This window comes from Streptomyces sp. Y309 (assembly GCF_056712025.1).
Map to the genome: position 1 here is coordinate 9,037,443 of NZ_CM160048.1, position 54,458 is coordinate 9,091,900.

Here is a 54,458-nt window from a genome sequence, read left to right on the forward strand (position 1 = left end):
TGCTGGCGCCGGCCCTGGGCCCGAGGGCCTCTTCTCTGAGCACGAGAGCCCCAAGTACGTCGTGTCTGCGGTCAACGACCTCAAGAAGGGGGAGATCCCGCCGTGCTTCCGTGACCTCTACGCCACTCCGTCAGCGACCATCTGCTCCTGAATCTTCAGAGGGCGATGAGTGCGGGGCGGGCGAGTCGTAGGCCCGCCCCGGCGGGAATCAATCAGTAAGGAGGCACAGCTCGTGGCGCCACCGCTGTTCGCGCCGCCGCCACGAACGCTGCGATCGCCGGGTGGGTGCCGCCGCCCGCGCGGAAGGCGATCTTCGAACGGCGGAAGAGGGGCAGCCGGGTCAGGACCACGTCCTCGGAGGCGTGTGCGGTGGCCATCTCCGGTACGAATCCGGCGCCTTGCCCGATGGCCGCCAGTGCCAGGACCGTACGGAAGTCGTTGACCTGATGGCGGATGCGCGGCTGGAATCCGGCCGCCTGACAGGCGCGTACGGCCATCGCGTGACCGGTCGTGCCGTCCCTGGCCGTGATCCATGGGGACATGGCCCACGGTCCGAGCAGCTCCGCCAGCGTTTCGCCGCGGGCGACGCGACCGGCAGCGGGAGCACCGCCGGTGGCCAGGTACATCGGCTCCTCCAGCAGAGGCACCTGGTCGACCGTGGTGTCCGGTGACGCGGGCACGAAGTCGTAGTCGTGGACGAGGGCCACGTCGAGTTCGCCGGCGCGCAGGCCGTCGGAGACCCGCGCCGAGTCGATCTCCTGCACCATCGGTTCCAGCGCGGGATGCCGCTGGGCCAGTTCGGCCAGCGTGGCGGGCACGATCGCGGGGCCGCCAGAGGGAAACGTCCCGATCCGCAGCGGCCCGCCGATGCCCTCGCGTGCCCCGGCCAGCTCGGAGACCGCCACTTCGAGGCGTTCGAGGACGGCATCGGCGTGGGTGACGAGGGTGCGGCCCGCGGGGGTGAGCACCACCCGTCTGCCACTTCGTTCCAGCAGGGGTACGCCCGCCTCGCGCTCAAGCGCGCTCAGCTGCTGGGAGACGGCCGAGGCGGTGAAGGTCAGCGCCTCGGCGACGGCCGCGATGGTGCCGCGTCGGTCCAGTTCGCGCAGCAGGTGGAGACGTCGGACATCGAGCATAAGGTGAGCTTACGCATAAGCGAAGAAATATGAACTGGATCTACTGGGTTGGTGTCGGTCAGGCTGGGCGCATGAAGCCTGAAGCGAATCTCACCGGCCTGTTTGTCCCCTTGGTGACTCCGTTCACCGACGACCTGCGCCTCGCCCCGGACGCGCTCGCCCGCCTCGCCGACGAGGCGCTGTCGGCCGGCGGCGCTCGGGGACTCGTCGCCCTGGGCACCACCGCGGAGGCGGCCACGCTGACCACCGAGGAGAAGCGGGCCGTGGTCCGCATCTGCTCCGCCGCCTGCCGGGCACATGGAGCTCCGCTGATCGTCGGCGTCGGCACCAACGACACCGCCGCCGCCATCACGACACTGCGGGAGCTCGCTCAGAGCGGTGACGTCGCCGCGGCGCTGGTTCCCGCACCGCCCTACACCCGGCCCGGCGAGGCGGGAACGCTGGCGCACTTCACGGCACTCGCCGAGCACGGGGGTCTGCCGCTGGTCGTCTACGACATCCCGTACCGCACCGGTCAGCCCCTCAGCATCAGCACGCTGCACGCGCTCAGGCAGCTACCGGATGTCGTCGGGGTCAAGTACGCAACCGGTGCGATCGACGCAGCCACGATGGAACTGCTCGGCTCGTCGACCCCGGGCTTCGCGGTGCTCGGCGGCGATGACGCCGTCATCTCGCCACTGCTCGCGGCGGGCGCCCGCGGCGGCATCCTGGCGTCGGCCAACGTCCGCACCGCTGATTACGGCGAGTTGATCTCGCTGTGGCAGCGCGACGCCACCGGACCGGCCCGCAGGCTGGGAGCCGAGCTGGCCCGGCTGTCCGCCGCGCTCTTCGCCGAGCCGAACCCGACCGTGATCAAGGGGGTGTTGCACGCCCAGGGCCGTATCCCCAGCCCGGCCGTCCGGCTGCCGCTGCTGGCCGCCTCCGCCGATCGGGTCCGGCGAGCGGCGCACCTGGCCACCGCCGGGACCCACCGAGCCCACCAAGAGACCGCGGCTTGACACGGGCCGAGAGGGCACGCATGGCCTCAACCACCTCACGTGCCAAGTGGCATCACTCTGGTTGAGCATCCATGGGGTATCGCTCCAAGATCAGGCTGTGCAGTGCGGCGCGGACGGACTCCAGCCTCGCCGCCGTCTCCGTCATCTCAGCGACCATGGATGTGATCTCCACACCTGCGGCGCCGTTCTTCAATGCCTTCTTGATCTGCGCGCGATGCTTGCCAACCCAGTCGGCGCGGGCTTCCACAGCACTGTCGAAGTCACTCAGCAATTCGGGGCAGTAGATGTGCATCATGCTCCGCAGGGCGCGCCGGGCAGCTTGGCGACGCTTGGTGCCACTCCACTTCTGAGCCATGGGAGCAGGAGGTTTCATCACTTGATCAATGTCCCCCAGCGTCACCCCGACGAAGCTGCCCATCTGAATGACAGGGCCCATTTGCACCCCACCGGACAACACGTTGCTGACACCGCCCGCGGCACGAGCCTCATCGAGCTGCTCCGCTCGTAGTAGCTCCACCGCCTCGCTCGTCTTGGTCGCGGCCTCACACCACTCACGCAGAATCTCGTGAAGCTCCATCAGCGCTTCATGCATGTTCGGCCATGAAGGTGTACCGGAGGCTTGATCCGTCACACCCTTCAGCATGCTGCTCCCGGCCCTTGCCACAACGGTTGCTTCTGGGCCCACCACCACGACGCCCCCCGCTTCCTCTCGGAGATTCAAGGATGCCCAACCGCCGTATGACGCGAAAGGGTTCGGCTTGGACACGGCTGTGAGGCGATGTCGCGGCCGTGCCCGCGGAGCAGTCCGATCGGTTACGCGATCTCGGACCGACGAGGCATTCGGGGGAGCCATCGTGTCCAAGGCACGAGGCGAACGTTGATCTTGGTGGGCGCCCGGGGTGTGATGCTCCGGCCGCGCGACGTCGTGTTGCTGCTGCCCGGGCGCCGTCAGACTGAGTCGAACTCAAGGAGAACGAGCATGACCGCAGTGAAGAAGACGGTGAGTGTGGTGCTGGGTACCAGCGCCCTCGTGATGAGTGGGGCCGGTCTCGCGGCCGCAGACTCGGGCGCCCAGGGCTACGCCGGGGGCTCCCCGGGCGTGATCTCGGGCAACACGATCCAGATCCCGCTCCACGTCCCGATCAACCTGTGTGGCAACACCATCGACATCATCGGCCTGCTGAACCCCGCCTTCGGCAACAACTGCATCAACCACTGAGTCGGCGTAGCGCACCGTAGGTGCCTGCCGCCTCAGCACGGCCCGAGTGAGCGCGCCGCTCGCTTTCCCTTCGGCGGCGCGCTCACGGCGGTGAGAGACGTACAGCTGTGCTGGGGCAGCTCTGTGCCCGCTGCACGGTGCGGTGGCACAAACTCATGTGACAGCACGGCTAGCGCGGGGGCGGTTCAGCTGGTGCCAGGTGGCGGGTGAGCCGGGAGTCGGCCGAGAGCAGGCCGAAGATCCGTACGCGCAGCCATCGCCAGGAGCGGGCGCGCATCAGGCGCCGATCGCTGACGTCGACGCCGTACACCTCGTAGAGTCCGCTGACTTCGTCGTATTCGCCCCGCCCGTTCGGCGCTCCGCACGGTTCGGGGCCGCCGAGAAGGGTCGCCACCGGAGGCCCACACGCGCGCGGTCGGGACGCTCGGGCATGACGGTGTCGGTGATCGCGGTCTCGTCCTCGGCGTATACGCCGTCGGGCCGGCAGGTGCCGATGCCCTGCTCGGCGAGCAGGCGGGCAAGGCCGTCGACGACGTCGACGAGGAATGTCACTGTAGGGATCGCCTCACCTGTGCGGCGATGATCGCGGCGACGGTGTCGGCCTCCTCGGGGAGAGGGAGTCGAGGTACTTCGCGGTGCGGCCTGCGTCGTGGCGGTTGTTCATCTCCTCGTGCTGCCGGACCGCGTACGGGGTGTCGTAGGACACGGCTGCGGTGAGTGTCGGCTCGTCGACGGTTACCGTGCCGGAGCGTTCGAGGGTGGCCTCTTCGATCGGGACGAGGCGGCGGTACTCGGTACGTACGTGCTCGGCGCCGAGGCGCAGACCCGCGTACCGCAACGCGCCTTCCTAGGCACGGTTGTGCTCGCGGTCACCGCGGTGTTCGCAGGAGCCGCGGTCGCCTCGGCAGAGAACAGCCTCAGGGAGCCCGATCCGTGTGCGGGCCTGCCTGCCCTCCGACTTCGACTTGATGGGTGATGTTGCCGGAAAAGCCCGGCGCGGTGTGGTGGGCGACAGTGAGCGCGGTCGTGCGGCGGCCGTCGGGTAACGTGATCCGGGAGTCGGCCGGGCAGTTGAGGTCCGGGGCGGCGATGATCTGCGCGGTGGATACGGTCTCGGCGCCGGTGCGGGCGCGTACGCGCTTGACGGTCTCGGAGACCAGGGCGGGCGCGGTGGCCGAGGTCGACGTCGTCGGGTGCCTGTGGGGCGTCGTTGTGGCCGGACAGGGCCACGGGCCCGATGCTCACGGAGTCCAGCGGCCGGCTGCGCCGGTGCCGTCGTCGCCCGTGGCGAGCTGGTACTCGACCTGAGCACAGACGGCGTTCCGGAGCGCGGCGACGATGGTCGGGTCGGTGGGTATGCCCGCACCGTCGGTGAGATACACGGCGGTGCGCAGGGCGTCGTCGACGTCCTCGGACGCGCGGGCGAACAGCCGTTCGGCATCGACGGGGGCCGGGCGGCCGGTGCACGCTGCGAGCTGCTCGGGGGTGGCGTCGTGGGCGGCGGCAAGGGCGGCGGTCTCGGCGGCGAACGACTCGTCGTCGGTGAATAGTCAGCGCGGGCTTGGACGTCGTCGAGGTCGCGGCGGTCGGCCTCGGCCTCGCCCCGGTCGCGGGCCCGCTGGTCGAGCAGGTTCGTACCTTCCCGCACTGCTCACTGTTGGTGAGGGGCCACCCCACTGTGGGCAACGTGGCTCAACTCGCCCAGGACGTAGTGACTTTGGTGCACACTGGTCCTTGCCTACTCGTCTCCGGACGCTTGCCGGCCCATGGGGGAGCCGGTCCCCGACCGGGAACGAGAGGCAGGTGATGGCGATGGCAGAGCGAGAACGATCTCGCGAACGCGATCGAAGTTGGGCCAGAGAGGTACTCACCCGCTTGGCGGCGGCGCTCGGAGCCAAGGCCATTTGGAGGTTCTTCGAGTCTCATCTGAGCTGACGATGTCCGTTGCGACGTCACGCAAGGGGCGCAGTGCCGGGAGCAACCGGTACGGCGCCCCTTCTGCGTTCAGCAAGTTACGGGACCGGTGCTCCTTCACGGCCGATCCGGTACCGGGTGCTGCGGGCATCGAGGCCGAGGCTGCACACCAGTCGGCCCTCGGCTATACGCGCGGTTCGCCTCGTGCAGCAGGTGCGGCGGCAGTGGAGCGAACGGCGGTGCGCCGAGGGTGTCGGCGAGGGCGGACACGGCGCGTTCGACGGCGAGGCTGGTGTCGAGCGTGAGCACGTTCACGTTCAGGGGCGCGGGGTGCTTGCGCAGCACGAGCGAGGCACGGGCGGCGACGCTGCGGCCCGGGCTGTGCCTCCTACGCCTGCTCTGCCGAGGGCGGGATCACCTGAAAGCTCCGCTCGCCGGCTTCGCACTTCCCTGGTGGATGACGGCGCGGTCGTTCTTTGGGTGCCCCTCTCGGTGAATGGGCTCGATCCTGCCCTTCGAGACGACTTGCACTCCTCGTCAGTGAGTTGCACACGAGTCACGCAAGGAGGCCAGGCCTGCCAGTACACGCCCAGCCGCGAGGGAGAATCCCACAGATTGACCACGACCCAATATGCGCCCTTGAGCCGGGGCCTCACTCCAGGGTCAGCGCCAACTCGTCGATCTCGTCGCCGCGCGCCTGCGCGAAGATCCGGCCGCGCCCGGTGACGGTGAAGCCGCACTTCTCCAGCACCCGAAGAGAGCCGGCGTTGTCCGCCGCCGCATGGGCGTGCAGCGGCCGGGCCGGTTCCAGAGCGATCAGCTCACTCAGCGCCGCACTGGCAACCCCGCGCCCCCAGTACGCGGAAGCGATCCAATAGGTGACCTCGCGCTCGTCGGACGGCCCGAACACCGCCGCATGCCCGGCCACCGCCTCGTCCGCCAGCACAGTCCGCACTGTGACCTCGGGATCAGCACGCACCTTCGCCCAATGCGCGTCGAACAGCCCCCGCTCGTAGTGGTACTTGCGCGTGACCGCGGCCATCCGCTGTGCCGTCTGGTCGCTCATGTGCGCCCAGAACACGGCCACGTCGCTGTCCAGTACCCCGCGCAGAGTGATCTTCACGTCGCAGGCCCTCCCCCTGATCGCCACCGCTTGCTCCGCCGAACCTACCGCCTCACCCCCCCCCACAGCAGACCGGGCCGGAGGAGTAGCTCCTCACGACTCGATACGCGTCCTAGTCGAGTTCGCGCTCGGCGCTCGCGGCCGGTGGACCCCACCACGCCATGAGCTGATAGACCGCGAGCAGTCAGCTGCCGACGCTCGCGGTGATGCCGCGCAGCGCCGCCGCGAGCGCGTCGGGTGCTTCCAGGGGCAGGAGGTGGCCGGCGCCGGGGATCGTGCTCAGCCGAGCGTGTGTGATGTGGGGCAGCAGGTGGTCGCGGAGTACGTGCGGCGGCTCCACCGCGTCGTGCTCCCCGGCCAGGACCGTCACCGGGGCCTCGATCGCCCGGGCGGCGTCCGTGATGTCCGTGGCTATGCCCCGCAGCGGCCACTCCTGGCGGGCCTGGGGCCGGGCGGCGAGGCTGTCGCGTACGACGGTGGCCCGCAGCGACTCCGGCAGTGGTGCGGCGGTCAGGACCTGGTCGAGCGCCTGGCCGACGGACTCCGGTGAGTCGTACGCGTGAGAGAGCCCCTGCCGGTACTCCGGGGTCACCATGGCGGGCGGCTCCGGCGGGGCGGGCGCGACCAGCAGCACGCCCGCAAGCCCCGCGGGTTTGCGGGCCGCGACGAGCTGGCTCACCTTTCCGCCCATCGAATGGCCGACCAGCACGAACGGCCCGAGGCCCGCGGCTTCGACCACGCACGTGAGGTCGTCGGCGAGTTGGTCCAGGCAGTAGGGGCCGGGCAGCGTCCGTGACGTGCCCCAGCCGCGCTGATCGAAGCGGACGGTGGCCCGCTCGGCAGGAAGTCGTCTCACGACCCCGTCCCAGGTGGCGGCGGAGCCGCCCCAGTAGTGGACGAACACCAGCGCCGGCCCGGCGTGTCCCTTTGAGCGCACCTGGATGGTGCCGCCCGCCACACGTACCGTGCTTGTGTTTTCCGTCATTCCCGTGTCCTTCCTCGGCGTCGGCGGGGAGCGGAGTGCTGCCGCATCCACCGTGCGTATGCAGTCGTTGCTTGCTCTGATCAGCAGGTGACGTCCCCGAAGCTACTGTCGTGACGCAGGTGGTCCCTGGTGGAAAGAGGCGCAGCACTTGTGAAAAACGGACACAGCTCTGTACGGCAGCTCCGCTACCTGCCCGCCCTGGGGGCGGCATACGGAGTGGAGGTCCTCAGCTTCGCGCGGCTTCGGGAGATGGACTCCGACGGTGCCCGTGCCCGGCCGCAGCGGCCGGATTTCCATGTGCTCGCCCTGGTCGCCTCCGGGCGGGGCGGTCACGTGGCGGACTTCGAGACGTATCCCTTGCGGGAAGGGAGCGTGGTGTGGATCCGGCCGGGCATGGTGCACCGCTGGAGCGACGTCGACGGCGTCGACGGTCCGCTGATTCTCTTCCGGCCAGGCTTCCTGCCCGACCTGGGCTCGACTCCGGCGCGGGACCCGGAGCGAGACCCGGCGCGAAACCCGGCGTGGGACCTCTCCATGCCCGCGACCTGGCACCTGGAACGACAGGTGCAACCGCTCGCCCTGCTGTTGGCCGATCGTCTGCGCGGCGAGCACGACCTGGCGGTACGGGCGCCACGCCTGGCCTCTCCCGCGCTGCTCTCCCACCTCCTCGCGGCGCTGGTCCTACGTGTGCTGCCCGCAGCGACGGCCGCCCCCGCCGCGGGCGGAGGGGGATATCGGGACGTGTTCCTCCGCTACCGGGCCGCCGTCGAGCAGCACTTCACCGAGTGGCGCCAAGTCGCCGACTACACCCGGGTGCTGGGCCACGACCGGCGAACGCTGACCCGCGCCACGCGCGCCGCCACCGGCGTCGGCGCCAAGGAGTTCCTGGACCAGCGGATCCTGCTGGAGGCCAAACGGCTCCTCGCCCACACCGACCTGCCGGTGAGCGCGTGCGCGCGACGCCTCGGCTTCCGAGACGCGGCGAACTTCACCACCTTCTTCCAGCGCGGCACGGGACAGCCACCGAGCACCTGGCGCAGCGCCGAAGCCTGATTCATCGCCGCAGGCCGGGGCACCCGACCACAGCGATCGACCAGGCACGTACGGCACGTACCGCATGCACTGATCGACCGCGCACGTTCAGCCTCGCTCCAGTGGTGTCGGCATCCTGCCCGGCGGAGGGTCGAGGGAAGTCGAGGGGCGCCGACAGGAAACGACGACCGGGAGGACCTCATGGTCGACAACACACCGCTGCTTCTCACGGAGGGGTACGCATGGCTTCCCGACCTGAGCCGCCGCAAGAGGCCGGGGCCCGTCCGCACACGTCTGATGGGCAGGCCCGCCATCGCGCTGTGCGGCCCGGCCGCTGTCGCGTTCTTCTACGACGAGAACCATGTACGGCGCCGCACGGCCCTTCCCGAACCCGTGCTGAGCACGCTCTTCGGCAAGGGCGCGGTGCACACCCTGGACGGGCCGGAGCACCGGCGGCGCAAGGCCCTCTTCGTCTCGCTCCTCAAGGACGCGGCGAGCGTCGCCCTGCTGGCGCAACAGGTCGCCGAGGAGTGGGAGCGGTCGAGCAAGGAGTGGACCGGCCGCCCTCAGGTGACGCTGTTCGACGAGGTGAGCGTGCTCATCACGCGGGCCGTGTGCGCGTGGGCAGGCGTGCCTCTCGGGGAACGTCCGGACGACGAGGCGCGACGTACCGCGGGCGACCTCGTGGCCATGGTCGACGGTTTCGCGACGCCCGGCCCCCGGCACTGGAAGGCCCGGCGCGCCCGGCGGCGCCAGGAGCAGCGCCTGGCCCGGCTGGTCGAGGAGATCCGGTCGGCGGGCGGCGACGCGCCCGCGGAGGGCGAGCGACCCGCCTCCGTGGTGCAGGCGGTGGCAGCCCACCGCGACGCCGACGGTGAACTGCTCGACCCGCACACCGCCGCCGTCGAAATCCTCAACGTCATCCGTCCCACCGCCGCCGTCACCTGGTACGCCGTCTTCGGCGCCCACGCGCTGCACCGCAATCCCGGGCTGCGGGAGCGGCTGGCCCGGGACCGTGAGGGCTACGCCCGGGCGTTCGCCCACGAACTGCGGCGCTTCTACCCGTTCGCGCCGTTCGTCGCCGGGCTCGCCGCCGACGACGTCGAATGGCGCGGCGAAGCGATCCCGGAAGGCACGCTCGTCCTCCTCGACCTCTACGGACAGAATCACGACCCCGCGCTGTGGCACGACCCCTACATGTTCGACCCCGAGCGGTTCGTGGGCCGTGAACCCGGGCGCGACGAACTCGTCCCGCAGGGCGGCGGGGAGGCTTCCGAAGGCCACCGGTGCCCCGGCGAAGACGTCACCCTCGCGGTGTTGAGCACCTTGCTCCCGCGTCTCGCGCGGCTTCAGTACCAGGTCCCCGAGCAGGACCTGCGCATCCCGCTGCGCCGGATGCCGACCGCGCCGCGCAGCGGCTTCGTCATCACCGAAGTGCACTGACCGGAAACCGCCCCGGGGCCCCTACCGGACGGCGAGCGGCTGTCCGCGCTCCGCCTCCGGCCGGGGGCCGAAGATGCGGCGCTCCGCCTCGGTGATCGGGACGTCGTTGATGCTGGCCTCGCGGCGGGCCATGAGTCCTTCCGGGGTGAACTCCCAGAGTTCGTTGCCGTAGCTGCGCCACCACTGGCCGTCCGGGGTGCGGCACTCGTACTGGAAGCGCACCGCGATCCGGGAGCCGTGGAAGTCCCACAGTTCCTTGCGCAGGGCGTACTCCTGCTCCCGGGACCACTTGTCGCGCAGGAAGTCCACGATCTCGGCCCGGCCGGTGACGAAGCGGTCCCGGTTCCGCCAGACCGAGTCGACGGTGTACGCGAGCGCCACGCGCTCGGGGTCGCGGGTGTTCCAGGCGTCCTCGGCGGCCTGGACCTTCTGCAGTGCCGTCTCCTCGTCGAACGGGGGGAACGGCGGACGTGACGTCATGTCAGCTCCTTGTCGCATCGTGGACCACGTCTCGGGGGAACGGGCGTTCTCCCGGGTGTCTCCGGCCACTCTAGAGAACGAGCGTTCCCCTGGGCAGTGTGCTTGCCCCTGGGGCAAAGCGACCGCCCGGCCGCCCGCGAGGGGAGAGGTACCGTAGCCCCGCGGCTCAATGAGGAGGATGTCGGCCGATGGACAGCACAGTCGCCACGGAGCGGGCGTTGGACGCGGCCGAGCGGCTCTACTACCAACGGGGCATCCAGGCCGTCGGCATGGACGACATCCGCACCGCGTCGGGCCTCTCGCTCAAGCGCCTCTACCAGCTCTTCCCCGCCAAGGAGCGGCTCGTCGAGGCCTATCTGGAGCGGCGCGACGTACGGTGGCGGCAGCGTCTCGCCGAGTACGTCGAGCGGTACGAGCACCCCGAGCGGCGCGTCGTCGCGGTCTTCGACTGGCTCGACGAGTGGTTCGCCGAACCCGACTTCAACGGCTGCGCCTGGATCAACTCGTACGGAGAACTCGGCTCCACGTCGGAACCGATCGCCCGCCAAGTCCGGTTGCACAAGGCGGCGTTCAAGGAATACGTGGTGGAACTCGTGGTGCGGGCGGGCCTGCCGAGCAGCCTGGGGGGCCAGGTGTTCCTGCTGGCCGAGGGCGCGATGGTGACCGCCGCGATCACCCGCAGCACGGTCCCCGCGGCGCACGCGGCGGAGGCCGCCCGGCTCCTGATCGACGCCTGCCGGAAGGGCCCCGGAGAAGCGCAGCTGCCCTGACCCACGGGGGACGTCAGCCGCGTGTCAGGGTCGCGGGCGACAGTGTGCCCACCGGAGCGCGCGGTGGTCCGGTGAACGGTCCGTAATTCTCTCGGAGTTGGGGGCGTCGTGGCCGACAGGGATGCCGTACGAAGACGAAGCGGACGCAGCGCACGGCGGGTGCGTGGCCGGGTGATCCCGGGCGTGCTGTGCGCGCTCGCCGGTGTGCTGACGGCTCCGGGGCAGGCCGTGGCGGTGACGGCTCCGGGGCAGGCCGCAGCGGCCGACGATGCCGCGGAGTGCCGGTTGCGTCCCGACGAGCAGCACACCGACTGGACCGGCCGGCGGTATACCGGTGACCTGCTGTGCGAGGTGGAGCCGGGGCACATCAGACTCCAGTCGCGCTCCACCAGCCCGGTCATCGGGACGATGCTCTACTCGCCCGCCTGGTTCGTCTGCTGGAAGCGGGGCAGCAACTATCCCGGCACGGACCTCTGGTACCTCACCCAGGGAGACCAGGTGGTGAGCACCCCGACGGCCAAGGCCTGGGGCTATGTCCCGGCGACGTCGGTGAAGGCGCCGAGCCATCCCTTCCCCGGACTGGGGCAGTGCCCGTGGACATGACCGCTGCCACCCCGCGCGCCCGCGTTCCCGTCGTCCGCGCCGGATGGCGGCGAACTGCCGCCGCAGCGGCGGGACTTGGCGTTCTGGCCCTCGGGGCCGGTCTTGCCGCTCCCGCGCAGGCGGCCGAGAGCGCGGGGACATGCGAACTCCGCGAGGGCATCCAACTGCGGGACGCCATCGGCAATGTGTTCACCAAGGCGCTGTACTGCGACAACCTCCCCTCGGACGTGTACGCCCGGGCCGACTTCGCCTCGCCGATCAGCGGCTGGCTGAAGTTGTCGCCGTCGTGGTTCACCTGCTTCACCACCGGTCCCGAGGACACCAAGGGAAACAAGACCTGGTACTACACCCAAGGCGATCAGGTGGGCTCGCTTCCCAGGATCAAGGGGTGGGGCAATGTCCCCGCGGAAGTCGTGCAACTGCCGACGGGAACACCGCATCCCTTCCCGGGCCTGCCCCGGTGCCCGTGGTTCTAGATCCCCGAAGACCGGTTCCAGGGACGGAGAGTTGTCATGCCTCATAAACTCGCGGTGCTGCTCGGCGCCGCCGTACTGGTCGCCGCGCCGACGGCGTCCTACGCGCACACCACGGCCCCGTCCGCCAAGGCGGCGACCGAGTGGCGCCTGTGCATGTACCTGGGAGGCCATCCCACGCTGAAGGCGGGGGACTCCGGCGAGGCGGTGCGCCACCTCCAGTGCATTCTCGCCGAGGTGTACCGCTATCAGACCGTCCCGGTGACCGGTTCCTTCGAGACCATCACCGAGGCCTCCGTCAAGCATCTGCAGCAGCAGTTCGGCCTGCCGACCACCGGAGTCGTCGACGCGGCGACGTGGACTGCCCTCCACCCGTAGCACACCGACCACAGGGAGCGTTCTCGGATGAATACCCAGGCCAGGGCCTGTCACCGGCGAAGAACGACGTGGCTGTCGCGGAAGGGGGCTCTCGGCATCGTCGTGGCCCTGATGTGTGCCGCGTTCGCCGCGGCCCTCGGCGTGCCTGCGCACGCCGCCGCTCCGGTCCGCACGTCGGACTTCTCTCCCGCGTTCTCTCCGGCGCAGGTGGTGAACATCGTCAACACCCACAGCAAGCTGTGCATGGAGACTCCCACGTCCGCCCTCGGCCAGCCGGTCCGGCAGGGGCGCTGCTTCGGCAAGCCGGCCGCCCGCTGGTACCTCCAGACCTCGGGCGCGGGCAACGGCGCGGTCAACATCGTCAGCGCGGTGAGTGGCACCTGTGTCGGCGTGGAGAACGCCAGCCCCGCCGCCGGGGCCGCGGTTCGGCTGGCGGAGTGTGGCAGCGGTCCCGCCGTCAGCTTCCGGATCGTGCCCATCGGTGACGGCGTCGGCTTCCAGACCCTGACCTCCGCCCAGCCCAAGTGCCTGGAGGTGACCGAGTCCTCCACCGCCGACGGCGCGGCGCTGCGGCAGTGGGACTGCAACCAGCAGCCCGGTTCGCTCTTCGCCCAGCAGCAACCGCCCCGGCAATGGGGCACCACCCTCGTCAACACCAACAGCGGCAAGTGCCTGAGCATCCTCGACCAGAGCGGGGCGGACGGAGCCAGGGCGATCCAGCGCACCTGCGCGGGCAGCGCCGACCAGCGCTGGCAGGTCGTCGAGTTGGGCGACAGCAAGGTCGCCGTGGTCAACGAGAACAGCGGCAGGTGCCTGGCCATCAGCAACGGAAGCCTGGACAACGGCGCCAACGCCAATCAATTCTCCTGCGACGGCTACAAGTTCCACACGTGGGCGATGACACGAGAAGGGCCGACGGAGAACAGCACCTACACGCTCGCCAATCTCCGGAGCGGGAAGTACCTCGGCATCCGGGGCCAGAGCAAGGACGAAGCGGCTCAGGCGGAACAGTGGGACCGTACGTCGCACACGGACCAGGTGTGGCGCATGCTGGCTTCGCCGTCGGCGTGAACCACGAGCGGTACGGGACGTGAACGATGACCGGTACGGACATCAACCACGACCGGTACGGAACGGTCAGGCGGCGTGGCAGAGCGCCGCGGGGTCGGCCGGGGCCGAGGCGCGGGCCACGGTCGCGTGCACGGGACGGGCGGTGCGGACGGTGACCGCGGCCTGCGAGCGGTTCCGCGCGAAGACGACGAGGCGCAGCACCACGAACCGCCCGACACCGGCGAGCGCGGAGGCGGACAGGTAGACCACCTGCTCGAGCACCGCACCCGGCGACGCCACCAGCTGCTGCAGGACCAGCATCGCCACGCAGGTCACCACGTACGCGGCCGCCGCGGACCCGGCTGACTGCGTGTGCTGGCGCCAGGTCGCGCGCCCGCCCGCGCCGAAGGTGAAGCGGGCGTGCAGCTCGGTGGCGAGGAGCGTGGAGACCACGGTGATCAGGGCGTTGGCCAGGACCCAGGGAATCCAGGAGGCCAGGGCCGCCACGGCGAAGCTGGAGGCGAGCCCCACCCCGCCGCCGCAGAGCACGAAGCGGGCGAAGGCGGTGAAGGCGCCGGGCGCCGCCTGCTCCTGGCTCTGTGCTGTCTCCATGATCCGCCCCTTTTTGAATGGTCACTCCGCGAAACCCGCGCCCCGCGGCCTGTGAGGCCGTAGGGCGCGCTGTGCATGCTGCCATCATGGCACATGAGTGGTGCCATGGCGAGCCATATGTGGCACCACTGGTGTCGCCGGTGGCGTCACGGAGTGGGGGTTGTCGTGCATGCGCAGGTCAGCGACCTGGTGCAGCTCTCGACGCGGGGACTTTCGGTACGCGTGGGCGGCGTGGGCCATGCCGTGGCAGCGGTCGGCTGGGGGCATCTGGCTGCCTCCTGGAGCGGGGACCTGAACATGGTGAGCACGCTAGGCCGCGATTAGGACAGATTCCGTCCTAGATAACGCTTCCGTCCTGGATGACCCCGGTGCGGATCCGGTCAGTTCACGCGGGCGGCAATGGTTCGCGCACACACCAGGGATTCGGTGCGCGTCGTGTCCACCTCCAGGTCGTAGACCACGCCCTCGTGCACCACCTCTGCCTGCGCCGCGGCCATGCCCTGAACCCGGTCTCCCCGGGAGACCTCGCGACCGGCGGCGACCGCGCTCTCGCACCGGACGCCGACCCACAGCACGGGCAGTTCGCCAAGAGCCTTCTGCCACCGCTGCTGGGACGCCGCCCCGCCGAGGAACACGTCATCGATGATGACCCTGGCGCCCGCCCGGCCCATCGCCACGATGCCCTCCGTCCAGGCCGCCTCCAGCGCCCGGAAGTCCGCCCCGACGCTCACCCCGCCGTCCGCGTCGAACGTGATGCCGCCGTCCGACGCCCGCATCCTCGCGGGCAGCGCGTCGACGAACGAGTCGCACCCGAACGCCAGCCAAGGGTCCGGCAGTACGGCCTGGAGGCACCGTACGATCCCGGACTTCCCCGAGCTGGAACCACCGTTGAGAATGATCATCTGAGTCGTCACCGCGCCACGATAGGGCGTCGGCCACACAGCGACGAAGCGGATTTCGGTAAGGAACATTCGTCCAAGACAGGTTCTGCCCGGACCGGCCAGGGTGGGGGCATGTACAGCTACGACCTCGATGACGGCTGGGCCATCGTGCGGCCGGTCGACGGCCTGGGGGCGGCCGGTGTTCAGGTGGCCGGGTTCCGGTGTCCTCCCGGGGAGCGCCTGGACATGCAGGTGCTGCCGCAGCCGTTCGTGACCGTCGTACTCGGCCTCGGGGACGCCGAGTTGGCCGTCGACGGCGGCGCGGGACGGCAGGCCCTGGGCAGCCTCGTCGCCGGGCCCGCTCCCGGGCCGACGCGGGTCCGGGGGCGGCGGTTCGCGTGCGTCGAGTTGAAGCTGTCGCCGCTGGCCGCCTACCGGCTGCTGGACGCCGCACCCGTGGATGTGCACAGTGCCGTGATCGGTCTGGAGGACCTATGGGGAGGGCGCGGGCGGCGGCTGAGTGAGCGGCTCGCGGGCGCGGGGGGCCTGGCCGGAGCGGTTCGCGTTGATCGATGACTTTCTGGTCGAGCAGGAGGCGCGGGCGCCGTCGGTGGACGCGGAGGTGGCCGCCTGCTGGTCGCGGATCGTCGCCCGGCGGGGGCGGGTACGCGTCGGTGAGCTGGCCGCGGCGTGCGGGTGGAGCCGCAAGCGGCTGTGGGGCAGGTTCACCGCCCAGATCGGTCTCACGCCCAAGCGCGCGGCGATGCTCGTGCGCTTCCACTGCGCGGCCCAGCGGCTGTGCGCGGGCGAGGACCCCGTCGAGGCGGCACTGGCGTGCGGATACGTCGACCAGTCCCATCTCCACCGCGATGTGCACGCCTTCGCCGGGTGCACGCCCGGCGCCCTCGCGGGGATGGGGACGTCCGCCGACGCGGACACCGACCAGACGTAGCGGACACCGACCAGACGTACAGATGTGACGGACAGTGTGGAAAGGGAGAAAACGTGACGCACGACGACGTTCGGCCCGCGGCAAGTCCCGCCGACGTAGGCGTGATTGCCCAGCTCGCCTTCGGGAGCATGGCCGCACAGACACTGCGCGCGGCACTGCGGCTGCGGGTGGTCGAGCTCATCGGCGACAAGGAGATGCGAGCCGCCGACGTGGCCGCGCAGGCCTCCGCCGCGCCTCAGCCCATGAGCCGGCTGCTGCGCGCCATGGCCGGGCTCGGCCTGCTCCAGGAACGCGCCGCCGGCACCTTCGCCGTCACGCCCGCCGGCGCGCTGCTCGACTCCCGCCGGCCCGGCTCGCTGGCGTCCTTCGCGCACATGTTCACCGAGCCGGCGATCATCCGGGCCTGGGAGCACCTGGACGACAGCGTCCGCAGCGGAGACACCGCCTTCGACCGGGTCTTCGGCACGGACTTCTTCGGCCATCTCAAGCAGCACCCGGAGCTGTCGGCCATGTTCAACGCGGCGATGAGCCAGGCCACCCGGGAGACGGCCGCGGTGCTGCCCGGGGCCGTGGACTTCGGGCGGTTCACCACGGTGATGGACGTCGGCGGCGGCGACGGCACGCTGCTCAGCGCCGTACTGCGGGAGTATCCGGCCCTCACCGGCGTCGTGTACGACACCGAGGAGGGTCTCGCCCAGGCTCCCGAGACGCTGCGCCGGGACGGGCTCACGGATCGCTGCTCCCTCGTCCCGGGGGACTTCTTCCGCTCGGTGCCCGACGGAGCCCGGGGCGCCGATCTGCACATGATGAAGAGCATCGTCCACGACTGGTCGGACGAGCAGGTCGTCACGATCCTGAGCCACTGCCGCGCGGCGCTGCCGCCCGGCGGCCGCGTCCTGATCGTCGAGCCCGTGCTGCCCGAAGTCGTCGCCCCCGAGACCGCCGGGCTCACCTACCTGAGCGACCTCAACATGCTCGTGAACGTGGGCGGCAGGGAGCGTACCCGGGCGGAGTTCGAGGAGGTGTGCCGCCGGGCGGGGCTGACGGTCACGTCGGTGACGCCGCTGCCGGGGGCCGAGCCGTTCTTCGCCATCGAAGCAGCGATCGCCGAGTAGCCGTCCAGGGCCCGGAGGCCCGGAGGCCCGGGGCCCGAGCGGTGTCATGCCTGGGTGCGGCGCGCGCACTCCGCGACCACGGCGCAGAGGCTCCCGGTCCGGTCGAGCAACTCGCGCTGGACGCGGGCGCCGGTGCCGCGCTCCAGCAGCCACGCCGCGCGCTCACGCGCCGGACGGAGGTCACCGTCGGCGGCGAGCGCGTCGGCCACGTGGTCCAGCAGGGCACCCACGACCTCCGCGCTCGCGGCGGGCCGCATGGTCAAGGGATGCAACAAGGTGTCTTCGAGGCCGGAGCGCGCCGCACGCCACGCGGCCAGCCGCAGCAGGCTGACACCGTGCCCGAGCGGTGGGGTTCCCGCACGCCACTCCTGCGCGGCCGTCTCGACCAGTGCGCGCGCGAGCGCGGCGACGAGGACGGTCGTGGTGGCTTCGAGGCAGACGTCCGCGACGCGGATCTCGACGGTGGGGTAGCGGTGGGAGAGCCGCGCGTCGAAGTAGACCATGCCCAGGTCGCGCAGCACACCGCTGGCGACCATGGCGCCGACCTGCTCCTCGTACCGGGCGGCGGAACCGAAGATCTCGGTGGGGCCCGCCATGGGCCAGCGGCCCCACACCCTGCTGCGGTAGCTGGAGTAATGGCTGTCCCTGCCCTGCCAGAAGGGTGAGTTGGAACTCAGCGCGACCAGGACCGCCAGCCACGGGCGGATCCGGTCCACGACGGCCACGCCCTCCTCGTCCGACTCGACCGCGACGTGGACGTGGCAGCCGCACGTCAGCTGCTCCTGGGTGGTCAGCCCGAACTGCTCCTCCATCCACTGATAGCGGCTGCCCACGTTGACCGACGGCCTTGCGGGCAGGGGGGAGGTGGCGAGCGCGGCGACCGAGGCGCCCACGTCGCCGGCGTACAGCGCCGCCTCCGCCCGCCAGCGGACGATGTCGGCGGCGAGACCGTCCATGTCCGCGTGCGGCTGGGTGGCGAATTCGATCTGCTGGCCCTGCAGTTCCTTCTCGAAGGTTTCGTCCTCGGCGTCTCGATAGAGGGAAGGACGGCCTTCGGAGCCGGAGCCGGAGCCGGAGCTGGAGTCGGAGCCGGAGCCGGGGGCGAGGCCGGGAGCGGCCCCCGGGCTCTCGGCGGCGTCCCTGGCGGCGCGTGCCAGCACCGCCGAGGAGAGGGCCCGCGGCTCCCCGCTCTCACGGTCGACCAGGAGAAGTTCCTCCTCGACTCCGACGGTACGCAAATGACGCCGCCTCTCTCCTTTCCGGCCCCGGAGGGCGGGTGCCCGCCCTGGCGGCCGGTACCCCCGCGGGGCGCGGCCGGTGGCTTTGGGACAGCGGGAGACTCCCGGGCCGCCTAGCGTGGACGGCATGGATCCGCTGGCCGAGTTGGACGCACGTATCGCCGGCTGTACCGCCTGCCCGCGGTTGGTCGCGTGGCGGGAGGAGGTCGGCCGGGTCAAGCGGACCGCGTACGCGGACTGGACGTACTGGGCTCGGCCGGTGCCGGGGTTCGGGCCGGCGGATGCCTCGCTGGTCGTCATCGGGCTCGCACCGGCGGCCCACGGGGGCAACAGGACGGGCCGGATGTTCACGGGTGATCGTTCCGGAGACGTCCTGTACGGCGCGCTGTACGAGCTCGGCCTTGCGTCGAGCCCGGTGTCCGTGTCCCTGGACGACGGCCTGGCGCTGCGCGGGGTACGGGTGACCTCGCCGGTGCACTGCGCCCCGCCGGAGAACAAGCCGACGCCGGAGGAGCGGGACACGTGCAGGCCGTGGCTCGTGCGGGAGCTGGAACTGCTGGGACCCCGGCTGCGGGCGGCGGTGGTGCTGGGGGCATTCGGCTGGCAGGCGGCGTTGCCGGCGTTCGCTGCCGCGGGGTGGCGGGTGCCGAGGCCGCGGCCGGTGTTCGCGCACGGGGCGCGGGTGACGCTGGAGCGTGCGGCCCCACCCGCTGCCGCAGCAGCCGCCGGTGGACCGGGTCCGGGCCCGGTCACCCTGTACGGCTGCTTCCACGTCAGCCAACGCAACACGTTCACCGGCCGGTTGACCCCGGACATGCTCAAGGACGTCCTGCGGGAAGCGGCGGGCGAGGCGGGCATTCCGCCGTACGACGCCTCGAAGGCCGCCTGAGGCGAGGTTGTCGCCCGCCGGGCGCACCGAGCACACTGGCCGCGTGAGCGTACGGGAACGGCTCGGGCGGGACTTGCTCGCGGCGGTGGAACTCGGCGCGGCCGCCGACGAGTTGGGCGAAGTGATCTCTCGCGCGGTCGCGTCCGTCGTGCCGCACGACGCGGCGGGGCTGATCGCCACCAGCCCCACGGCGGGTTTCGGCATCCCCTCCTTCACCTTCTGGCACGGCGTCGAGCCCGACATCGGCCGGGCCCTGGTCCGCCGCTTCTACACAGGAAACGACCCGTACCCGCCGCGGTCGCTCGCCCGGCGCGCGGTCCCCGCCGGGATCCTCCGGGGCGCACGCCACGGCGACGGTGACGACGTCGACGGCCACCGGACGATGGACGGGGCGAGCCCGCGCTCAGCGCTCGCCGACCTCGGCGTCGGCAGTGAACTGCATTTGCTGATCCGGGACGCGCGGGGAGTGTGGGGCATGCTCGGCCTGCTGCGGCCCCAGGGAGCCGCGCCCTTCAGCGAGGCCGACACGCGGCGCACGGCGGAGCTCGCGCCGCTGCTCGTGGCGTTCCTGCGCGGATACGTCACCAGGGCCCCGCTCGTCCCCGCCGTGCCCACGCTGCCGCCCGGCGTGACCATCGTCGGCCCCGACGGCACCGTCCGTGCGACCACTCCTCAGGGCAGAGCGTGGAGCGACCAACTCCGCGGCTGCGTGCGGGACCCGACCTGGGTCGGCGAGTCGTTCCTGGCGGGGCTGGCCGCGTACGTACGCCGACCCGCGCACGATCCGCGAACCGGCCCCCCGACACTCATCGGCCCGGCCGCGGCCTACGGCCGCTGGATCGTCTGCCAGGCGCAGCCCTTGGACGGCGAGCGGCACGGCGACCTCGCCGTCGTCGTGCACGCGGCGACGGGTGAGCACGTGCTGCCGTCCTTCTGCGACTGGTACGGCATCACGGCCCGCGAGCGTGAGGTCGTCGGCCACCTCAGTCAGGGAACCGCGCCGCAGCGCATCGCCCGGTACCTGGACGTGTCGACGTACACCGTGAACGATCACATCAGGGCGGTCTTCCGGAAGACCGGCGCGGGCGGCCGTGCGGAACTCCTCGCCGCGCTCACTTGACCGGGCAACGGCGACCGCTCACCGGGCATCAAGGGGCCCCGCCGCGACGGGGGAGCGCGGCGGGGCCTTACGGCCTTGTTCCCGCATCCGGCCGGGGCTATGCCTCGTTCCGGGCGCCGGGCCGCTCACGCCCCCGCCGCTGCCGCCTCAACCACCGCTTCTCCCGCACGCGTACGCGCGTACAACACCTGCCGCCCGGCCCGGTGCGCGCCGACCAGGCCCGCCGTGCGCAGGGCGGTCAGATGCTGGGAGACGCCGCCGGGGGTGAGGCCGCTGCGGCGGGCGAGTTCCGTCGTCGACGCGGGAGCGGTGAGCTCGGCGAGGAGCAGGGCGCGCGACCGGCCCATCACTCCAGCGAGCGCCTCGGAGACCGGAGTGGGACGGGACTGCCACAGGTCGCCGACGTGCCGCGGCGGGTAGCGCAGCGACGGCTGCCACGCCTCGCCCAGTACGGAGAAAATGCGCGGCCACACGAAGGCCGACGGCACCAGCAGCAGGCCACGGCCGTCCAGGCGGCGCGGGCCGTGCGCCGTGCGGTGGGCCAGGTGCAGTGTTCCGTCGGCCCAGGCGACTTGCGGATCCAGGTCCGTGAACAGGTGGTGCGCGCCGCCGTCCACGAGGCGGCCCGCGCGGTAGCGGATGTCGTTCTCCAGGAGGGTGAGGATTCGCGGCCAGTACGGGGCGAGGGCCAGGTCCCAGTACGTCTCGATCACCGTGGCCAGCCCGTCGAGCCGCGCGACGGGGTCGGCGCGCAGGGCGGCCATCCGCGCCTCCGGCACCGCCGATGTGGTCGTCAGGAGTTCCGGCGGGGTGGCCCGCAGCGCCGCCAACTCCATGGCGAGCGAGGGCAGCGGAGTCACGGGCGGCGGACAGAGAAAGGAAGGGACGCTGCCCGTCGACGGCGACCGGGCCGGCACCGGGATCAGGTCGAACAGGGCGCCGAAGTCGAGTCGGGCGGCGGCCAGCCGCGGGCGGACCTGCTCCGTCCACGTACGGTGCAGGCCGTGTTCGTCGGCACCCTTCAGCACCCGCACGCTCGCCATCACCTCCCACAGCGGAGACAGCGCGAAGCGCGTACGGGCGAGGTCCTCCCGGTCGAACTCGATCTCGATCATTTAGCGGAGACTAAATCAGTAGGGGAGGCCGCAGGTCGCCGCACACCGTATGCGCATGCATCCAGACTCCGGGTCTCCGTGGCGCGTCCACGGTTTCCGTACGCTCTTCACGGCGAGCGCGCTCAGCCACCTCGGCACCAACGTCGGCTACGTGGCGATCCCGCTGCTCGCCGTCACCGTTCTCGACGCGACTCCCGGTCAGGCAGGCGCCCTTGCCGCGCTGTCGACCGTCGCCTTCCTGCTCATCGGGCTGCCCGCGGGGGCCTGGGTGGACCGGCTGCCCGGCCGCCGGATCCTGGTCGCCGCCGACGCCGCGCGGGCCGCGCTGCTCGTCTCCGTCCCCGTCGCCTGGTACCTGGACGCCCTGTCGCTGCCGCAGCTCTACGTCGTCGTGCTCCTGAACGGCTGCGCCACGGTCTTCTTCGACGTCGGCTCGCAGAGCATCCTGCCCGAACTCGTCGGCCGGGAGCGGCTGGTCCCCGCCAACACCGCCGTGGTGAGCCTGATGGCCGGAGCCAACATCGCGGGACGGGGCGCCGGCGGCCTGCTGGTGCAGCTCCTCACGGCGCCGTTGGCCATCCTCGGCGCGGCCGTCGCCTACCTCGCCTCCGCCATCGGCCTTGTCGGGGTGCGGAGTCCGGGCGCACGCGCCGCGGCACCGGCCGGGCGGCGGCTGCGGGACGACATCGCGGAGGGGCTGCGGCACGTCTTCGGCAGCCGCGAACTGCGCGCGCTCGCGCTCACCGCGACGCTCAGCAACCTGGGTGCACAGATGATCAACGCGATGCTGCCGGTTCTGTTCACCCGTGACCTGGGTCTTTCGGCCGGGGTGCTTGGTCTGTACTGGGCGGCCGGCGGGGTGGGCATCCTGATCGGCGCCACCTGCGCCCGACGCCTTGCCGCCCGCTTCGGCCACGGCCGCGCCCTGGGGCTCGCCGGACTGTGGTTCGCCCCCGCGGGACTGGCCGTTGGCCTGGTCGGGCGCGGGCCCTGGTTGTGGGTGGCCACGGCAGGCTGGCTGGCGGCCACGACGAAGATGGGCGTGGACAACGTCCTCGGCGTCAGCCTGCGTCAGCGCCTGACCCCCGACGCGCTCCTCGGCCGGATGAACGCCACCTTCCGTTTCCTGCTCACCGGCGCCCTCGCCGTCGGCTCCGTCCTCGGCGGACTCCTCGGCGAGCTCGCGGGCGTACGGGTGGCGGTGTGGGTGGGAGCCGTGTGCCTGACCGGCGCGTTCCTGCCGGTCCTGTGCTCCCCGGTGCGCACGCTGCGAGAGCTGCCGCCGGCTCCGGTCGTGCGGCCGCCACGCCCCGGCTCACCGAAAGCCGCGCCGCAGTCCTGACCGGCGCTCCTTCGGCCGCCCTGTGCAGGCGCGCGGCGTACGACAAGGCCGATGACGGGGAATCCGACGCTCCTGGTCGAGTTCCGGCCAAATGGGCCGAGAGCAAAGCAGTGTGGCCGGATCTTATGGGACGTTGTCAGGCGCTCCTCGGGAGGTTTGTCAGGGACTTCCTGAGTCGCCCTCCCCAGTCGAAGTCCGACGGGGAGAATTGTTCTGCGGGGTCTTGTCAGGGGATCTCTCAGGCCAGGGGGATTCCTTTATCGCTTCGGTGCCGAACACTCGCATCGACGGCGACGCCCGTGACCGGTCCGGTCACGCCATGTGAGAGACGAATCCCACGCTTTGCCATGTCCGCACGCGTCGGAACCGCGATGGCCACGCGTCAGGACCGCGAGGGCGAGGCGCTGTCGGCGCACCCGCAACGGCGCCGCCGACGCGCCGCGCGACGGAAGGCGGGCGGGGGAATTGCACGGGGGAGAAACAAATGCCGCACGACCTGGGTGCCGGAATGCTGGTCGCCAAGGATCAGGAACAGAAACAATTGCTGGGGGCCGTACTGACCAAACGGGGCGCGGCGGTCATCGGGCCCGCCGGTGTGGGAAAGACGGCGCTGCTCTCCGCCGTGACGCGCCAACTGGACCCGGCGCGCTTCGAAGTCGTCTGGGCAGCGGCCACCGAGGCGGGCGGACGGATTCCCTTCGGCGTCTTCCGCGGACTGCTCTGCGTCGACGCGCCGCTCGACCACGGCCGGACGTACGGCCTGGTGCGCCGCGAACTGAGCCGCCGCGCCGGACAGCGCACCCCGGTGCTCGTCATCGACGACGTCCACCGGCTCGACGCATGGTCCGCGGCCCTCGCGCTGAACCTGGCCGCCGAGGGAAGCCTGCGCCTGGTCGTCGCCGCCCGCTCCGGCCTGGAGATGTCGGACGCCGTGGTGGCGCTGTGGAAGGACAAGTACCTGGAACGCCTCGACCTGACACCGCTCAGCCGCGCCGACACCGGACGGCTTGCGTGCGCGCTGGTGAACGGCGAGGCGGCGCGGGCCACCGTGGACCTCCTGTTCCAGTGGACCGGCGGGAACCCGCTGTTCGTGACCGAACTGATCCGCCACGCCCGGGTCACACGCGGTCTCGAGCAGGCCTGCGGCCTGTGGTGGTGGCGCGGTCCGCTGACCGTGCCGCCCCGCCTTGCCGAGCTGTTCGACCGTGAGCTGCGCGGCCTCGGCCCGGTGCAGCGCGACGCCCTGGACGCCGTCGCCCTGGGCGAACCGCTCCCGCTGCCCGTCCTGGAGGCCGTGGCACCCGACGTGGTGGAGTGCCTGGAGGCCAGGGGCTACGTCCGCACGACCGAAGACGACGGCCAGATCATGGTGCGGCTGAGCGGGCCGATGCTGGGCGCGGCGGCACGCCAGCGGCTGCCCCTGCTGCGGCGCCGCCGTCTCGCGGGTGCCCTGCTGGCCGCGAGCCGCACCCTCCCGGAACCGGACCACGTGACCCGGGCCCGCTGGCAGTTGGACGCCCACGGCCCGGTCGACACCGAGCTGTTGACACGTGCGGCCGAGACGACCTGCCGGCACGACCCCGAACTCGCCTGCCGCTTCGCGCGCCGCGCGCTGCACAGCTCGGGCGCCGCCGCCGTCCCGCTGGCCCGTGCGCTGGTCGAGCTCGGCGACATCGCCCAGGCCCGCAAGGTCCTGGAACGGGCGCATGCCAAGGCGACCGGGCCGGACACACGGCTGCCCCTGGCGATCGCACTCGCCGAGCACCGCTGCTGGGCCGACCGCGATCCGGCCCGCGCCGCCGCCGAACTCGCCGCACTGCGCACCGAAGTGTCGGCGCCCGCCGACCTGGCCGCAGTGGACGGCACATACGCCCTGGTGCTGCTCTTCGGCGGCCGGACGGGCGCGGCCATGGGAGTCGCCGAGCGGGTCCTGCGCCGTCCGGCGCGCGGGCCGGGCGTCGCCTCCGCCCGCCTGGCCCTCGCCGTCTGCCGCGCGCTGACCGGACGTACGAAAGAGGCGGTCACGCTCGCCGAAGACGCTCCGACGGACTGGGACTGCCCCGCTCACCTCTCCGAACTCGCCGCCGTTGTCCGGGACTTCCGGCTGCTGTGGCCGGTGTCCCAGGCGCCGGGCGCGTTCGGGGAGTCCGCGGACGAACGCCGCCCGGGCCTGCCGGGACAGCGGCAGGGCACCGAGTCGGCCCTGCTCGGCGGCTATCTCCAGTGGGTCCTCGGCCATCGGCCGGAGGCGATCGCGCTGTTGCGGGAGGCGGTGGGCCAGCAGTCCGGCGGGCGACGCCTCTTCCGCACCGAGGCATCGTGCCGGCTGGCCGTCTGTCTCGCCGAGGAGGGCGAGCCCGACGCCGCCGAACGCGTCCTGTCCGGATGCCGGTCCGACCCGGTCGCCGTCGTGCCGGGCCAGGTGCACTGGGCACAGGCCGCGGTGGCCGCGGCGCGGGGCGACCTGATGACCGCGTCGGCGTCGGCGCGGGCCGCCGCCGACGCGGCACGGGACGCCGGATGCCGGGCCGTCGAGGTGGAGTACTTGACGTACGCGGCCTGGCTCGCGCCGGACAAGCCGCCGCCCGGTGTCGTGGACCGGCTCGCCGCCGCCGTACGTGACGTCGACGCGCCGCGGCTCGTCGCCGGAGCGGAAGCCGTCCTGGCGCTGTCCCGCGAGTGCGGTGCCGAACTGCTCGACCACGCCGCCCGGCTCGACGCCCTCGGCATGGGCGCGCAGGCCTGGCGGCTCGCCGAATCGGCGGTGGCCGCCCTGCGCGCGGAGGGCGGCCACCGCCTCGGCGAAGCGGTGCTGCTGGTGGGGCGGCTGCGGGAGCGGCTCGGTGTCGCCCCGGTGGCGGCCGCGTCCGAGGCGCTCACCGCCCGGGAGGTGGAGATCGCCTCACTGGCCGCCGGAGGCCTGTCCGACCGCGCCATCTCCGACCGGCTCGCCCTGTCCGTGCGGACGGTGGAGAGCCACCTCGCCCGCATCTACCGCAAGCTCGGCGTGCACTCCCGGCGCGACCTTCCGGCCGTTCTCGGCCGGAGCTGAGCGGACGGCGGGACCGGTGGTGTAGGCCGCCGCGTGGAGCGCGTACATGTCCGCGTAGCGGCCGCCCCGGGCGAACAGCTCGGTGTGCGTGCCCTTTTCGATGATCCTGCCGCCGTCCAGGACCACGATGAGGTCGGCGTCGCGCACCGTGGAGAACCGGTGCGACACGATCACGGTGATGGTGTCCGGCCCGTCCGGCCCGTCCGACGCAGCCGCGTTCGCCCGCAGGTAGCGGCGCAGCAACTCGGCCTCGCTGCCCGGATCGAGGCTGGCGGCGGGCTCGTCGAGGAGTACGAGACGGGGCGCGGTACGCATCCGGGCGCGGGCGAGCGCGAGCTTCTGCCACTGGCCCGCGGACAGGTCCGTGCCGTCCGGCATGGTCCGGCCGAGCTGGGTGTCGAGCCCCGCCGTCAGGCCCGCCACGACGTCGGCCGCACCGGCCGACTCCAGCGCGGCCCGGATCGCGGCCGGGTCGTCGAGCGCTCCGAGGTCGCCAAGGCCGACGGCCTCACGGGCGAGCAGCTCGAACCGGCAGAAGTCCTGGAAGCAGGCGGTGACCCGGGCCCGCCACTGCTCCGGGGGCACCTCGGACAGGTCCTGGCCGCCGCACACGATCCGCCCGGCCGACACCGGCTGCAGCCCCGCGAGCAGCGCGACCAGCGTGGACTTGCCCGCCCCGTTGTCCCCGACGACCGCGACGGTGGCTCCCCGGGGCAGGCGCAGGTCGACGGGGCCCAGTGCCGGGGCCGTGCGCCCCGGATAGGTGAACGAGACGCCTTCGAGGACGAGGTCGCCGCCCGGCGGCAGCCCGGCGTCCGTCCCGGCCGCCCTGCCCGCGCCGTCCGCCCGGGCCACCCCGTCAGCCCCAGCCGTCCCGCTCGCCCCACCGGTATGCGGGTAGTCGACCAACCGCAGATACAGCGCGACCGTGTCGAGCGAGCGCCGCAGCCACCCGAGCAGCCAGCCGAGTCCGGTGGTGGCGCCGACGAGCCGCGTGCTCAGCAGCAGGACGAGCACGGCCTGGCCCGCCGAGCCCGAACCGTGGATCACCGACCGCGACACGACGTACAGTCCGCCGATGAGCGCGGAGCCGAAGAACAGCCACCCCGCCGCGACGGCGATCGCGCCCTTGGCCCGCGCCGCCTCGCGCGGCCCGCTCGCGGCGGCGAACGCGTCCCGGTGCCGCGCCGCGATCTCGTCGGCCAGCCGGTAGAGCCGGACTTCGCGGGCCGGGGCCGGATCGGTGGCCAGCGAGAACAGGGCCATGCGGCGGCGATCGGCCTCGGCGCCGGCGCGCTCGGCCGTCGTGACCAGACGGGCCTGCCACCGGTTGGCCGCCGCGAGCGGCAGCACGGTCAACGGCAGCAGGGCGAGCAGCGGGCTCGCGGTGATCAGCAGGACCAGCGCGGCGGCAAACCTGGCCAGCAGGTTGGCGTTCTCCACGAACGCGGCCAGGGCGGTGCCGAATTCGCCGCGCCGCTGCCGCACCACCTCGGCGGTGTCGAGGAACTCGGGGTCCTGATAGTGCCCGATGTGCGGCGGCGTCGAACACAGATTCATGAGGCGGCGGTCGAACTCGAGCCCCACCCGATGCTGCAGCACGAGCCGTACGTCGGTCGCGACCGCGGTGGCCTGGTGGACCAGCACGGTGACCACGAGCAGGAGCAGGCCGCCCTGCACCGTCTGGGCACGGTCGTGCCCGACGGCGCCGTCGATCATCCACTGCAGGCCGATCGCCTGCAGCGCTGCCACGACGTTCAGGAGCGGGGACAGGATCAGGACGAGCAGCCCGCGCCGCGGGTCCACCCGGATCGCGGTGCCGATCAGCAGCCGGACGGCGGCGAGGTTCTTGCGTACGACGGCCTTCGCGGTCTTGCCGGTGTGCTTGCGTACGACGGCTCGCTCGTTCTTACGCACGACGGCTTCCTCCGTGCAGCTGGAAGGGTTCGGACTGGACGCGGAACATCCGTGCGTACCGGCCGCCGGAGGCGACGAGTTCGTCGTGCGTGCCGAATTCGCTGATCCGTCCGCCGTCGACCACGGCGATCCGGTCGGCGAGCCGGACGGTGGCGAAGCGGTGCGAGACCAGGATGGTGGTGAGCCCCGCGGTGATCTCCAGGAACCGGGCGTACAGCTCGTGTTCCGCCTCTACGTCGAGGTGAGCGGTGGGTTCGTCGAGGACGAGCACCCGGGCGCCGTGCCGCACGGCGTACAGCGCGCGGCTCAGCGCCAGCCGCTGCCACTGACCGCCGGAGAGTTCCGTGCCCTCGGTGAAGGCGCCGCTGAGCGGGGTGTTCCAGCCGTCGGGCAGCTCCTGCTCGACGCCGAGGAACCCGCCGAGCCGGGCGGCCGAGGTGAGGTCCGCGTCGGTGGCGGCGGTCTCGATGTGTCCGAAGCCGACGTTGTCGCGTACGGAGAACGGGTAGCGCACGAAGTCCTGGAACACCACGGCCAGTTGGCGTCGCCACGAGTCCGGGTCGTAGGCGTTCAGGTCCTGGCCGTCGACCGTGATCCGGCCGCCGTCCGGGAGGTAGAGCCCGGACAGGAGCTTGGTGAGGGTGCTCTTGCCCGCGCCGTTGTCGCCGACGATCGCGAGCGACGAGCCAGCGGGGATGGCCAGGTCCAGATCGTCGAGCACGGGTCCACGGCCGCCGGTGTAGGCGAACCGCACCTTCTCGAACCGGATGTCGTGGCGGGGCAGATCCGCCGCGGCGAGCCGTCCGAGTTCCCCGGCCGTGTCCAGGGCGCCTACGCCGAGCGCCGCGGGCACGGCGGTGCTCGCCGTGTGCAGCCGCCACTGCAGGTCGCCCGTGAAGCCGAGGGCGAACAGGCCGAGCAACGCCTGGAGCGCCACGGCCAGTTGGCCGACCGCGAGTGAACCGCGAGCCGCCTGGTAAGCAAGGGGCAGCACCACGGCGACGTGCGCGAGGAACAGGAGCAGGATCGCCAGGGCGTGGCGCCGCGGGCTCACCCGGGCCCGGCGCATCTGCACCATGCCGTCCCACCAGGCCACGGCGAACCGCTCGACGAGCCAGGAGCGCAGGCCGAACAGCCGCAACTCCTTGGCCGCGGGAGCGGTCGTCGCCGTGTCGCGCAGATACGCGGCTCGCCTGAGCTGCGCGGTCTCGCCCGCGTGTGCCGACACCGACCGCTCGATCTCCTTCTCCTGCCAGCGGCCGGTGACCACCCAGGCGGAGCCGAGGACCAGCGGCATCCACCACTGGCCCGCCCAGCCGAGCAGGACGGCCGAGACGAGTCCGGTCAGCCGCAGCGGCACGAGTCCGGCCAGCGCGGTGACCGCCTGACCCGGCGGGTGCGCACCGAGGCCGACGGCCCGCGCGCGCTCGATCCGGTCGGCCACGTCCGCGTCGTCCAGATGCCCGATCTGGGCGGGGCGCAGCGCGCCTTCGACGGTACGTTGGGCCATCGCACCGTCGAGCCGGGTGCCGAGGCGCGCGGCCAGCATGGTCCTGACCGGATCGAGGACCATGTCGAGGAGGAGGACGGTCGCGAGCAGCGCGAGCCCGACGACGACGCCGCGCATGGACTTCGGCGTGTCGGTGAGCGCGACGACGAGGCGCCCCGTCGCCAGGGGCAGCAGGGCGCTGCCCACCGCCTGCGCGACGAGGAGCGTCGCGAGGACGAAGGTCAGCCCGCGCGCGATCCGCGGCAACTGCCGGACCAGTGCGAGGACTCCGTTGTGGACTGTCATGGTCCGGTTCACCCTTCAGCGGTCGTCGGCCCGCGTGGCCGGTGGTGGGTGCGGTGGCCGCTCCTGTCCGGATGGGGAGCGGCCACCGCCGGGCATCAGTTACCGCCGGTGGTAGGGGGCGGATACATCATGGGAAAGCACCTCCTCTCGCTCTCGGCTGAAAGGAACGCTAATCCGCGGCGAGCGGAAAGAGATCCGTAGTCGAGTACGCAATTGGGCGTGGCCCCTACGGAAGCCGCGGCAATGCCCGTAGGTACAACACCCTTGCGTACCAAGGGCCGTTCATTGCGTACTCCACTACGGACGACCGGCGGCTCAAGTGATTCGTACAGTGCGGATCCAGGAATCTGTGCCCGACTTCAGCCTGGAGAACCACTGATGACCAACGCGGAAAACATGGAGAGCGCTCAGAACTCTGAGAACGTGAAGAGCGCGAAGGGCGCCAAGGCAGTGGACGACGACGTGAATCCCAATGCCGTCATCTGGGACGTCACGTTCGCCTGCCCGCTGCGCTGCTATCACTGCTATACGGAGTCGGGGAGGCGTCCCGCCAAGAATCTCGGCCACGAGGACATGCTGAAGGTCGCGGACGCGATCATTTCCCTCGAACCGCAGATGATCACGCTGTGCGGCGGCGAACCGCTGACCATCAAGCGAATCATCGATGTCGCCCGGCACTTCGCCGACGCGGGCGTGCGGGTGTTCCTCTACACCAGCGGGTGGGCGATGCCTGCGGCGACGGTCGAGGCGCTCGCCGATGTGGCCACCAAGATCGTGGTGAGCCTCGACGGCGGCAACGCGGCGACGCACGACCGGATCCGCGGACGGCGCGGCTCCTTCGAGCGGGCGACGGGCGCGCTCGCGCGGATCGACGCGGAGGTCGGCCGCCGGATCGCGGCGGGCCTCCCGGCGCCCCGGTTCGGCATCGACTACGTGGTCGTACGCAGCAACTACCAGGAAATGGACCAGATGTGCGCCGAAGTGGCGCCGCGGTTCCCGCACTTGGAGACGGTGTACTTCGGCGCCGTGGTGCCCACCGGCCTCGCCAGCCGGCCGTCGTTCGTCGAGCACGAACTGCTCGGCGACGAGCAGGTCGCCGAGCTGATCGCGCCGGACACCCGGCGCCGGCTCCAGGAGGCCGCACCGCCGTCCGTGACCGTGGAGACGACCGAGAACTTCGAGGTCCAGATGAACCCGGACTTCCTCGCGCGCACCCCCAGCTTCCGCCCCTTCGAGATCGAACCGGACGGCGAAGTGCGGGGCATGCCGATCTACGAGGGCACCGTGGGCAGCCTGCTCACCGACGACCCGCGTGAGGTGTGGCGGCGGGTGCGGGAGCGGTGGAACGACCCGTTCGTCCTCGACTGCCTCAACCGCATCCGCACCCGCGCGGACTGGGCCGAGGCCGTGCGCCGCATCGACTACCGGTTCGCGTCACCCGAAGACCGTCGCCGGATCGACAGCAGGCCGCCCTATCGGCCCGCGGTCGTGGACGGGGTGGCCTGAGCGCCGCAGAACTCGGCCTCGACGACGCGCACCGGGGAGGCGGGGTCGGCCCAGTCGCCGTTGAGGTTCATCGACAGCGCGTGCCTGCCGTCCCTGGTGGCCATGGCGTAGGAGAAGGAGCCCTGGATGAGGCCGTTGTGGCCCCACAAGGGGCCGCAGGACGTCTTCATCCGGAAGATGCCCAGGCCATAGGCGTTGCCGTGCGCGTCGATCGGCACGGTGGTGGTCATCTCGTCGAGCTGGCGCGGCTTCAGGAGCTTTCCGGACAGCAGGGCCCGGTAGAAGCGGTTGAGATCCCCGGAAGTCGAGACGATCTCGCCGCCCGCGCCGGCGAGGGAGGGGTTGAGGTCGGTGACGTCGTACGTCACGCTCCCCGGGCCTCCGGGCCCGCCCAGGCCGCCGGTCAGCTTCGAATAGGCCCGCCCGCTGGGCCGGGGCATCCGCGACTCGGTGCCCGGCAGAGTGGTGGCGTCCAGGTGGAGCGGGCGCAGGATGCGGCGCTCGATCTCGCGGGCGTAGGAACGGCCGGTGGCCTTTTCGATCATCATTCCGGCGAGGGTGTAGTTGGTGTCGGAGTAGTGCCAGCCGTCGCCGGGCGCGAAGTCCGGCCGGTGGGTCATGGCGAGCCGGACGATGCGCCGCGGTGTCCAGGTGTCGTGGCGGTGGGCGAGGAACGCAGTGGAGAACGCCCGCCGCTGGAAGTCCGGGTCCGCTGTGTAGCTGTAGATCCCGCTGGTGTGGTTGAGGAGTTGCCGCAACGTGATGCGGCGGCCGTCGTGCCCGTTGCCCCGGACCAGGCCGGGCAGCCAGTGGTCCACGCAGTCGTCCAGGCTCAGCCTTCCCGCGGCCTCCAACTGGAGCAGCACGGTGGCGACGAAGGTCTTGGTGAGCGATCCCGCCCGGTACCGGTCCTCGGCCCGGCGCGGTGTGCCGGTCTTGAGGTCGGCGGCGCCGGCGCGGCCGAACCAGGTGTCGCGCCGCCACGCGAGATCTCCTGGAGCCAACACCCTGACGTGGGTGGACATGGAGGCACCCAGTGCGTGGAGGCACCCAGTGCGTGGACGCACCCAGTGCACGGACGCACCTCGTGGCGCTCAGGCATGCGCCCACCGCGCGGGCGTACGGTGCCGGACGCGACCGGCGCGTAATCACACACCTGTCCCGGTCGCGCCCTTTTGGGGAATCCGCGCTTCCGGATGCGCTCAGCCGCCTCCTGTACCACGTTCCCTGCTCCCTGCCGGGACTGTTTGGCTGATTCGGGCAGGCCGCCCTTTCCGGCCTGCCCGTCCTGCCCGCTCTGCTCGATCTGTACGTCCCCCACCGGCCCGTCCTGCCCGTCGGCACGCGCACCGACCGCGCGGCCCCCACCCCCCACTCACGTCGGCCCGGAACACATCTGCGCGCCTGCGCACAGCGCGGCGCGCCTGCCCGCGCCCGTACCCGCGAGGCGCGAACCCCCGTGCATCCGTGCACGTCCGCGCGCATTCACGCGCGCATCCACGCAGCTCCGCTCATGTCCGCTCACGTACAGGGAGGCAATGTGTCCACACCCGAAAGCGCTGCCGGACCCAGCACCGCACGAGACGACGAGCCGCCCGCCGCCGAGGCACAACTCACCAGCCTCAGCACCCTGGCGGCCCGCCAGCTCACCACCACCGCCAAGTCCGAACCCCAGATGCAGGCCATCACCTCACGATGGCTGCTCAAGATGCTGCCGTGGACGGACGTCAAGGGCGGCACCTACCGCGTCAACCGGCGCCTCCAGCTCAGGGTCGGCCGCGGCCGCGTGCAGTTCGAGCAGAACGGCGCCGACGACATCAAGGTCATCCCCGAGACGCTGACCGAACTGCCCGTCCTGCGCGGCTACTCCGACACCGCGGTCCTCAAGAAGATCGCCTCCCGCCTGCGGACGCGCCAGGTGCGCGTCGGCGAGGTCCTCTTCGACGCGGGACAGCCCGTGACCGAGGCCTATCTCGTCGTCCACGGCCGGTTCATCCGGTACGCCACCGGCAAGTACGGCGAGGAGGAGGTCATCGGAGTCGTCACCGACGGCGACCAGATGGGGGACGAGGCCATCGGCAGGCCCGACCCGCTGTGGCTCTCCTCGGTGCGGGCCGAGACCCCCGCGGTGGTCCTGGTCCTGCCCTGGGACTCGCTGATGGAGATCGTGGAGGCCGCGCCCTCGCTCGCGGCGCACCTGGACGCCTTCGCGGAGCGGCAGGGCAAGCCCATGAACCGCAAGGGCGAGGCCGACGTCCCCATGCAGGCAGGACACGTGGGGGAGCCCACCCTCACCGCCGGCTACGTCGACTACGAACTCGCCCCGCGCGAGTACGGACTCTCCCTCACCCAGACGGTGCTGCGCATCCACACCCGGGTCGCCGACCTCTACAACAACCCGATGGACCAGACCGAGCAGCAACTCCGCCTGACCATCGAGGAGATCCGCGAACGCCAGGAATGGGAGATGGTCAACAACCGTGAGTTCGGGCTGCTGCACAGTGTCGACTACGGCCAGCGCATCAGCACGTTCACCGGCCCTCCCACTCCGGACGACCTCGACGAACTCCTGTCGATGCGGCGCAAGACCAGGCTGTTCCTCGCCCACCCGAAGGCGATCGCGGCGTTCTTCCGCCAGTGCAACCGGCGCGGCCTGGTGCCCGGCACGGTGACCGTCGACGGGCACGAGGTCCCCGCGTGGCGGGGCGTGCCGCTGTTCCCGTGCGGCAAGATCCCGATCAGCCCGGAACACACCACCAGCATCATCGCGCTGCGCACCGGAGAGGCCGACCAGGGAGTCGTCGGCCTGTACCAGACGGGAATCCCGGAGGAGTACCAACCCGGCCTGAACGTACGGTTCATGGGCATCGACACCGCCGCGATCATGAGCTATCTGGTCACCGCGTACTACTCGCTCGCCATCCTCGTCCCCGACGCCGCCGGGATCCTGGAGAACGTACAGATCGGCCGGAGCGCGGAATGAGCACGGCGCCCGCGTCCGAGACGCCTCCATGGCGGCCACCCGGGCCGCCGAGGCCGGCCGGGGCCCTGCGCACCCGGCGCGGCGGCCCGATCCCCGGCCTGCGTCACCGGCCCGCCGTGCCCGCCGACCCCGGGAAGGTCAAGGAGGTCGACCGCAGGCTGGAGGTCTGGGCGCACCACCACGACCTGTTCCCCGCGGCGTGGAAGGGCGACTTCGCGGACTTCCAGTTCGGTCGGGCCGTGGTGCTCCAGCACCCGGGCGCGGCCGATCTGGACCGGCTCGCCGCGGCGGGAAAGCTGCTGCTCGCCGAGAACCTCGTCGACAGCTGCTACTGCGAGGCGGACGAGGGCCGGGGCGGCTCGCCGCGCGGTCTCGGCGGACGGCTCGTCCTGGCGCAGTCGGCGCTCGACCCGTTCCACGGCGCGCCCGAGCAGGAGGCACAGTGGCGACGCGGCGTCCAGGCCGACGGGCCGCTGCGCTCGTACCACTGGGCCCTCAACGACTTCGCCGCCCTCGCCACACCCAGCCAGACCGACCGGTTCGTGCACGACATCGCCCGGCTGCACCTCGGCTACCTCGGCGAGGCCGCCTGGGCCGAGACCCGGCACGTGCCGCGGACGTGGGAGTACCTGGTGATGCGGCAGTTCAACAACTTCCGCCCCTGCCTGTCCATCGTCGACGCCGTCGACGGCTACGAACTGCCCGAAGCGCTGTACGCCCGCCCGGAGATCCAGCGCGTCACGGCCCTCGCCTGCAATGCCACCACCCTCGTCAACGACCTGTACTCCTTCACCAAGGAGCTGGCCGGCGACCCGCACCACTGGAACCTGCCGCTGGTCATCGCCGCCAACGAGCGGTGCGGCCTGAAGGCGGCCTACCTGAAGGCCGTCGAGATCCACAACAGGGTCATGGAGGCCTTCGAGGAGGAGTCCGCGGTGCTGTCCGCCACGTCACCCCTGGTCGAGCGGTACGCCGAGGGCCTCGCCGCGTGGGTGTCCGGCAACCACGAGTGGCATGCCACCAACACCCGCCGCTACCACCTGCCCAACTACTGGTAGCGCCCCTCGCCTGCTGGTAGGCCCCGCTTTCTCAACCCCCCTGATTTCGCAACCCCTGAGGAGACACCGTTGACCATTGCCGAAGCCGAGCCCACCGCAGCACCGGTTCCCTCCCAGTCCACGTACCAGAGCCGTGTCGCGGACTACTGGAACGCAGAGGAGAACCCGGTCAACCTCGAACTCGGGAAGATCGACGACTTCTACCACCACCACTACGGCGTCGGCGAGGTCGACTGGTCCGTACTCGACCCCGCGGAGTCTCCGGACCCCGCGGCCCTCGCCGACCACCCCGGCCCCGCCGAGCGGCAGGACCGCATCACCGCCGAACTCCACCGCCTGGAACAGGCCCAGGCCGACCTGCTCGCGTCCCACCTGGGCCCCCTGTCACCCGCGGACCGCGTCTTCGACGCGGGCTGCGGCCGGGGCGGCGGCTCGGTCGTGGCGCACCTTCGGTACGGCTGCCACGCCGACGGCGTCACCATCTCCCGGAAACAGGCCGACTTCGCCGCCGAACAGGCCCGCAAGCGGCACATCGACGACAAGGTGCGCTACCACCACCTGGACATGCTCGACACCGGCTTTCCCGCCGGCGCGTACGCGGCGTCGTGGAACAACGAGTCCACCATGTACGTCGAGTTGGACCTGCTGTTCGCCGAGCACGCCCGGCTGCTGCGCCGCGGCGGCCGATACGTGACGATCACCGGCTGCTACAACGACACCTACGGCCGGGCCTCCCGCGAGGTGTCCCTCATCAACGCCCACTACATCTGCGACATCCATCCGCGCTCGGAGTACTTCCGGGCCATGGCCCGCCACCGGCTCGTACCGGTGCACGTCGAGGACCTGACCGCCGCCGCCATGCCCTACTGGCAGTTGCGCAAGCAGGCCGACCACCTGGTGACGGGCATCGAGGAAACGTTCCTGGCCGCCTATGGGAACGGCAGCTTCCAGTACCTGCTGATCGCGGCGGACCGGGTCTGAGGGGCCCGCCCGCCGGGTCCCCTCTCCGCCGTCGGGTCCCGGCGCCCGTGGGCCACCGCTCAGGGGCGCCGGAGGCCGAGTCCGGGCAGAAAGCGCCGGAACCCGAGCACCCGCACTCCGGGAACCTCGTTGATGACCGCCATCGGCCCGCCGTCCTCGACGTCGATGTGGCCCTCGAACATCCGCTGGTGCGCCTCCTCCGAGGCCCACTCGCTGTAATTGACGACCTTGAGGCCGTCCTGCCGGATGTGGAAGTGGGAGGCTAGGCCGCCGCCGTCGACACCGGGCGGCTGCTCACCTCCGTAGTGGTCGACGATGGTGTCGACGAGCCTTCGCGCGGTCGCGTCCCCGTCGGTGTCGAAGGCGACGCGCACCACAACCCCCGGCGTCACACCGCGCGTTCCCGCCGCGGCCTTCATGCTGCGGTACAGCCGGTAGACGTCTGGGCCTGCCGCGTCCACGCCGATGCCCGCCTGGACGGCGCCTACCCGCTCCTGGTTGGCCTGGTCCTGCGCGAAGGCGCGGTGGGCCTCGGCGCTCGTCCACTGGGCGTAGTCGAGGATCGTCCTGCCGTCCGTCCCGGTGAAGAAGGCATGCGCCAGGAAGCCTTCCGGCGCCGGGTGCCGCTTCCATGCCTCGAAGGCGCCCTGGATGACGGCTCGTTGACGTGCGGAGTCGCCCACGTCCCATTCGCCCATGAGCACATGGCGGGCGTCGCCCCGCAGGATGTCGGGCAGCGGATCGGTGACCAGATCTTGATGGGACGTCATGCGTCGACTCCTTGCGTGTTCGTCATGCGCGGCTGCGGCCGGGGCCGGGCCAGCGCCTTGTCGGCGGCATCGAGGATGCTGCGGAAGCTGCCGGTGATCATCGGCCGTACGAGGTGCCGGGTGAGGAAGGGACCGACCAGCGGGGCAGCCATTTCGGCGCGGGTGGTCCAGTTCACCAGGGTGCCGCCGTCGACCTCGGTGAACGTCATGCGGCCGAGCTCGTGCCTGGACGGCGGCATGCTGCGCTCGACGGCGTACTCGGTGACGTACGGCGGTTCGTAGCGGGTGATGCGCTCGCGGAGCCAGCCGATCATCCAGAGGTGACTGCGTACCGCTCCGACGCCGTAGGGCGCGCCCTCGCCGCGCCGGGTCAGGCGGCAGCGCAGCACCAGGGGCGAGCGCGTGTAGTTGGTCGTCGTGGTGAGCCAGGCGAACACCTCGTCGATCGGGGCGGCGATGACGCGCTGAACGGTCATGGTTTCCATGGCTGTTGTTCTCCTCTGTCGAGTGCCCGCACCGCGTCGGCGCGGTGCAGCTTGTCCGGGTTGCGCACGCCGTACAGGCCGCTGACGCGTCCGTCGTGGATCTCGAACGCCACCAGCCAGTCGAGCGCGCCGTCGGTGACGAAGCGCGCCGCGGGCATGCCGTTGTACGTGGCGGGCTCGACCCGGGTCCGTTCCGTGGTGGTGCGGAGTACGCCGAGGACGAAGCGGGCCACGCCGTCGGCGCCGGTGACCGGCTTGCGGGCGGCGACGACCTTGCCGCCGCCGTCGGAGATCGCCACCACATCGGGTGCCAACAGGTCCATCAGGGCCTGCACCTCGCCGGTCTCCGCCGCGCGCAGGAACCGCTGGACGACCTCCCGCTTGGCGTCGGAGCCGGGCTCGAAGCGGCGCCGCCGCGCCTGTACGTGCCGCCGTGCGCGGTGGGCGATCTGCCGGACGGTGACCTCGGCCTTGCCGATCGAGTCGGCGATCTCGCCATGGGTGTAGCCGAACACGTCGTGCAGCACGAACACGGCGCGCTCGCTCGGGCTCAGCGTCTCCAGGACGAGCATCATGGCCATCGACACCGACTCGGCCAGGATCACGTCCTCGCCGGCCTCGGGCGCGGTGCGGATCGGCTCGGGAAGCCACGTACCGACGTACTCCTCGCGCCGCGCCCTGACCGTGCGCAGATGATTGAGCGCCTGCCGGGTCACCACGCGCACCAGGTAGGCGCGCGGATGCTCGACCGTGCCCGGATCGACCGCGCTCCACCGCAGATAGCTCTCCTGCAGCACGTCCTCGGCGTCGGCCGCGCTGCCCAGCATCTCGTAGGCGATGGTGAACAGCAGCGGACGGTGTTCGGTGAAGGCGTCCTCAGCCATGGCCCGCGCTCACCTCCGCGACGAGCATGCGATCACGTCCCTGCATCACCACTCCCGGCTCTCCTTTTCCGTCTGTTGATCATCGAGACACCCCGCACCGGCAAACCGTGACAGCCCACCGGCGTGATTCAGTTCACAACTCCGTTGAGGCGCTGACCTGCGTAGGGGAGAGTCCGTCGGCCCCGCCGCCGCCTTCGCCTTCGCCTTCGACGAGCCCAACCACCAGGCAGGCGTGTACCGCGGCGTGCTGCTGCGCCGCTGGCCGCGCCCGTCCCCGGACGCGGCACGCGCCGTCCTCGTATCCGAGCGGTACGCCGACATCGAGGTCCACGACTGGGAATTCGGCGGACGGCGGCGACCTCACACGCGGTTCACATAGCGCAACGCAGCGTGTTCAGGATTCTCTCGATCACCCCCGCAGAACCCGGAAGCCACTCTGTCCGGCGTTCCAAGAGGTAGATTTGGTGGAACGAGTCCCCTCAGGGAGGCCGATTCGATGCCGTGGTTCGTATGGCTGCTTGCTGCCGCGGCGCTTGGTGTCGCGGAGTTTTTCACCCTGACGCTGGTCTTCGGGCTGCTGGCGGGCGCCGCATTGGTCGCCGCCGTGGTCGCTGGTCTGGGTGTCGGCGTTCTCGGCCAGCTCGTGGCCCTCGCGGCGGCAGCGGCAGCGGGCCTCGTCATCGTCCGTCCAGTCGCGCTGCGGCATATGGCACAGCCACCCCTCTCGCACGAGGGCAGCGACGCACTGATCGGCAAGCGGGCCGAGGTCATGCAGGAGGTCACCGCGACCCACGGCCTGATCAAACTCTCCGGCGAAGAATGGTCTGCCCGCGCCCTTGACGAAAGCCATGTGATCCCGGTGGGAGCGCTGGTCGATGTGATGGAGATCGATGGCGCCACGGCCATCGTCTACCCCCGCGAACTCCTTCCATGATCGGCTGACACACAGAGCAGCCGACACAGAGAGCAATTGGAGGAAGTGTGGATCCGGTTGCCATCCTGATTCTTGTGGCGGCGATCATTGTCGTCTTCTTCGTCGCCTCCACCGTGCGGATCGTCCCGCAGGCGCGCCGCTACAACATCGAGCGGTTCGGCCGATATCGCCGGACGCTGCAACCCGGCCTGAACTTCGTCCTGCCGGTGGCGGACCGCGTCAACACCAAACTCGACGTGCGCGAGCAGGTCTATTCGTCCCAGCCCAAGCCGGTGATCACCGAGGACAACCTCGTGGTGAACATCGACACCGTGCTCTACTACCAGATCACCGACCCGCGGGCGGCGGCCTACGAGGTCGCCGATTTCCTCCAGGCGATCGATCAGCTCACCGTGACCACGCTGCGGAACGTCATCGGCAGCATGGACCTGGAGGAGACGCTCACCTCACGCGAGGAGATCAACACCCGGCTCCGCACCGTCCTCGACGACGCCACCGGCAAGTGGGGCATCCGGGTCAACCGCGTCGAGATCAAGGCCATCGATCCGCCGAACACCATCAAAGAGGCGATGGAGAAGCAGATGCGGGCCGAGCGCGACAAGCGCGCGGCCATCCTGCACGCCGAAGGGGAGCGGCAAGCCAAGATCCTCACCGCGGAAGGCACGAAGCAGAAGGACATCCTGGAGGCACAGGGCACGCAACAAGCCATGATCTTGCGGGCGGACGGCGAGGCAAAGGCGGTGGAGCGCGTCTTCCAGGCCGTCCACCGCAACAATGCCGACCCGAAGATCCTGGCGTACAAGTACCTCGAGACGCTCCCGCACCTGGCGAAGAGCGACAACAACACGTTCTGGGTGATCCCGGGAGAGCTGACCGAGGCAGTGCGCACCGTCACCAGCGCGTTCGGCGATCGCTCGGCGATGGGCCTGCCCAAATCCGCGCAATCCGAGGAAGCAGCCACTGCCGACGCCGACGACACGTCGGACGAAGGCGGGACTCCGGAGCTTGAGGCAGGCTCGACGTTGTCACGCGACACCGACGAGGCCGCGAAGCAGGCCGCCGCCGCGGTGAGCGAGGCCAAGGCCGAGGCCGAGGCCGCGAGGGCGCCCCAGGTGCCGGGCCGGGGGCAGCCGTCCGGCGATTGAGCCACGCGCCCCTCCCGTTCTCACGCGAGCAGGAATGTCCCCTTTCGCCCCGGGCAGGGGCGAGAGCGGAAGCAAGATCCGACGTGAGATCGGGCAGGAGGCGCGCGTGACCGGTCCGGCGGTTTCGCTGTGGGAGGTGGGCGGCGGTCAGGGGCCACGGCAGCTGTCCGAACTCGGGCTGGCTCTGCTGCTGTCGAGCCTGATCGGGTGGGAACGCGCGGCGCAGCAGAAGAGTGCGGGCCTGCGCACGCACACCCTCGTGGGCATCGCCGCCGCGCTGATGATGGAGGTCTCCCAGCACGGTTTCACCCACGTCCTCGGCCTGGAGAACGTGTCGTTCGACCCCTCCCGCGTGGCGGCGCAGATCGTCTCCGGGATCGGGTTCATCGGCGGTGGCCTCATCTTCGTACGCCGGGACGCCGTCCGTGGTCTGACGACCGCGGCGACGATCTGGCTCACCTGCGCGGTGGGCATGGCCTGCGGCGGCGGTCTGCCCGTCCTCGCCGTGGTGGCCACCGCCCTGCACTTCATCGTCGTACGCGGCTATCCGCTGCTCTCCGGACGACTGCTGCCAGGAGCGACGGGCTCCGCTTTCGAGCTGCGCATGACGTACCGCACGGGCACCGCGCTCCTGCCCCTGCTGATGCAGACATGCACCCGCCGCGGGTTCCGCATCCTGCAGGTCAAGGTCGACCGGCTGCCCGGCAGAACCGACTCCGCGGCCCGCGTCCTGCTCGAACTGGAAGGGGCCGCCGACAGCGCCGAGTTGACCGCCGAGCTGTTCGAGAACGCGGGCGTGATCGACGTGGAGATGACCGCTGCCGCAGAGGACGAATAGCCCGGAGGTCGCGCACCGGACCGGTCGGCGTCGACTTTGGTTACCCGGGCGAGAACCGATGGCTGATGATCCGGCCCGGGCCCGACCCCGACTCTGGGAACGTCCGTTGGTGGCTGTGGGAGTGGGAGTACCCGATGCGGAACGAAGCGATGACGCGAGCGAGTTTCCTGGCCGGGGCGGCGGCGGTCGGCGCCGGCGCGCTGGTGGGCACGGCGCTCACCGGGGAGGCGGCCGCCAGGACGCGCCCTGTCGGCGAACGGACGGGGCCCCGGCGCGGTCTCGTCCACCGGGGCGTGATGTACGAGTGCGCGGACGGGGAGACGCCGCACACGGGATGGAACCGCACCCGGATGCGATCCGACCTGCGCGCCATCAAGGACGAGCTGCACGCGAACTCCGTCGTGGCCTACGGCACCGGCGTCGAGCGGCTGACCGCCACGGCCACGCAGGCGGCCGAGAACGGGCTGCACGTCTGGCTCCAGCCACGCCTCGCCGACCTCCCCGAACGCCAGATCCTGGACCACTTGGCCGAGACCGGCAGGCAGGCTGAGCGGCTGCGCCGCCAGGGCGCGCGGGTCTACCTGAGCGTCGGGTGCGAATTCATCCTCTTCGTACCCGGCATCGTCCCCGGGGAGAACGCGCTCGAGCGGGTCGAGAACATGAAGAAGGGAAACTGGGACCCGAAGGAGGCACAGCGGAAGCTCGACCGGTTCATCGGCCTGGCCGCCAAGACGAGCCGCCGGGTGTTCCACGGGAAGGTGACGTACGGCTCCGCGCACGGAGATCAGGTCGACTGGGACCTCTTCGACCTCGTCAGCGTCAACTACTACTCCTACTTCGCCGATCCCCGCGGCTACGTCAAGGAGCTCGGCCCGTACCGCAAGTGGGGCAAGCCCGTCGCCATCACGGAGTGCGGCACCTGCACCTTCGAAGGCGCACCCGAAGCCGGCGGCATGGGCTGGGACATCGTCGACTACACCAAGCCCGAGCCGGAGATCCGCCGCGGCGTGAAGCGCAGCGAACACACCCAGGCCCAGTACCTGACGCAGGTCCTGAACGTGTACGAGCTGATGAACCTGCACGCGGCGATGGTGTACCAGTTCGTCACCCCGGACGCGCCGCACCGCCGCGAACGCCGCTACGACCTCGACATCGCGAGCTACAGCCTCACCAAGGCGATCTGGAAGACGGAGAACGACCCGACGCCGCGGTGGCACTGGGAGCCGAAGGAGTCGTTCCACGCCGTGTCACGGCACTTCGCCCGGGCCGGCGGCCGCGAGGACCGTTCCTGGGCGCCTCAGCGGTAGTCCAGGGTGTCTCAGCGGTAGCCGGGGTTCTCTCAGCGGTAGTCCGGGTTCTCGAAGTCGAATCGGCAGCCCGCGTCCCAGGCCGCGCGCTGGTTGCCGTACGCCGGGAAGCCGCCCGCGTCCTTGAGGAGGCGGGCGAGGTGCAGCAGATTCCAGGTCATGAAGGTCGTGTTGCGGTTGGTGAAGTCGTTCTCGGGGCCGCCCGAGCCCGCCTCGAGATAGGACGGGCCGGGGCCCGCCTCGCCGATCCAGCCCGCGTCGGCCTGGGGCGGGACGGCGTAGCCCAGGTGCTGGAGGCTGTAGAGGACGTTCATGGCGCAGTGCTTGACGCCGTCCTCGTTCCCCGTGATGAGGCACCCGCCGACACGGCCGTAATAGGCGTACTGACCACGGTCGTTGAGGAGACCGGAACAGCTGTAGAGACGCTCGACGACCCGCTTCATGACCGAGCTGTTGTCACCCAGCGAGATCGGCCCGGACAGGACGAGGATGTCGGCGTCCATGACCCGCGGATAGAGCACGGGCCACTCGTCGCTCGCGGCGCCGTGTTCGGTCATGTCCGGCCAGACCCCCGGAGCGAGGTCGTGGTCGACCGCACGGATCTCGTGCACCCGGACACCGTGCTTACGCATGATCGCCGCACTGATGTCGATCAGCCCCTGGGTGTTGCTGACCTGGGGGGACGGCTTGAGCGTGCAGTTGATGAAGAGCGCGCTCAGGTCGTCGTAGCGGGCCGGTGGAGCGGAGGCTTGCTCGGCGGCGGCTGCCATGTCGGTCTCCTCGGTGACGGCTTCTGCTCCCCAGCCGAGCACGTCGCCGGGGCGCCCGCAGCCTCTTCGGGCATCCAGGTGACACCGGCTGCGCGGGCACTCCGGAGGGTGTGCCGGGAAGGGCGTGGTGCAAGGCGCACGAGCGTGCGTGGCGCGGATGGCGTGAAGAGGCGGGTGAGCAGCATTGGGGGGTTGGAGGGCACCGGTGCGCTTTGCCACGATGCGAGCGGTCGGCCCGGATCCGCGTCCCGCGGCTGCGGGCCCGGCGGGGCACCCCGCGGTGCCCGGTCACCTCTGCGCACACGCAACCCCCAGGAACCGCTCCTGGGGCCGGCCGCAAAGGAGACGAACCATGCCTCACCTCTCGCGTCGCGACATGCTGCGCGTCGGCACCACGACCGCCACCGCCGTCGGCCTCGCCGCGCTGGGCACGTCCCGGGCGCAGGCCGCGCCGCCCGGTCCTCGCCCGCGCCCCGGCACGAAAGACTGCCAGGAGTTCGACGAGATCTACCGGGGACGGCACATCGTGGGCCGCTGTACGCACGCAGACGGCCACCGGCACAGCGGCGCCGCGACGGGCGTGCGCGTGTTCATCGACGGTGAAGAGCTGCACCTGATGGGCAACGCGGACGGCTCCTACGTCAGCGTCGTCAACCACTTCGAACCCTTGCGTTCCCCGCTCGCCGTCGCCCGCGTGGCCGTGGACGGCCTGGCCGGGGCCGACCTCGTACCGATCCCCGCCTGAGGGGACCGGCTCACGCGCGACCGTTCTCCGTGAGGAGCCGCCATGGGAATCCGCAAGAACCAAGCCGCGCTCACCGCACAAGAGAAGCGCGCATTCGTCGATGCCGTACTCGCACTCAAAGACAGCGGCCGCTACAACGACTACGTCACCACGCACAACACCTTCGTCATGAGGGACGTCGACAGCGCAGCTCGCGCCGCCCACCGCTGTCCGTCCTTCCTGCCCTGGCACCGCAAGTTTCTCCTGGACTTCGAACGGGCCCTGCAGGCGGTCGATCCGTCGGTGAACCTGCCGTACTGGGACTGGACCGTCGACAGCTCCCCGAGCGCCTCACTGTGGCGTGAGGACTTCTTCGGAGGCGACGGCCGCAGCGGTGACCGCCAGGTCACCACGGGAGCCTTCGCCTTCGGCAACGGCAACTGGGCGCTGGATGTGATCACCGATACGCGCCGGTTCCTGAGCCGGGCCATGGGCGCCCGGGGCATACGCCTGCCGAGCCGCGCCGAGGTGGACTCGGTGCTCGACATGCCCACGTATGACGCGGCCCCGTGGAACAGCACCGCACCCGGCTTCCGCAACAACCTGGAGGGCTGGCGCGGCATCAACCTTCACAACCGCGTCCACGTCTGGGTCGGCGGGCACATGGCCCAGGGTGTGTCCCCCAACGACCCGGTGTTCTGGCTGCACCACTGCTTCGTGGACAAGCTGTGGGTTCAATGGCAGGAGCGCCACGGCCGGAGCTACGTCCCGACCACCAGAACACCCGGGGTGGTCAGCATCGACGAGGTCATGCGTCCGTGGAACGACACCACACCGCGTGACATGCTCGACCACCGCCCCTACTACACGTACGACAGGTAGCGACGGGCAGCGCCCTGCGGGCCACGTGAAAGTGGCCCGCAGGGCGCTGAGTTCACCGGTTGGCCACGCCGTTGCCGGACAGCAGCGGGATGTCCTCGACGAGGTGCGACAGCGGTTCGTCGCCCTTGCTCTGCGTGGAGTTCTCGGCGCACTGCTGGTTCTGCGGGGCCGAGAGGATCGGGATGTCCTGTACGGCGATGTTGAGGAGGCCGACCAAGGAGCCGACGTTCGCCTTGACGGGGATGCCGAGGCAGAGCTTGTTCAACGAGCCCTGGACGGCGGTCGCCTGCGCGCTCATGTTCCCGTGCGTAGAGCTGTTGCCGAACGCCTGCGCGGCGCCGTTGCCGCTGGCGCTGGTGGTGTTGTCGTCGTCGCCGATGGCGGTCGCGGTCCCGGTGGCCCCGGCAAGGGCGAGGGCGGCGAGGCCGAGAGCGTAGGGGAAGGTACGGATGTGCATGTCACTCCAGTGCAGAACTTTTGGTCGAGGACATGAACCAGTACATCCGCCAATGCCCTGTTTCCAAGCATATTCGCCCATTGGCAGAGTGTCGCGTAGCGAAGCTGACGGCAGTCGTCCCCCTGCACGGATCAGTCCTGATCGGCGATCAGGGGTGACACCGGCCGCTCGAAGAAGGTCTCGAGGACCACGGTCGCCTGCGTCCCGCTGACCCCGTCGATCGCGTACAACCGCCGCAGCACGTCCTGCAGTTGCTCGGTGGTCGCGGTCCTGACCTTCACCAGCACCGAGGCGCTGCCGGCGACGATGTGCGCCTCCAGGATCTCGGGGAGCGCGGCGAAGCTCTCGGCGGCGTCGCCCATCCAGGAGGTCGAGTCGACCATCACATAGGCCAGCACGCCGCCGCCGACGGCCGCCGGGTCCACGTCGGCCGCGGTGCGCCGGATCACGCCGCGCTCACGCAGTTTCCGTACGCGTTCATGAGCGGCGCCGGCGGAGAGGCCCACGGCCCGGCCCAGCGCGGCGTAGGACTCGGTGGCGTCCTGCTGGAGCCGGGTCAGCAGAGCACGGTCGACGTGATCCATTGCATTCCATTCGGTGAAGACTTGTGATGACCATACTGCATCTTGGGATCTATGATCTCCACTGAAGAAGCTTCGGCCGACCGTGGAAGGGGGAGGCGCCATGAACAGCGAGCGCCCCGCGTTGTACGAGATGTTCGACGACCGGTTCCGAACCGGGCGGTGCATGAACGGCGATGACGGCCTCGAGGTCCTGTACACCGGCTGCCGCTGGGCCGAGGGGCCCGTCTATGTGCCCGCCTGGCGGCAGGTGATCTGGAGCGACATCCCCAACGACCGCATGCTGCGGTGGGACGAGGAGACCGGCGCGGTGAGCGTCTTCCGCCGGTCCGCCGGGCACACCAACGGCAACACCCTCGACCGCGAAGGCCGCCTGATCACCTGTGAGCAGGGCGATCGCCGGGTGACCCGGACCGAGCACGACGGCACGGTCACGGTGCTCGCCGACCGCTGGCAGGGCAAGCGGCTGAACAGTCCGAACGACGCCACGGTGAAGTCCGACGGCTCGATCTGGTTCTCCGACCCGGACTTCGGCATCACCAGCGACTACGAGGGCTATCGCGCACAGAGCGAGATCGGCTCCAACAACGTCTACCGCGTCGATCCCGGCACGGGCGACGTGCGGCTGGTCGCCGACTGCTTCGGCGCTCCGAACGGCCTGGTCTTCTCGGCGGACGAGCGGCGGCTGTTCGTCTCCGACACCCGGGCGGGCTTCATCCGCGTCTTCGACGTACGTGAGGACGGCACGCTGTCGGACGGCGAGATCTTCGCCGCGGCCACCACCCGCGAGGCCGCCCGCTTCGACAACCTCCGCTTCGACGACGCCGGCCGGCTCTGGGCCGCCGCGATGGACGACGGCGTGCACTGCTACGACCCCGACGGCACCCTGATCGGGCGGCTGAACGTCCCCGAGGCGGTCGCCAACATCTCCTGGGGCGGCGCCAAGCGCAACCGCCTCTTCATCACGGCGCAGACCAGCCTCTACTCGGTGGTCATGGGCGTCACCGGCACACACCCGAGCGGACCGGGTCGCCGGCCGTGGCTGGACGTGGAGTCCCTGTGAACTTCTGGTCGATGTATCAGCACGGCTTCGCGCGCGTCGCCGCGTGCACCGGCCCCACCACCATCGCCGACCCGCACGCCAACGCCGAAGTGGTCCTGCGGCAAGGTCGCCGGTGCGCGGGGGAGGGGGTCGCCGTCGCCGTCTTCCCCGAACTCGGCCTGACCGGCTACTCGATCGAGGACCTGCTGCTGCAGGACGCCGTGCTCGACCAGGTCGAGGAGGCGCTCAGGACCGTGGTGGCCGGGTCCGCCGACCTGCTGCCCGTGCTGGTCGTCGGCGCCCCGCTGCGCCATCGCCACCGGATCTACAACTGCGCGGTGATCGTGCACCGCGGCCGGATTCTCGGGGTCGCGCCCAAGTCGTACGTGCCCAACTACCGGGAGCTGTACGAGCGGCGGCAGATCGCCGCGGGCGACGACGAGCGCGGCGGGACGATCCGGATCGACGGTGTGGGCGTGCCGTTCGGGACGGATCTGCTCTTCGCGGCGGAGGACGTTCCCGGCCTCGTCCTGCACGCGGAGATCTGCGAGGACATGTGGGTTCCGGTGCCGCCGAGCGCGGAGGCGGCACTGGCGGGCGCGACCGTCCTCGTCAACCTCTCGGGCAGCCCGATCACCGTCGGCCGGGCCGAGGACCGGCGGCTGCTGTGCCGCTCGGCGTCGGCGCGCTGCCTCGCCGCGTACGTCTACGCGGCCGCGGGCCAGGGCGAGTCGACCACCGACCTGTCCTGGGACGGGCAGACCATGATCTACGAGAACGGTGCGCTGCTTGCCGAGACCGAGCGGTTCCCGCAGGGCGACCGGCACGCGGTCGCCGACGTGGACCTCGACCTGCTGCGCCAGGAGCGGCAGCGGATGGGCACGTTCGACGACAACCGCCGCGCGCACGCCGCGCGGACCGGCGGCTTCCGGCAGGTGCCGTTCCGGCTCGACCCGCCGACGGCCGACCTCGGGCTGCGCCGCCCGGTCGAGCGCTTTCCGTTCGTGCCCGCCGACGCCGACCGTCTTGCCCAGGACTGCTACGAGGCGTACCACATCCAAGTCGCCGGACTGCGGCAGCGGTTGGCGGCGATCGGCGAACCGAAGGTGGTCATCGGGGTGTCCGGCGGCCTCGACTCCACGCACGCGCTGATCGTCGCCGCCCGCGCGATGGACCGCGCGGGCCGGCCGCGCGGCGACATCCTGGCCTTCACCCTGCCCGGCTTCGCCACCAGCGACCACACCAAGGGCAACGCCCACAAGCTGATGCGCGCGCTCGGCGTCACCGCGACCGAGCTGGACATCACGCCGACCGCGCGGCTCATGCTGCGGGAGCTGGGCCACCCGTTCGCGTCCGGCGAGCCGGTGTACGACGTCACCTTCGAGAACGTGCAGGCCGGGCTCCGCACCGACTACCTGTTCCGCCTCGCCAACCAGCGCGGCGGCATCGTGCTCGGCACCGGCGACCTGTCGGAGCTGGCGCTCGGCTGGTGCACCTACGGCGTGGGCGACCAGATGAGCCACTACAACGTCAACTCCGGCGTGCCGAAGACCCTGATCCAGCATCTGATCCGCTGGGTCATCCGCAGCGGCCAGTTCGACGAGGAGACGGGCGCGACGCTCACCGCGATCCTCGACACCGAGATCACCCCGGAGCTGGTGCCGGGGGAGGAGACGCAGTCCACCGAATCCACGATCGGCCCTTACGCGCTCCACGACTTCACCCTCCACCACGTGCTGCGCCACGGCTTCCGGCCGTCGAAGATCGCCTTCCTCGCCTGGCACGCGTGGCACGACCGGGAGGCGGGCACCTGGCCGCCCAACTTCCCCGATCCCAAGCGGATGGCGTACGACCTGCCGGAGATCCGGCACTGGCTGGAGGTCTTCTGCCGCCGCTTCTTCGCCTTCGCGCAGTTCAAGCGCTCGGCCATGCCGAACGGGCCGAAGGTGTCGGCCGGCGGTTCCCTCTCGCCGCGCGGTGACTGGCGCGCGCCGTCCGACGGCACGGCGGAGGCCTGGCTGCGGGACCTGGCCCGCTGCGACGACGCGGCGGCCGGACGGTAGCCGGGGCGTGCCCGGGACCTGGGCGAGGCGCGCCGGAACGCGACGGCCCCTCACCGGGGCAGTCAGGTTGCCTCAAGCGGCGTCCTGCCCCAGCACAGCGGCCAGGTCCCAGACGCGTACGGCGCCGTCCCGGTCCGCGCTGAGGATGACGTCGCGGCCGCGGAGCGTGGTGGTCACCACCGCCTCCACGTGGGACTGATGGCCGATCAGCGGGGCACCGACCGCCGCACCTTCGGCGAGGTCCCAGACGCGTACGGTCTCGTCCTCGGAGCCGGTCACCGCGATGCGCCGGTCGCCGACCGTGACGGTGTCCATGGTCAAGATGGGGCCCTCGTGGCCGCTGATCGGCTCGTGGATCGGCTCGTCGTCGCCGTCTTCCGACAGCTCCCACACGTGGATCTCGCTGGAGTCGGTTGCCGCGACCACGAGGGGACGGTCGTCGAGTCGCGAGACGGCGACGGCCCGGACATCACCGCTGTCCGGGCTGAACGACGCCACGTGCTCGTTCCGTGCCAGATCCCATACATCCACCTGGTCACCTCCGGATGCGACCAGCGGACGCCCGTCGATCCAGGCGGTGGCGAGGCTCGTGATGTCGTAGAGGTCGTTGGGCACGTTGACCGGGGGCGCTTGGCCGGACGGCTCCCAGACCAGGAGTTGGCCGACGTACTGCGAGCCGGTGACGAATCGCGGTGGCCCCTCGCCCCGTACGGCGGCGACGGCTCCGAGGTAGGGCTCGTCGTAGGTCGTCCCACGGAGCAGCTCGCCGGTCTCCAGGTCCCACAGGGCGGGGGCCTGTTCGTCGCCGCCGGCCGCCAGCACCACACGCCCGTCGAAGACCGCCGCGGCCACCGTGTCGATGTCGTTCTCGGCATCGGGATACTGCGCGGCGAGCGGATCCCCGCCGAAGGCATAGGCCAGCGGCCGTTTCCGCCATACATCCCGCCGGGGGTCCCAGGTCCACACGGCTCCCCAGAAGTCGGCGCACACGACCTGCGGGCCCGGGCCCGCCTCGACCACCGCAAGGTCCTTGATCGAGCAGGAAGACGGTATGTGACTGGTCAGCAGAAGCGGTGTCTCAGGCATGCGAGGAAAGGTAGACCAAGGCTCTGACACCCGGGTCGGCCGGGACGACGCGAGCCGGTCCACCCGGGTCGGCCGGACGCCGCGACCTGGTCGCGACCTGTCACACCGCCGTCGGGGCGCCGCCTCGCTCGGGCGACGAGTCGGTGTTGCTGCGGGACCAGGGGACGCCCGCGCACAGGCCCAGTGCCGCGGTCCACACGAAGGCGGTGGGCAGGGTCTCGACGGCAGCGCGGCCGGCGGCCAGCACGACGATGCCGGCGGCTAGGCTCCCGAGCAGGACCCGTTCGGGCCGGCGGCGGTCGGAGAGCCGCCCGGCGAGGAGGTTGCCGCCCAGGACGCCGAGCCCGTACACGAAGAGCACCGCGGTGAGCGTGGCCTCGGAGCCGTCCGTCACCTCGGCCGGCGCGGCCGCGATGTAGGTGTAGAGCAGGTAAGTCCCCGTGAAGGCAAGCATGGTGACGGTCAGGACACCGAGCACCCAGCGGTCCTTGAGGGGAGCGAGCCTCGCCCGGAACGTGGCGGCGGGCAGCGCGATCCTCGGAATGCCGAACGCGATGCCGAGCGCCGCCACGGAGCCCAGCGCGGCCACGGCCCACAGCGTCAGGTGTCAGTCGCCGCGCCCGATGAGGGTGCCCAGCGGGAGGCCGATCGCGCTGGAGAGCGTCAGCCCGCCGAGCACGAACGCGAGGGCCCGGCCACGGCGCTCCGGGGGCGCGACGGCCACCGCGGCACTGGAGGCGGTGGACGAGATGATGCCGGCGCCGGCCGCGGTGACGACCCGGGCCGTCATGACGGCGCCGTACGAAGTGGCCAGGGCCGTGGCGGCGTTGCCGACGACGAAGACGCCGAGGGCCAGGAGCAGGGCGGTGCGCCGGTCCAGGGCGCTGGTCGCCCAGCCGAGGACCGGGGCGGAGACCGCGAGGGTCAGCGCGAAGGCGGTGACGAGCTGTCCGGCGGTGGGGACGCTGACGCCCAGGTCGTCGGCGATGGCGGGGAGGAGCCCGGCGATGACGAAGCCGTCGGTGCCGACGGCCGGCCTGCTCGATGCCGTGCTCGCCCAGCTCCGGTCGGACTGAGCTCGCGTCAGGGTGGGCCGAGCTCGTGGTCAGCCGCGCTTGATGCTCCGGAAGAACCGTCGTACGTCGTCGACCAGCACCTGCGGCTGTTCCATCGCGGGGAAGTGGCCGCCGCGGTCGTAAGTCGTCCACTGGACGATGTTGTTGGTGCGGTCCGCGATGTGGCGCAGGGGGATGAAGTTGTCGTGGGGGAAGGCGGCAAGCGCGGTCGGTGTCGTCGAGGGCAGGGGCGGGTTGCTCCGGAAGTCGGAGTGGGCGCGCTCGTAGTAGATGCGGGCGGCGGACCCGGCTGTTCCGGTCAGCCAGTACGTCATGACGTTGGTGAGCAGCTGATCACGGTCGACGGCGTCCTCCGGGCGCTCCCGGGAGTCGGTCCACTCCTTGAACTTCTCCGCGATCCAGGCGAGTTGGCCGACGGGGGAGTCCGTCAGGCCGTACGCCAAGGTCTGCGGGCGGGTCGACTGGATGTCCGCGTAGCCCTGGCGGTCCCGGCTCCAGGCCTGGAAGCGTTCCCACGACGCCAGCGTGCGCTCGCGCTCTTCGGGGCTCAGCGCCCGCAGCTCCTCCGCGCTGGGCTCCTGGGTGGGGGTCGAGTTCGGCAGCAGGTTCAGGTGTACGCCGATGACCTTGTCCGGCCGGGTCCGGCCGAGTTCGCGGCTGATGCCCGCTCCCCAGTCGCCGCCCTGGACCCCGTAGTGGCCGTAGCCGAGCCGTGCCATGAGCTCGGCGAACGCCGCGGCCACCCGCCGGATCTCCCAGCCCGTGTCCTGCGTGGGGCCGGAGAAGCCGAATCCGGGGATGCTGGGCAGGACCAGGTGGAACGCGTCGGCCGGGTCGCCGCCGTGTCCGCGCGGATCGGTGAGCGGACCGGCGACCTGGAGGAACTCGACGATCGATCCCGGCCAGCCATGGGTCATCAGGAGCGGCGTCGCGTCCGGCTCGGGGGACCGGATGTGGGCGAAGTGCAGGCGGGCACCGTCGATGGTGGTCGTGAACTGCGGCCAGCGGTTCAGCCGGGCCTCCGCCGCCCGCCAGTCGTACGTGTGCCGCCAGTAGTGCGCGAGTTCCTTCAGATAGCCGCGGGGGATGCCGTACTCCCACCCCACGCCGGGCAGTTGGTCGGGCCAGCGCGTGCGGTCGAGACGGTCGTGGAGATCGTCCAGGGCGTCTTGGGGGATGTCGATGCGGAACGGGCGGATGTTTTCGCAGGTGAGCGTCGTCATGTCCGCGCATGGTACGACCGCCGCCTTGATCCGCCCCAGTCGTTTTCGGCACAGCAGTCGTACGGACCGTTCACCGACCCCGATCAGGGGCCCGCGTCTGGCCCGGGCCGCGAGCGGAACGTGCGGCGGTAGGTGTCCGGGGGCACGCCGACGGTGCGGTTGAAGTGGCGGCGCAGGGTGGTGGCAGTGCCCATGCCGGTGGCTTGCGCGATGGTGTCCACGCTGTCGTCGGTGTTCTCCAGCAACTCCTGGGCGCGCTGGATCCGTTGGGTGAGCAGCCACTGCAGCGGGGTGGTTCCGGTCACCGCCCTGAAGTGGCGGCCCAGGTGGCGCGAGCTCATCCGGGCCTCGCGTGCCAGATCCTCCACGGTCAGCGGCTGGTCGAGGCGTTCGACCGCCCAGGGGAGCAGGGCCGTGAGCGGGTGGTCGTACCGGGCGGGCACCGGGGCAGTGACGAACTGGGCCTGGCCGCCGGACCGGTGCGGCGGGACGACCAGGCGGCGAGCGACGGCGTTGGCGACCGATGAGCCGTGGTCACGGCGGACGAGGTGCAGGCACAGGTCCAGCGCGGCGGCCTTGCCGGCGGAGGTGAGCACGCTCCCGTTGTCCACGTAGAGCACGTCCGGGTCGACCTCCACCCGGGGGAAGCGGGCGGCCAGGGCCGTGGTGTGCCCCCAGTGCGTGGTCGCGCGCTTCCCGTCGAGCAGCCCGGCGGCGGCCAGCACGAACGCGCCCGTGCACAGGGATGCCACGCGCGCGCCCGCCTCGTGGGCCGCGCGGACGGCGTCGACCAGGTCGGCGGGCGGGTCCTCGTCGACGTCCGCCCACGCGGGGACGATCACGGTGTCGGCGTGCCGGAGCTGGTCGAGCCCGTCGTCGGGGTCGAGCCGGAAGCGGCCGACCCGCACGGCCCCCGACCCGCAGACGGCGACGTCGTACCAGCGGGCGGTCACCCCGGGCGGCGCGGAGCCGAACACCTCGTACGCCACGGACAGTTCGAAGTGCATCATCCCGTCGGTGACGGCCAGTGCGACAGTGCCCATGCCCATGCCCATGGCGGGAATTGTACGGGTCATGTCGTTCCGGACACTCGTGGTGGCCGCACGCCCCGGCCAGGATGTGCGTAGTTGATCAGAGGGTCGGCGGACCACGCGTCGGCGGATCGTTCGAGGGCGGGGAGACGTCATGGGATCGGGGCACAAGGTGCTGGTGTTCGGCGCGTACGGGCACACCGGGCGGTTCGTGGTGGCTCATCTGCGGGAGCGGGGGTTCGTGCCGGTCCTCGCCGGTCGCGACCCCGAGAAGCTGGCGGCGCTCGCGGCATCCGCGCCCGGGCTCGCATCCCGGGTGGCGTCGGCCGGCGACGCGGACGCGCTCGACCGGGCCCTGGCCGGCACGGCAGCCGTCATCAACTGCGCCGGGCCCTTCGCCACGACCGCCGCCCCCGTGATCGAGGCGGCACTGCGCGCCGGGATCCCCTACGTGGACGTGGCCGCCGAGATCGAGGCCAACGTCGACACGTTCACGCGGTTCGCGGACCGCGCCCGCGCGGCGGGGGCGGTGGTCGTCCCCGCGATGGCCTTCTACGGCGGCCTCGGCGATCTGCTGGTCACCGCGGCGTCCGGCGACTGGACGAAGGCCGACGAGGCCCACATCGCGTACGGCCTGAGCAGCTGGCACCCCACCGCCGGGACGCGCGCCGCGGGCCAGGTCTCCCGGGAACGCCGCAAGGGCCGACGCCTCCGCTACACCAACGGCCGCCTGAACCACCACGACGACGAACTGCCCGTCCTGGACTGGCCCTTCCCCGAGCCGCTGGGCACCCGGCCCGTCATCGGGGACTTCACCATGGTCGACGTCGTCACCGTCCCCAGCCACCTGTCCGTACCCGAGGTGCGTACGTACATGACCGTCGAGGCGGCCAGGGACGTGTCCGCCCCGGACACCCCGACGCCGACCGCCGTCGACGAGCGCGGGCGGTCGGACCAGACCTTCGTCGTCGACGTGCGCGTGCGCGCCGGCGGCGAGGAA

Annotated in this window: 54 protein-coding genes and 3 pseudogenes (2 of these 57 cut by a window edge); 31 read left to right on the plus strand and 26 right to left on the minus strand. The window is 71.2% G+C overall.

The features are described from left to right. Nucleotides 1-151 carry the 3' portion of a hypothetical protein gene (locus AC0KTA_RS37960; RefSeq protein ID WP_481052739.1) on the plus strand. 68 nt of this gene lie to the left of the window's left edge, so only the last 151 of its 219 coding nucleotides appear in the window; its start codon lies off the left edge, out of view; it ends in the stop codon at nucleotides 149-151. Between the two features lie 61 nt (nucleotides 152-212). On the opposite strand, the gene AC0KTA_RS37965 is transcribed toward AC0KTA_RS37960, so the two are convergent. Next, a complete protein-coding gene (locus AC0KTA_RS37965; RefSeq protein ID WP_481052740.1) occupies nucleotides 213-1,136 on the minus strand; it encodes a LysR family transcriptional regulator in 924 nt (307 codons plus the stop codon). A 71-nt stretch (nucleotides 1,137-1,207) separates the two neighbouring features. Here AC0KTA_RS37965 and AC0KTA_RS37970 point away from each other — a divergent pair, with 71 nt between their 5' ends. Continuing rightward, the gene (locus AC0KTA_RS37970; protein ID WP_481052741.1) at nucleotides 1,208-2,134 is read left to right on the plus strand and encodes a dihydrodipicolinate synthase family protein; all 927 of its coding nucleotides are present in this window, start codon (nucleotides 1,208-1,210) and stop codon (nucleotides 2,132-2,134) included. A gap of 52 nt (nucleotides 2,135-2,186) precedes the next feature. Here AC0KTA_RS37970 and AC0KTA_RS37975 read toward each other — a convergent pair whose 3' ends face one another. After that, nucleotides 2,187-2,765, minus strand: coding sequence for a hypothetical protein (locus AC0KTA_RS37975; protein WP_481052742.1), 579 nt, complete (start codon nucleotides 2,763-2,765; stop codon nucleotides 2,187-2,189). Between the two features lie 348 nt (nucleotides 2,766-3,113). Between AC0KTA_RS37975 and AC0KTA_RS37980 the strand changes: the two genes are divergently transcribed. Then, nucleotides 3,114-3,353 (plus strand): chaplin, encoded by a 240-nt coding sequence (locus tag AC0KTA_RS37980; RefSeq protein WP_481052743.1) that lies wholly within the window; start codon nucleotides 3,114-3,116, stop codon nucleotides 3,351-3,353. A gap of 169 nt (nucleotides 3,354-3,522) precedes the next feature. Here AC0KTA_RS37980 and AC0KTA_RS37985 read toward each other — a convergent pair whose 3' ends face one another. The 5 genes and pseudogenes from AC0KTA_RS37985 to AC0KTA_RS38005 all read right to left on the minus strand — a co-directional run bounded on the left by AC0KTA_RS37985 (nucleotide 3,523) and on the right by AC0KTA_RS38005 (nucleotide 7,375). Continuing rightward, nucleotides 3,523-3,747: a hypothetical protein gene (locus AC0KTA_RS37985; protein ID WP_481052744.1), complete on the minus strand. Its 225-nt coding sequence runs from the start codon at nucleotides 3,745-3,747 to the stop codon at nucleotides 3,523-3,525. 154 nt (nucleotides 3,748-3,901) lie between these two features. Further along, nucleotides 3,902-4,191, minus strand: a pseudogene (locus AC0KTA_RS37990) (hypothetical protein). A gap of 403 nt (nucleotides 4,192-4,594) precedes the next feature. Next, nucleotides 4,595-4,735, minus strand: a complete 141-nt coding sequence (locus AC0KTA_RS37995; RefSeq protein WP_481052745.1) for a hypothetical protein — start codon at nucleotides 4,733-4,735, stop codon at nucleotides 4,595-4,597. 1,184 nt (nucleotides 4,736-5,919) lie between these two features. Further along, on the minus strand, nucleotides 5,920-6,390 hold the full coding sequence (locus AC0KTA_RS38000; protein ID WP_481052746.1) for a GNAT family N-acetyltransferase: 471 nt from the start codon (nucleotides 6,388-6,390) through the stop codon (nucleotides 5,920-5,922). Nucleotides 6,391-6,574: 184 nt separating this feature from the next. After that, nucleotides 6,575-7,375, minus strand: a complete 801-nt coding sequence (locus AC0KTA_RS38005) for an alpha/beta fold hydrolase (RefSeq protein ID WP_481052747.1) — start codon at nucleotides 7,373-7,375, stop codon at nucleotides 6,575-6,577. A gap of 150 nt (nucleotides 7,376-7,525) precedes the next feature. On the opposite strand from AC0KTA_RS38005, the gene AC0KTA_RS38010 reads away from it, so the two are divergent. Both AC0KTA_RS38010 and AC0KTA_RS38015 read left to right on the plus strand, forming a co-directional pair. Next, nucleotides 7,526-8,428, plus strand: coding sequence for an AraC family transcriptional regulator (locus AC0KTA_RS38010; RefSeq protein ID WP_481052748.1), 903 nt, complete (start codon nucleotides 7,526-7,528; stop codon nucleotides 8,426-8,428). Nucleotides 8,429-8,608: 180 nt separating this feature from the next. After that, nucleotides 8,609-9,850 (plus strand): cytochrome P450, encoded by a 1,242-nt coding sequence (locus AC0KTA_RS38015; protein WP_481052749.1) that lies wholly within the window; start codon nucleotides 8,609-8,611, stop codon nucleotides 9,848-9,850. Between the two features lie 21 nt (nucleotides 9,851-9,871). Here AC0KTA_RS38015 and AC0KTA_RS38020 read toward each other — a convergent pair whose 3' ends face one another. Next, the gene (locus AC0KTA_RS38020) at nucleotides 9,872-10,330 is read right to left on the minus strand and encodes a nuclear transport factor 2 family protein (RefSeq protein WP_481052750.1); all 459 of its coding nucleotides are present in this window, start codon (nucleotides 10,328-10,330) and stop codon (nucleotides 9,872-9,874) included. A 188-nt stretch (nucleotides 10,331-10,518) separates the two neighbouring features. On the opposite strand from AC0KTA_RS38020, the gene AC0KTA_RS38025 reads away from it, so the two are divergent. From AC0KTA_RS38025 to AC0KTA_RS38045, 5 genes are all read left to right on the plus strand, one after another. Then, nucleotides 10,519-11,100: a TetR/AcrR family transcriptional regulator gene (locus AC0KTA_RS38025; protein ID WP_481052751.1), complete on the plus strand. Its 582-nt coding sequence runs from the start codon at nucleotides 10,519-10,521 to the stop codon at nucleotides 11,098-11,100. 159 nt (nucleotides 11,101-11,259) lie between these two features. Next, nucleotides 11,260-11,703: a hypothetical protein gene (locus tag AC0KTA_RS38030; protein ID WP_481052752.1), complete on the plus strand. Its 444-nt coding sequence runs from the start codon at nucleotides 11,260-11,262 to the stop codon at nucleotides 11,701-11,703. Further along, nucleotides 11,700-12,179: a hypothetical protein gene (locus tag AC0KTA_RS38035; protein WP_481052753.1), complete on the plus strand. Its 480-nt coding sequence runs from the start codon at nucleotides 11,700-11,702 to the stop codon at nucleotides 12,177-12,179. Before AC0KTA_RS38030 ends, AC0KTA_RS38035 begins: the two co-directional genes overlap by 4 nt. A 36-nt stretch (nucleotides 12,180-12,215) precedes the next feature. Further along, nucleotides 12,216-12,554 carry a peptidoglycan-binding domain-containing protein gene (locus AC0KTA_RS38040; RefSeq protein ID WP_481052754.1) on the plus strand — a complete coding sequence of 113 codons (339 nt, stop codon included), beginning with the start codon at nucleotides 12,216-12,218 and terminating at the stop codon, nucleotides 12,552-12,554. A gap of 27 nt (nucleotides 12,555-12,581) precedes the next feature. Continuing rightward, nucleotides 12,582-13,625 (plus strand): RICIN domain-containing protein, encoded by a 1,044-nt coding sequence (locus AC0KTA_RS38045; RefSeq protein ID WP_481052755.1) that lies wholly within the window; start codon nucleotides 12,582-12,584, stop codon nucleotides 13,623-13,625. Nucleotides 13,626-13,691: 66 nt separating this feature from the next. On the opposite strand, the gene AC0KTA_RS38050 is transcribed toward AC0KTA_RS38045, so the two are convergent. Together AC0KTA_RS38050 and cpt are read right to left on the minus strand one after the other, a co-directional pair. Next, complete coding sequence (locus AC0KTA_RS38050; RefSeq protein WP_481052756.1) at nucleotides 13,692-14,216, minus strand: GtrA domain-containing protein; 525 nt, start codon at nucleotides 14,214-14,216, stop codon at nucleotides 13,692-13,694. Nucleotides 14,217-14,596: 380 nt separating this feature from the next. Continuing rightward, a complete protein-coding gene (cpt, locus tag AC0KTA_RS38055) occupies nucleotides 14,597-15,118 on the minus strand; it encodes a chloramphenicol phosphotransferase CPT (protein ID WP_481056701.1) in 522 nt (173 codons plus the stop codon). Nucleotides 15,119-15,229: 111 nt separating this feature from the next. Between cpt and AC0KTA_RS38060 the strand changes: the two genes are divergently transcribed. Genes AC0KTA_RS38060 through AC0KTA_RS38070 form a run of 3 tightly spaced genes read left to right on the plus strand, consistent with a single transcriptional unit; the run spans nucleotide 15,230 to nucleotide 17,164 of the window. Further along, on the plus strand, nucleotides 15,230-15,673 hold the full coding sequence (locus AC0KTA_RS38060) for a hypothetical protein (protein WP_481052757.1): 444 nt from the start codon (nucleotides 15,230-15,232) through the stop codon (nucleotides 15,671-15,673). Next, a complete protein-coding gene (locus AC0KTA_RS38065) occupies nucleotides 15,663-16,049 on the plus strand; it encodes a helix-turn-helix domain-containing protein (protein ID WP_481052758.1) in 387 nt (128 codons plus the stop codon). The genes AC0KTA_RS38060 and AC0KTA_RS38065 overlap by 11 nt, the downstream gene beginning before the upstream one ends. A gap of 53 nt (nucleotides 16,050-16,102) precedes the next feature. Beyond that, complete coding sequence (locus tag AC0KTA_RS38070; protein WP_481052759.1) at nucleotides 16,103-17,164, plus strand: methyltransferase; 1,062 nt, start codon at nucleotides 16,103-16,105, stop codon at nucleotides 17,162-17,164. A 44-nt stretch (nucleotides 17,165-17,208) separates the two neighbouring features. Here the strand turns inward: AC0KTA_RS38070 and AC0KTA_RS38075 are convergent, their stop codons facing one another. Further along, complete coding sequence (locus AC0KTA_RS38075) at nucleotides 17,209-18,402, minus strand: glutamate--cysteine ligase (RefSeq protein WP_481052760.1); 1,194 nt, start codon at nucleotides 18,400-18,402, stop codon at nucleotides 17,209-17,211. A 127-nt stretch (nucleotides 18,403-18,529) separates the two neighbouring features. Here AC0KTA_RS38075 and AC0KTA_RS38080 point away from each other — a divergent pair, with 127 nt between their 5' ends. After that, on the plus strand, nucleotides 18,530-19,291 hold the full coding sequence (locus AC0KTA_RS38080; RefSeq protein WP_481052761.1) for a uracil-DNA glycosylase: 762 nt from the start codon (nucleotides 18,530-18,532) through the stop codon (nucleotides 19,289-19,291). A 43-nt stretch (nucleotides 19,292-19,334) separates the two neighbouring features. After that, nucleotides 19,335-20,411: a helix-turn-helix transcriptional regulator gene (locus tag AC0KTA_RS38085; protein ID WP_481052762.1), complete on the plus strand. Its 1,077-nt coding sequence runs from the start codon at nucleotides 19,335-19,337 to the stop codon at nucleotides 20,409-20,411. Nucleotides 20,412-20,536: 125 nt separating this feature from the next. On the opposite strand, the gene AC0KTA_RS38090 is transcribed toward AC0KTA_RS38085, so the two are convergent. After that, on the minus strand, nucleotides 20,537-21,526 hold the full coding sequence (locus AC0KTA_RS38090; protein WP_481052763.1) for an ArsR/SmtB family transcription factor: 990 nt from the start codon (nucleotides 21,524-21,526) through the stop codon (nucleotides 20,537-20,539). A 55-nt stretch (nucleotides 21,527-21,581) separates the two neighbouring features. Between AC0KTA_RS38090 and AC0KTA_RS38095 the strand changes: the two genes are divergently transcribed. Both AC0KTA_RS38095 and AC0KTA_RS38100 read left to right on the plus strand, forming a co-directional pair. Further along, complete coding sequence (locus tag AC0KTA_RS38095; protein WP_481052764.1) at nucleotides 21,582-22,868, plus strand: MFS transporter; 1,287 nt, start codon at nucleotides 21,582-21,584, stop codon at nucleotides 22,866-22,868. Between the two features lie 484 nt (nucleotides 22,869-23,352). Then, nucleotides 23,353-25,920 (plus strand): LuxR C-terminal-related transcriptional regulator, encoded by a 2,568-nt coding sequence (locus AC0KTA_RS38100; protein ID WP_481052765.1) that lies wholly within the window; start codon nucleotides 23,353-23,355, stop codon nucleotides 25,918-25,920. A 285-nt stretch (nucleotides 25,921-26,205) separates the two neighbouring features. On the opposite strand, the pseudogene AC0KTA_RS38105 reads toward AC0KTA_RS38100, so the two are convergent. Continuing rightward, nucleotides 26,206-27,639 (minus strand): annotated as a pseudogene (locus tag AC0KTA_RS38105) (ATP-binding cassette domain-containing protein); the annotation flags it as partial. A gap of 190 nt (nucleotides 27,640-27,829) precedes the next feature. After that, on the minus strand, nucleotides 27,830-29,632 hold the full coding sequence (locus AC0KTA_RS38110; protein ID WP_481052766.1) for an ABC transporter ATP-binding protein: 1,803 nt from the start codon (nucleotides 29,630-29,632) through the stop codon (nucleotides 27,830-27,832). Nucleotides 29,633-30,010: 378 nt separating this feature from the next. Here AC0KTA_RS38110 and AC0KTA_RS38115 point away from each other — a divergent pair, with 378 nt between their 5' ends. Further along, complete coding sequence (locus tag AC0KTA_RS38115; protein ID WP_481052767.1) at nucleotides 30,011-31,138, plus strand: radical SAM protein; 1,128 nt, start codon at nucleotides 30,011-30,013, stop codon at nucleotides 31,136-31,138. Here the strand turns inward: AC0KTA_RS38115 and AC0KTA_RS38120 are convergent. Continuing rightward, a complete protein-coding gene (locus AC0KTA_RS38120) occupies nucleotides 31,105-32,163 on the minus strand; it encodes a serine hydrolase domain-containing protein (RefSeq protein ID WP_481052768.1) in 1,059 nt (352 codons plus the stop codon). The two genes, AC0KTA_RS38115 and AC0KTA_RS38120, sit on opposite strands and share 34 nt — an antisense overlap. 515 nt (nucleotides 32,164-32,678) lie before the next feature. Here AC0KTA_RS38120 and AC0KTA_RS38125 point away from each other — a divergent pair. From AC0KTA_RS38125 to AC0KTA_RS38135, 3 genes are all read left to right on the plus strand, one after another. Beyond that, nucleotides 32,679-34,121, plus strand: a complete 1,443-nt coding sequence (locus tag AC0KTA_RS38125) for a family 2B encapsulin nanocompartment shell protein (protein WP_481052769.1) — start codon at nucleotides 32,679-32,681, stop codon at nucleotides 34,119-34,121. Beyond that, nucleotides 34,118-35,179 carry a family 2 encapsulin nanocompartment cargo protein terpene cyclase gene (locus tag AC0KTA_RS38130; protein ID WP_481052770.1) on the plus strand — a complete coding sequence of 354 codons (1,062 nt, stop codon included), beginning with the start codon at nucleotides 34,118-34,120 and terminating at the stop codon, nucleotides 35,177-35,179. The genes AC0KTA_RS38125 and AC0KTA_RS38130 overlap by 4 nt, the downstream gene beginning before the upstream one ends. A 69-nt stretch (nucleotides 35,180-35,248) precedes the next feature. Continuing rightward, the gene (locus AC0KTA_RS38135) at nucleotides 35,249-36,160 is read left to right on the plus strand and encodes a geranyl diphosphate 2-C-methyltransferase (RefSeq protein ID WP_481052771.1); all 912 of its coding nucleotides are present in this window, start codon (nucleotides 35,249-35,251) and stop codon (nucleotides 36,158-36,160) included. 59 nt (nucleotides 36,161-36,219) lie between these two features. Here the strand turns inward: AC0KTA_RS38135 and AC0KTA_RS38140 are convergent, their stop codons facing one another. From AC0KTA_RS38140 to AC0KTA_RS38150, 3 genes are read right to left on the minus strand one after another with little or no spacing between them, the layout of a single operon-like run. Then, nucleotides 36,220-36,930, minus strand: a complete 711-nt coding sequence (locus tag AC0KTA_RS38140) for a hypothetical protein (RefSeq protein ID WP_481052772.1) — start codon at nucleotides 36,928-36,930, stop codon at nucleotides 36,220-36,222. Further along, nucleotides 36,927-37,415: an SRPBCC family protein gene (locus tag AC0KTA_RS38145; protein WP_481052773.1), complete on the minus strand. Its 489-nt coding sequence runs from the start codon at nucleotides 37,413-37,415 to the stop codon at nucleotides 36,927-36,929. Before AC0KTA_RS38145 ends, AC0KTA_RS38140 begins: the two co-directional genes overlap by 4 nt. Beyond that, on the minus strand, nucleotides 37,403-38,299 hold the full coding sequence (locus AC0KTA_RS38150) for an RNA polymerase sigma-70 factor (RefSeq protein WP_481052774.1): 897 nt from the start codon (nucleotides 38,297-38,299) through the stop codon (nucleotides 37,403-37,405). The genes AC0KTA_RS38145 and AC0KTA_RS38150 overlap by 13 nt, the downstream gene beginning before the upstream one ends. A 181-nt stretch (nucleotides 38,300-38,480) precedes the next feature. Between AC0KTA_RS38150 and AC0KTA_RS38155 the strand changes: the two are divergent. The 5 genes and pseudogenes from AC0KTA_RS38155 to AC0KTA_RS38175 all read left to right on the plus strand — a co-directional run. Then, nucleotides 38,481-38,678: pseudogene (locus AC0KTA_RS38155) on the plus strand (hypothetical protein); the annotation flags it as partial. Nucleotides 38,679-38,795: 117 nt separating this feature from the next. After that, entirely contained in the window at nucleotides 38,796-39,233 is a 438-nt protein-coding gene (locus AC0KTA_RS38160) for an NfeD family protein (protein ID WP_481052775.1), read from the plus strand. Nucleotides 39,234-39,280: 47 nt separating this feature from the next. Beyond that, nucleotides 39,281-40,378 carry an SPFH domain-containing protein gene (locus tag AC0KTA_RS38165; RefSeq protein WP_481052776.1) on the plus strand — a complete coding sequence of 366 codons (1,098 nt, stop codon included), beginning with the start codon at nucleotides 39,281-39,283 and terminating at the stop codon, nucleotides 40,376-40,378. Between the two features lie 106 nt (nucleotides 40,379-40,484). Next, nucleotides 40,485-41,216, plus strand: coding sequence for an MgtC/SapB family protein (locus tag AC0KTA_RS38170; protein WP_481052777.1), 732 nt, complete (start codon nucleotides 40,485-40,487; stop codon nucleotides 41,214-41,216). A gap of 149 nt (nucleotides 41,217-41,365) precedes the next feature. Beyond that, the gene (locus tag AC0KTA_RS38175; RefSeq protein ID WP_481052778.1) at nucleotides 41,366-42,523 is read left to right on the plus strand and encodes an abortive phage infection protein; all 1,158 of its coding nucleotides are present in this window, start codon (nucleotides 41,366-41,368) and stop codon (nucleotides 42,521-42,523) included. Between the two features lie 32 nt (nucleotides 42,524-42,555). Here the strand turns inward: AC0KTA_RS38175 and AC0KTA_RS38180 are convergent, their stop codons facing one another. Then, nucleotides 42,556-43,293, minus strand: a complete 738-nt coding sequence (locus AC0KTA_RS38180) for a flavodoxin family protein (RefSeq protein WP_481052779.1) — start codon at nucleotides 43,291-43,293, stop codon at nucleotides 42,556-42,558. Between the two features lie 352 nt (nucleotides 43,294-43,645). Here AC0KTA_RS38180 and melC1 point away from each other — a divergent pair, with 352 nt between their 5' ends. Together melC1 and melC2 are read left to right on the plus strand one after the other, a co-directional pair. Next, nucleotides 43,646-44,038: an apotyrosinase chaperone MelC1 gene (melC1, locus tag AC0KTA_RS38185; RefSeq protein ID WP_481052780.1), complete on the plus strand. Its 393-nt coding sequence runs from the start codon at nucleotides 43,646-43,648 to the stop codon at nucleotides 44,036-44,038. A gap of 42 nt (nucleotides 44,039-44,080) precedes the next feature. Further along, entirely contained in the window at nucleotides 44,081-44,899 is an 819-nt protein-coding gene (melC2, locus tag AC0KTA_RS38190) for a tyrosinase MelC2 (protein WP_481052781.1), read from the plus strand. A gap of 52 nt (nucleotides 44,900-44,951) precedes the next feature. Here the strand turns inward: melC2 and AC0KTA_RS38195 are convergent, their stop codons facing one another. Both AC0KTA_RS38195 and AC0KTA_RS38200 read right to left on the minus strand, forming a co-directional pair. Beyond that, nucleotides 44,952-45,356 (minus strand): rodlin, encoded by a 405-nt coding sequence (locus tag AC0KTA_RS38195; protein WP_481052782.1) that lies wholly within the window; start codon nucleotides 45,354-45,356, stop codon nucleotides 44,952-44,954. 131 nt (nucleotides 45,357-45,487) lie between these two features. Further along, nucleotides 45,488-45,940, minus strand: coding sequence for an Lrp/AsnC family transcriptional regulator (locus AC0KTA_RS38200; RefSeq protein WP_481052783.1), 453 nt, complete (start codon nucleotides 45,938-45,940; stop codon nucleotides 45,488-45,490). A gap of 100 nt (nucleotides 45,941-46,040) precedes the next feature. Between AC0KTA_RS38200 and AC0KTA_RS38205 the strand changes: the two genes are divergently transcribed. Both AC0KTA_RS38205 and AC0KTA_RS38210 read left to right on the plus strand, forming a co-directional pair. Further along, nucleotides 46,041-47,000, plus strand: coding sequence for an SMP-30/gluconolactonase/LRE family protein (locus tag AC0KTA_RS38205; protein WP_481052784.1), 960 nt, complete (start codon nucleotides 46,041-46,043; stop codon nucleotides 46,998-47,000). Further along, complete coding sequence (locus tag AC0KTA_RS38210) at nucleotides 46,997-49,042, plus strand: NAD(+) synthase (protein ID WP_481052785.1); 2,046 nt, start codon at nucleotides 46,997-46,999, stop codon at nucleotides 49,040-49,042. The genes AC0KTA_RS38205 and AC0KTA_RS38210 overlap by 4 nt, the downstream gene beginning before the upstream one ends. 72 nt (nucleotides 49,043-49,114) lie before the next feature. Here the strand turns inward: AC0KTA_RS38210 and AC0KTA_RS38215 are convergent, their stop codons facing one another. The 5 genes from AC0KTA_RS38215 to AC0KTA_RS38235 form a co-directional block, all read right to left on the minus strand. Continuing rightward, nucleotides 49,115-50,128 (minus strand): WD40 repeat domain-containing protein, encoded by a 1,014-nt coding sequence (locus AC0KTA_RS38215; RefSeq protein ID WP_481052786.1) that lies wholly within the window; start codon nucleotides 50,126-50,128, stop codon nucleotides 49,115-49,117. A gap of 100 nt (nucleotides 50,129-50,228) precedes the next feature. After that, nucleotides 50,229-50,717, minus strand: coding sequence for an MFS transporter (locus AC0KTA_RS38220; protein WP_481052787.1), 489 nt, complete (start codon nucleotides 50,715-50,717; stop codon nucleotides 50,229-50,231). A gap of 18 nt (nucleotides 50,718-50,735) precedes the next feature. Continuing rightward, the gene (locus AC0KTA_RS38225; RefSeq protein ID WP_481056702.1) at nucleotides 50,736-51,215 is read right to left on the minus strand and encodes an MFS transporter; all 480 of its coding nucleotides are present in this window, start codon (nucleotides 51,213-51,215) and stop codon (nucleotides 50,736-50,738) included. An 18-nt stretch (nucleotides 51,216-51,233) separates the two neighbouring features. Continuing rightward, nucleotides 51,234-52,427 (minus strand): epoxide hydrolase family protein, encoded by a 1,194-nt coding sequence (locus AC0KTA_RS38230; RefSeq protein ID WP_481052788.1) that lies wholly within the window; start codon nucleotides 52,425-52,427, stop codon nucleotides 51,234-51,236. 83 nt (nucleotides 52,428-52,510) lie between these two features. Next, on the minus strand, nucleotides 52,511-53,470 hold the full coding sequence (locus AC0KTA_RS38235) for a helix-turn-helix domain-containing protein (protein ID WP_481056703.1): 960 nt from the start codon (nucleotides 53,468-53,470) through the stop codon (nucleotides 52,511-52,513). Nucleotides 53,471-53,612: 142 nt separating this feature from the next. Between AC0KTA_RS38235 and AC0KTA_RS38240 the strand changes: the two genes are divergently transcribed. Continuing rightward, nucleotides 53,613-54,458, plus strand: the 5' portion of a protein-coding gene (locus AC0KTA_RS38240) for a saccharopine dehydrogenase family protein (protein WP_481052789.1). The gene runs 186 nt beyond the window's last position; only the first 846 of its 1,032 coding nucleotides appear in the window; the start codon lies at nucleotides 53,613-53,615; its stop codon lies beyond the right edge, outside the window.

Excerpts from the sequence above, each read along its gene's own strand:
- AC0KTA_RS37965 (WP_481052740.1), bottom strand. The coding sequence starts at position 1,136 with ATGCTCGATGTCCGACGTCTCCACCTGCTGCGCGAACTGGACCGACGC.
- AC0KTA_RS37970 (WP_481052741.1), top strand. The coding sequence starts at position 1,208 with ATGAAGCCTGAAGCGAATCTCACCGGCCTGTTTGTCCCCTTGGTGACT.
- AC0KTA_RS37980 (WP_481052743.1), top strand. The coding sequence starts at position 3,114 with ATGACCGCAGTGAAGAAGACGGTGAGTGTGGTGCTGGGTACCAGCGCC.
- AC0KTA_RS38005 (WP_481052747.1), bottom strand. The coding sequence starts at position 7,375 with ATGACGGAAAACACAAGCACGGTACGTGTGGCGGGCGGCACCATCCAG.
- AC0KTA_RS38015 (WP_481052749.1), top strand. The coding sequence starts at position 8,609 with ATGGTCGACAACACACCGCTGCTTCTCACGGAGGGGTACGCATGGCTT.
- AC0KTA_RS38020 (WP_481052750.1), bottom strand. The coding sequence starts at position 10,330 with ATGACGTCACGTCCGCCGTTCCCCCCGTTCGACGAGGAGACGGCACTG.
- AC0KTA_RS38025 (WP_481052751.1), top strand. The coding sequence starts at position 10,519 with ATGGACAGCACAGTCGCCACGGAGCGGGCGTTGGACGCGGCCGAGCGG.
- AC0KTA_RS38035 (WP_481052753.1), top strand. The coding sequence starts at position 11,700 with ATGACCGCTGCCACCCCGCGCGCCCGCGTTCCCGTCGTCCGCGCCGGA.
- AC0KTA_RS38040 (WP_481052754.1), top strand. The coding sequence starts at position 12,216 with ATGCCTCATAAACTCGCGGTGCTGCTCGGCGCCGCCGTACTGGTCGCC.
- AC0KTA_RS38045 (WP_481052755.1), top strand. The coding sequence starts at position 12,582 with ATGAATACCCAGGCCAGGGCCTGTCACCGGCGAAGAACGACGTGGCTG.
- AC0KTA_RS38050 (WP_481052756.1), bottom strand. The coding sequence starts at position 14,216 with ATGGAGACAGCACAGAGCCAGGAGCAGGCGGCGCCCGGCGCCTTCACC.
- cpt (WP_481056701.1), bottom strand. The coding sequence starts at position 15,118 with ATGATCATTCTCAACGGTGGTTCCAGCTCGGGGAAGTCCGGGATCGTA.
- AC0KTA_RS38060 (WP_481052757.1), top strand. The coding sequence starts at position 15,230 with ATGTACAGCTACGACCTCGATGACGGCTGGGCCATCGTGCGGCCGGTC.
- AC0KTA_RS38080 (WP_481052761.1), top strand. The coding sequence starts at position 18,530 with ATGGATCCGCTGGCCGAGTTGGACGCACGTATCGCCGGCTGTACCGCC.
- AC0KTA_RS38090 (WP_481052763.1), bottom strand. The coding sequence starts at position 21,526 with ATGATCGAGATCGAGTTCGACCGGGAGGACCTCGCCCGTACGCGCTTC.
- AC0KTA_RS38095 (WP_481052764.1), top strand. The coding sequence starts at position 21,582 with ATGCATCCAGACTCCGGGTCTCCGTGGCGCGTCCACGGTTTCCGTACG.
- AC0KTA_RS38100 (WP_481052765.1), top strand. The coding sequence starts at position 23,353 with ATGCCGCACGACCTGGGTGCCGGAATGCTGGTCGCCAAGGATCAGGAA.
- AC0KTA_RS38110 (WP_481052766.1), bottom strand. The coding sequence starts at position 29,632 with ATGACAGTCCACAACGGAGTCCTCGCACTGGTCCGGCAGTTGCCGCGG.
- AC0KTA_RS38115 (WP_481052767.1), top strand. The coding sequence starts at position 30,011 with ATGACCAACGCGGAAAACATGGAGAGCGCTCAGAACTCTGAGAACGTG.
- AC0KTA_RS38120 (WP_481052768.1), bottom strand. The coding sequence starts at position 32,163 with ATGTCCACCCACGTCAGGGTGTTGGCTCCAGGAGATCTCGCGTGGCGG.
- AC0KTA_RS38130 (WP_481052770.1), top strand. The coding sequence starts at position 34,118 with ATGAGCACGGCGCCCGCGTCCGAGACGCCTCCATGGCGGCCACCCGGG.
- AC0KTA_RS38140 (WP_481052772.1), bottom strand. The coding sequence starts at position 36,930 with ATGACGTCCCATCAAGATCTGGTCACCGATCCGCTGCCCGACATCCTG.
- AC0KTA_RS38145 (WP_481052773.1), bottom strand. The coding sequence starts at position 37,415 with ATGGAAACCATGACCGTTCAGCGCGTCATCGCCGCCCCGATCGACGAG.
- AC0KTA_RS38150 (WP_481052774.1), bottom strand. The coding sequence starts at position 38,299 with ATGGCTGAGGACGCCTTCACCGAACACCGTCCGCTGCTGTTCACCATC.
- AC0KTA_RS38160 (WP_481052775.1), top strand. The coding sequence starts at position 38,796 with ATGCCGTGGTTCGTATGGCTGCTTGCTGCCGCGGCGCTTGGTGTCGCG.
- AC0KTA_RS38175 (WP_481052778.1), top strand. The coding sequence starts at position 41,366 with ATGACGCGAGCGAGTTTCCTGGCCGGGGCGGCGGCGGTCGGCGCCGGC.
- AC0KTA_RS38180 (WP_481052779.1), bottom strand. The coding sequence starts at position 43,293 with ATGGCAGCCGCCGCCGAGCAAGCCTCCGCTCCACCGGCCCGCTACGAC.
- melC1 (WP_481052780.1), top strand. The coding sequence starts at position 43,646 with ATGCCTCACCTCTCGCGTCGCGACATGCTGCGCGTCGGCACCACGACC.
- melC2 (WP_481052781.1), top strand. The coding sequence starts at position 44,081 with ATGGGAATCCGCAAGAACCAAGCCGCGCTCACCGCACAAGAGAAGCGC.
- AC0KTA_RS38195 (WP_481052782.1), bottom strand. The coding sequence starts at position 45,356 with ATGCACATCCGTACCTTCCCCTACGCTCTCGGCCTCGCCGCCCTCGCC.
- AC0KTA_RS38200 (WP_481052783.1), bottom strand. The coding sequence starts at position 45,940 with ATGGATCACGTCGACCGTGCTCTGCTGACCCGGCTCCAGCAGGACGCC.
- AC0KTA_RS38205 (WP_481052784.1), top strand. The coding sequence starts at position 46,041 with ATGAACAGCGAGCGCCCCGCGTTGTACGAGATGTTCGACGACCGGTTC.
- AC0KTA_RS38215 (WP_481052786.1), bottom strand. The coding sequence starts at position 50,128 with ATGCCTGAGACACCGCTTCTGCTGACCAGTCACATACCGTCTTCCTGC.
- AC0KTA_RS38230 (WP_481052788.1), bottom strand. The coding sequence starts at position 52,427 with ATGACGACGCTCACCTGCGAAAACATCCGCCCGTTCCGCATCGACATC.
- AC0KTA_RS38235 (WP_481056703.1), bottom strand. The coding sequence starts at position 53,470 with ATGGGCACTGTCGCACTGGCCGTCACCGACGGGATGATGCACTTCGAA.